Here is a 56,795-nt window from a genome sequence, read left to right on the forward strand (position 1 = left end):
ACGCCGTCGATCCCGAGGGAGGCGCGCGTGTTGGTGAGTTCCGCGAGATGGTCGGCGCTCTGCACAAGATGGGCCTGCAGGTCGTGCTCGACGAGGTGTTCAACCACACGGCGCAGGCGGGCCAGGGCGAGAAGTCGGTGCTCGACCGGATCGTCCCGGGCTACTACCAGCGGCTCAACGCGGCCGGCAATGTCGAGACCTCGACGTGCTGCCAGAACGTCGCGACCGAGCACGCGGCGGCGCAGAAGCTCATGGTCGACTCCGTCGTCACATGGGCGCGCGACTACAAGGTCGACGGGTTCCGCTTCGATCTCATGGGGCACCACTCGAAGGAGAACATGCTCGCGATCCGGGCTGCCCTCGACGAGCTGACGGTGCAGAACGACGGCGTCGACGGCTCGGAGATCTACCTCTACGGCGAGGGCTGGAACTTCGGCGAGGTCGCGGACAACGCCCTCTTCGAGCAGGCGACGCAGGGGCAGCTGGGTGGCACCGGCATCGGCACGTTCAGCGACCGCCTGCGCGACGCCGTGCACGGCGGCAGCCCCGTCGACGCGGGTTCGACCTTCCGCCAGGGCTACGGCACCGGCCTCGGCACCGACCCCAACGGCGACCCGATCAACGGTTCGACCGAGCAGGCGCTCGCCGACCTCGCGACTCAGACGGACCTCGTCAAACTCGGTCTCGCCGGCAACCTCCGCGCATTCGAGCTCACCGCCGCCGACGGTACCGTCAAACGCGGTGACGAGCTGCTCTACAACGGCCAGCCCGCGGGCTACGCCGATCAGCCGGACGAGATCATCACGTACGTCGACGCGCACGACAACGAGACCCTGTACGACCTCTCGGTGCTCAAACTCCCGACGGATACGTCGATGGCCGATCGGGTGCGCATGAACACCCTGTCGCTCGCGACCGCGACGCTCGCCCAGACCCCGTCGTTCTGGCACGCGGGCACCGAGCTCCTGCGCTCCAAGTCGCTCGATCGCAACAGCTACAACTCGGGCGACTGGTTCAACCGCGTCGACTGGACCGGACAGTCATCGACCTTCGGATCGGGCCTGCCGCGCGCGGCCGACAACCAGGAGAAGTGGCCGATCATGGCGCCGCTCCTGGAGAACCCCGCGCTCAAGCCTGGAGCAGCCGACATCGCGGCGGCCGAGGCATCCGCCCTCGATCTGCTCCGCGTGCGGAACGACGTCGATCTGCTGCGGCTCGGGTCCGCCGAGCTGATCGAGCAGAAGGTCACCTTCCCGGGAGGCGGGGCGGATGCCGCGCCCGGCGTCATCGCGATGCTCGTTGACGACCTCGTGGGCGACGACGTCGATCCCGCACTCGACGGTGCGCTCGTCGTCTTCAACGCCTCGCCCGAGCCGGTGACGCAGACGATCGGCGACCTGGCGGGCCGCGGCTTCGCCCTGACGAAGGCGCAGGCGAACGGTGCGGACGCGGTCGTGAAGACGACGACGTGGGATGCCGCATCCGGCACCGTCACCGTGCCCGCGCGCACGGTGGCCGTGCTGGTGGACCACGAGTCGATCTCGACCAGCGTGCTGGCGGCGCCGAACCGGCTGTTCGCGTCGTTCGGACAGACGGTCAAGGTGCAGGGCGCGGTGAGCTCCTCCGACGGCTCCGCGCCGACCGGCACCGTCACGGTGACCGACAACGGCAAGGTCGTCGCCACCGCGACCCTGACGGCCGCGGCGAAGGGGAGGATCGACATAGCGCTGCCGAAGCTGTCGCGCGGCATCCACCTCATCCGCACGACCTTCACGGGCTCGGGCGACTACGAGGACTCTCGGTTCCCGATCGCTCTCCCGGTGATCGTGTTCTGAGTGTCGACATCGGCGAGGGCCGTACGACGCCTTCCGTGAAGGGGTTCCCACCTGGAGCCCCTCACGGAAGGATCACACCATGAAGTACATGATGTTCGTCGTCTCGTCGCTCGAGCCGGACGCCGTCTCGGATGAGTCCGACGTCGACCTGTGGGTCGACCCTCTGGACGCCTCGGGCAAGCGGATCATCGGCGAGGTGCTCATGCCGCCGAAGGAGTCGACAGTCGTCCGCGTGCGCGGCGGCAAGGTGCTCACGACGCGCGGCCCGTTCGTCGAGACGAGTGAGGTCATCCTCGGGTTCGACATCCTCGAGGTCGCGGACCTCGACGAGGCGATCGAGATCGCGGCGAAGCACCCCATGGCCCGCAACGGTCAGATCGAGCTGCGCGCCTTCATGCAGTGGGGCGACTGACCGGACTGCTCACTCGCCGTTCACGCGGCGGACACCTCGGGTCGGTACTCAGAGAGGGTCCCCCTCCCACCCGAACTGAGGATGAGAATGAACTCTGCCTTCTCGCGCCGTCCCTGTGCCACCGTCGCAGCCGTGGCCGCGGCATCCGTCACCGCGTCGCTCGTGCTCGCCGCCCCCGCGAGCGCGCGCATCGTCGACGCCCCGATCACCTACTCCGCCGACGACGCGACGCTCGCACTCGCGCCGATCGGCACCTACGAGACCGGCGTCTTCGACGAGTCGGCTGCCGAGATCGTCGCCTTCCACGGTACGCGGCTCTATGTCGTCAACGCCCAGGCGGGCGTCGTGGACGTGCTGGATGCCTCGAACCCCGCTGCTCCGACGAAGCTCTTCTCGATCGCCGGCACCGGTGTCGCGAACTCGATCAACGTCCGCGCGGACGGCCTCGGCGTCGTCGCCTTCGAGAGCACCACGAAGACCGAGCCCGGCACGCTGCTCTTCTTCGACGCCGACGCACCCGAAGCGACGGTGCTCGGTTCGGTCGTCGTCGGCGCGCTGCCCGACAACGTCGAATTCTCGAAGGACGGCGCCTACGCCATCTCGGCGAACGAGGGCGAGCCGAACGACGAGTTCACGGTCGACCCCGAGGGCTCGGTCAGCGTCGTGACGCTTCCCGCGACGAAGGCCGCGCCGGCGCAGAGCGACGTGCGCACGGCGGACTTCCACGAGTTCGAGGTCGGCGGATCGAAGACCCTGGATCCGGCCGTCCGCGTCTTCGGCCCGACGCCCCACGGCGACGACCTGCCGGTCTCGCGCAACCTCGAGCCCGAGTACGTCGCGGTCGACGGCGGCACGGCCTACGCCGCGCTGCAGGAGGCCAACGCGGTCGCGGTCATCGACCTCGCGTCGGCGACCGTCACCGACATCTGGCCGCTCGGCTTCAAGGACCTCAGCGTCGCGGGCAACGGCATCGACCCGAGCGACCGCGACCCGCAGGGCGCGTCGACGTTCAGCGTGCGCACGTTCGAGAACCTCTTCGGCATCTACAACCCCGACGGCATCGTCGCCTACCAGGCGGGCGATCAGACCTTCCTCGTCACGGCGAACGAGGGCGACGTCCGCGAGTGGGGCGACTACGTCGAGGCCACGCGTGCGAAGGACATCGAGGACTTCGGCCCCGTGAGCCCCCAGATCGCCGCACTCCTCGGTGACGGCGACCTCGGCCGCCTCAATGTCAGCATCGAGGACGGCTTCAACGAGGAGACGGGCCAGTACGAGGCGCTCTACACGTACGGCGGCCGCTCGTTCTCGATCTGGACGACCGATGGCACACAGGTCTTCGACTCGGGCGACCAGTTCGAGAACATCACCTACGCGGCGAATCCGGCGTTCTTCAACTCGAACCACTCGGAGGCCAACTTCGAGGGTCGCAGCGACGACAAGGGTCCCGAGCCCGAGAACCTCGCGATCGGTGCCGTCGGCGGTCGCACGTACGCCTTCATCGGTCTCGAGCGCGTGGGTGGCGTGATGGTCTACGACATCACCGATCCCGCGGGTGCGGACTTCGTCACGTACGTCAACAACCGCGACTTCGCCGCGGACCCCGAGACGCCCGACGCCGGCGACCTCGGACCCGAGGGACTCGAGTTCATCTCGGGCGCCGCGTCGCCGACGGGCCTGCCGCTCCTCGCGGTCGGCAACGAGGTGTCGGGCACGACGACGCTCTTCTCGCTCACCGACCTGACGCCCGACACGACGAGCCCCGTGGTCGCGCTCGGCGACACGGGTGGGAGCGTCTTCGAGGGGAACGCCGTGACGCTCACGGTCGCCGCGAGCGACGATCGCGCGCTCACGAACGTCGTCGGCACGATCACCCGCGACGGCAAGGTCGTCAAGAAGACGCAGCTCAAGGTCGACGGCGCAGCCCGCGCGACGCACACGATCGACCTGTCGAGCGTCGTCAAGGGCGGTCTGCCGGTCGGCGACTACGTGCTGACGTTCTCCGCGAAGGATGCCGCGCGCAACCAGTCGGAGCCTCAGGAGTTCGCGTTCTCGATCGTCGACACGACCCGCCCCGAGGCCGTGCTCGTGACGCCGACGGCGACCGCCGTCAAGAAGCTCAAGATCCAGGTGGACGCCACCGACGCCCAGGGTCTGCAGCGCGTCGTCGCGAATGTCTACAAGGACGGCAAGCTCGTGACCTCGACGCAGAAGGATGCCAAGGGCAAGACGACCGCGACCCACAAGGCGACCGTCGAGCTCGCTGACGGCACCTACCAGATCAAGTACAACGCGCAGGACGTCGCCGGCAACATCTCGAAGACGGGCACGTACAGCGTGACCGTCGACGCGAAGAAGCCGACGATCACCGTCAAGGACGGCGCGACGTACACGAAGGAGGCGCGACGGGGCTACGAGCTCGTGAGCTTCAAGCTCTACGACGCCGGCAAGATCGCCCGCCTCACGCTCAACGGTGTCGAGAAGGACCTGACCGACAACACGTGGTCCGACCTCAACTTCGTGAAGCCCGGTCAGTTCGGCGCCGTCGAGGGTACCAACGTCCTCGTCGTCTACGACGTCGCCGGCAACGCGCAGCGTCTCAGCTTCCGCCTCGCGGGCTGACGCGGCATTCATCCGCAGGAACGGGGTCCCTCACGAGGGGGCCCCGTTCTCTTGCTCCTAAGATCGGAGGTCCGTACAGATAGTAGGACGTCCATGTAAACTCGACTCCAGCGCCGACGACGGCGCACTCGCCCCGAGCGCGACCCACGAAGACGCGCGCGGTCGATCATGGAGACACCGATGTCGATGACCCTTCCCGCTTCCGCCCTCACCGCCGACGAGCGCGAGGCGATCCTCGAAGCCGTGCGCGACTTCGCCCGCACCGAGCTCGCACCCCACGCGCTGGATTGGGACGAGCGCAAGCACTTCCCACGTGAGACCGTGCAGCGAGCGGGGGAGTTGGGGCTCGGCGGCATCTACGTCCGGGAGGATCTCGGGGGAGCAGGGCTCGGCCGCGCCGAGGCCGTCGCGATCTTCGAGGAGCTCGCTGCGGGCGATCCCGCCATCGCGGCGTACATCACGATCCACAACATGGTCGCCTGGATGATCGACGCCTACGGCGACGAGGCGCAGCGCGCGCAGTGGCTGCCGCGCCTCACCGCCATGGTCGACCTCGGCAGCTACTGCCTCACCGAGCCGGGTGCCGGATCGGATGCCGCGGCCATCACGACGAGCGCGATCCGATCGGGCGACGAGTACGTGCTCACGGGCGTCAAGCAGTTCATCTCGGGAGCGGGCGAGGCATCCGTCTACATCGTCATGGCCCGCACGGGCGAGCCGGGCGCGCGCGGCATCTCGGCCTTCCTGGTGCCCGCCGACGCGCCGGGCCTCTCCTTCGGCGCGAACGAGAAGAAGATGGGCTGGAACGCGCAGCCGACGCGCCAGGTCATCCTCGACGAAGTGCGGGTGCCGGCCTCGAGCATGCTCGGTATCGAGGGGCAGGGCTTCAAGATCGCGATGTCGGCGCTGAACGGCGGGCGCATCAACATCGCCGCGTGCTCTCTCGGCGGCGCGCAGTGGGCCCTCGACAAGGCGACGGCGTACGTGCACGAGCGCTTCACCTTCGGCGAGCCGCTCGCCGAGAAGCAGAGCATCGTCTTCACGCTCGCCGACATGGCGACGGAGCTGCGCGCCGCGCGCGCCCTGGTGCGGGACGCCGCGGCCGCCGTCGACGCCGGTGCCGAGGACGCCTCTCTGCAGTGCGCGATGGCGAAACGCTTCGCGACGGATGCGGGGTTCTCGGTCGCGAACCAGGCGCTCCAGCTGCACGGCGGGTACGGGTACCTGCACGACTACGGCATCGAGAAGGTCGTCCGCGATCTGCGCGTGCACCAGATCCTCGAGGGGACGAACGAGATCATGCGCGTCATCATCGGCCGCGAGTTGCTGGGGTCGAAGCGATGAGGATCGCATTCCTGGGCCTCGGCCACATGGGCCTGCCGATGGCCAAGAACCTCGCTGCGGCCGGCCACGACGTCGTCGGGTTCGACGTCTTCCCCGCGGCGGTCGACACGGCGCTCGACGCCGGCCTCGCGGTCACCCTGTCGGCGCAGGCCGCGGTGGACGGCGCAGACGTCGTGATCACGATGTTCCAGTCCGGCGCGCAGGTGATCGCGGCCTACCGCGGCGCCGGCGGCGACGGACTGGTCGACGTCGCCCCGCCGGGCACCCTCTTCATCGACTGCTCGACGATCTCGGTCGAGGAGGCGCAGGAGGCGCACCGCATCGCCGAGATCGCGGGTCATCGCTCACTGGATGCGCCCGTGTCGGGTGGGGTCGTCGGCGCCGAGAACGCGACGCTCGCCTTCATGGTGGGCGGCTCCGACGTCGATTTCGAGTCGGCGCGGCCGATTCTCGAGGCGATGGGACGCCGTGTCGTGCATTGCGGCGGTGCGGGACTCGGCCAGGCCGCGAAGGTGTGCAACAACATGATCCTCGCCGTGTCGCAGATCGCGGTCGCCGAGGCGTTCGTGCTCGGCGAGCGACTCGGCCTCACTCATCAGGCACTCTTCGACGTCGCCTCGAACGCGTCGGGTCAGTGCTGGGCGCTCACGACGAACTGCCCCGTACCGGGTCCGGTTCCGACGAGTCCCGCCAATCGCGACTACCAGCCGGGCTTCGCCGGGGCACTCATGAACAAGGACCTCGGGCTCGCCGAGCAGGCGATCGCGTCGACAGGTGTCGATGCCCGAATGGGGATGCTGGCGCGCGAGATCTACAAGGAGTTCGCGGACGGCGCCGGGGCAGGGCAGGATTTCTCGGGGATCATCAACACGATCCGCGAAGACGCCTGAGGAGACATCGTGACGTACGAGACCATCATCGTCGAGACCCGTGGCCGCGTCGGCTGGATCACGCTGAATCGCCCCGAGGCGCTCAATGCCCTGAACACGCAAGTGATGCTCGACATCGTCGCGGCATCCACCGCCTTCGACGCCGACGACACGATCGGCGCGATCGTGCTCACCGGATCGGAGCGCGCGTTCGCCGCTGGCGCTGACATCAAGGAGATGGAGTCGAAGTCGGGGCTCGAGATGATCATGGGCGAGCACTTCGGGCAGTGGCAGCGGTTCGCCGACCTGCGCACTCCTGTGATCGCCGCGGTCTCGGGCTACGCGCTGGGCGGCGGGTGCGAGCTCGCGATGATGTGCGACATCATCCTCGCCGCTGATACCGCCAAGTTCGGGCAGCCCGAGATCAACCTCGGGGTCATCCCCGGGATGGGCGGCTCGCAGCGCCTGCTCCGCGCGGTCGGCTACTACAAGGCGGCCGAGCTGATCCTGACGGGCCGGATGATGGATGCCTCCGAAGCCGAGCGCTCGGGGCTCGTGTCGCGCGTCGTGCCCGCCGCGGACCTGCTCGACGAGGCGGCAAAGGTCGCCGAGGCGATCGCATCGAAGTCGCTGCCCTCGGTGTACGCCGCGAAGGCCGCGCTCGACGTCGCGATGGAGACCCCCCTTGCCGAGGGGCTGCGGTTCGAGAAGCACGCGTTCGCGGCACTCTTCTCGACCGACGACCAGAAGGAAGGCATGGCGGCCTTCCGCGAGAAGCGGACGCCCGATTTCACCAACCGCTAGAGCGGGTCGGGCATGGGCCTCGGGTCTTCGAAGTCGCCGGCGTCCTTGCGCAGCCGCGCGATGATCGACACCAGTTCGTCGGTGTCCTCGCCCGAGAGACCCGGACGCGTGAAGACCTCGTCGTTGAGGGCGGCCGTGGCGCGCTCGGCGAGGTCGCGCCCCGCGTCGGTCAGGGTCAGCAGGGTCGCGCGCCCGTCATCGGGGTGCGGCTCGCGAGTGACGAACCCGTCGCGCACGAGACGGTCGACGGTGTTCGTGACGCTCGTGGGATGCACCTGCAGACGCGCGATCGCGCTCGCCATCGGCATCCGTCCCTCCCGCGTGAATGCGAGCAAACGGAGCATCTCGTACCGCGCGAACGAGAGACCGAACGGCTTCAGGGCACGATCGATGCGCGCGAGCAGGATCTGCTGCGCGCGGATGATCGAGGTGACGACGGACATGCCGGGCGCGGCATCCGTCCACCCGTGCATCAGCCATTGGCGCTTGGCCTCGGCGATCGGATCGACCGGCAGCGCTCCTCGACGTGCCATGGTCCTCCTTTCACCGACTTCCACGGTACTGGTTCGCACCCTGCAACGAACGCGCGCAGGCCTGCACCTGCAGAACAATAGAATCGAAGAGGCAAAGGAGCGCTGCGTATGAAGATCGTGGTCCTGGTGAAGGAAGTCCCCGATACGTATGGGGACCGCAAGCTGAGTCTCGAGACGGGTCTCGCCGATCGTGCGGCGTCCGAGACGGTGCTGGACGAGATCGGCGAGCGATCGCTCGAGGTGGCGCTGAAGTACGCCGATGCTCACGCGGATGCCGAGGTCGTGGTGCTGTCGATGGCGCCGGAGTCGGCGGCCGCGACGGTGCGCAAGGGGCTCGCGATGGGCGCCGGGTCGGCGGTGCAGGTCGTCGACGAGGCACTGCTAGGTGCTGATCTGGGGCTGACGGCCGAGGTGCTCGCCGCGGCGCTGCGAAAGACGGGTTTCGATCTCGTCATCACCGGCAATCAGTCCACCGACGGTTCGGGCGGTGTGCTCCCCGCGTGGCTGGCGGAGCTGCTCGATGTGCCGGCGGCGCTGAATCTGACGTCGGTCGAGATCGGCGAGTCGTCGGTGTCGGGGGTGCGGGCGACGGACGCGGGCACGGCCGAGGTGACGGCCGAGTTCCCGGCGATCATCTCGATCACCGAGGCGCTGCCCGATGCCCGGTTCCCGAACTTCAAGGGCATCATGGCGGCGAAGAAGAAGCCGTTCGAGACGCTGTCGCTGGCAGACCTCGACGTCGATGCGGAGGATGCCGCGGCATCCCGCTCGATCATGATCGCGCTCAGCGAGAAGCCCCCGCGCACGGCCGGGGTCAAGATCGTCGACGAGGGTGACGCGGGCGAGAAGCTCGCGGAGTTCCTCATCCAGAACCGGCTCGCGTAAGGAGTGGGTGGCATGGCTTTTCCTGCGGATTCGATCCTCGTCCTGCTCGACCAGACCCCGTCGGGCGAACTCGCGAAGTCGTCGGCCGGGCTCCTGGGCGCTGCGTCCCAAGTTGGGACTCCAGTCGCGCTCGTCGTCGGCGGTGACGGAGCGGATGCCGGTGCCTTGGGCGCCGCACACGTCCTGACCGCGTCGGGTGACCGTGTGGACGCTCTGGCTGCCGCAGCGGCGCTCGTCCAGCCCGACGCGATCCTCGTGTCGCACTCGATCGAGGGGCGCGAGACCGCGGCCCGCTTCGCGGCCCGTGCGCGCTCTGCGCTCGCCGTCGACGCGGTCGGCGTAGTTCGCGACGACGAGGGCGTCGTGGCGCAGCATTCGGTCTACGGCGGCGCGTACAACGTGCAGTCGACCGCGACGTTCGGTGCCCCCGTGATCACAGTGCGGCAGGGAGCGGTGGATGCCCGGGCCGACGCCGTCGGGTCACCGGAGGTCCAGGCACTCGACGTGGAGGCTTCGGGCCGCAAGACGGCGACGGTCGGCGCGATCGAAGAGGCCGTCGTGTCCTCGACGCGGCCCGAACTGCGTGGTGCGGCGAAGGTCGTGTCCGGTGGTCGCGGTCTCGGGTCGGAAGAGAAGTTCGCCCTGGTCGACCAGCTCGCCGACGCGCTCGGCGCGGCGGTCGGCGCGTCGCGTGCCGCAGTCGACGCCGGGTATGTGCCGCAGACGTACCAGGTCGGTCAGACCGGTGTCTCGGTGTCGCCGCAGCTGTATGTCGCTCTCGGCATCTCGGGTGCGATCCAGCACAAGGCGGGCATGCAGACGGCCAAGACGATCGTCGCGATCAACAAGGACGGGGACGCCCCGATCTTCGAGATCGCCGACTTCGGCGTCGTCGGCGACCTGTTCACCGTCGTGCCGCAGCTGATCGCCGCGCTCGAGGCGAAGAAGGCGTAATCCCCGATGGCGTCGTACGGGCAGACACTGCGTCGTGGGCTTCCGCGCCGCCCCGGCGGCGACCCCTGGCCCCCGGCCGGCGACGCGCCGGTCGAGGCCGTGGGGGCTGTGACGACAGCGCCTGCGGTCGCCGAAACCGTGGAACCGCCCGTCGCGCCGGCCGGGGTCGATGAGTCCATCGCCGCGGCGCCAGCTGATGTTTCGACGAGCGTGCCCGCCACCGCAGCCGGTGCCGCGGCCTCGCGCGCAGACGCCGGAGGCCGTGCCGTCCGTCGGGGCCTGCCCCGCGTGCCCGGCGGCGAGCCCTGGCCCCCGGCATCGGCCGCCGCGGCCGCCGTCGCGACCGTAGCCGCCCCCGCCGTTGCCAAGACTCCGGCGGACGAGCCGGTCGTTCCGGCCGTCGACGCGGCCCCGAAAAGCGAAACCCCCGCGACCACCGTCAGAACTGCTGCGGCGACGACCGCGGGGTCGGGGAGCGCGCTGCGGCGCGGCCTGCCGCGCGTGCCGGGCGGCGACCCCTGGCCTCCTGCGGGCTTCGCGCCCGCTGCCGTTGTCGCAGACGACATCGTCGTGGAGACGGTCGGCGTCGCACCCGAGCCTGCGGTGCAGGAGTCCGCCGTGGCCGCGGTGCCCGCGGCATCCATCGACGTGTCGACACCGCTCCCGTTCACCCGCACCGTCTGGCAGGGCGCGGCCGCTCGCCGGTTCGAGGCGGAGCAGCGGGCGGGAGTGAAGCTGACGACACCCGAACCGCAGCGGCACGGGCCGTTCACGAAGCTGCAGTGGGCCGGGGCGGTGATCGTCGGCGGTGGTGGACTGCTGTTCGCCGCGGGCATGGCAGTGCTCATCGTCCGATGGCTGCTGTCCACGCAGTGGGGGGTCGACTTCCTCGCCGCCTACCCGGGCGAGTATCACCTGCCCGAGGGCGCCCCCGTCGGGTTCCCGGCGTGGCTGGGCTGGCAGCACTTCTTCAATGTGTTCCTGATGGTGCTGATCATCCGCTCCGGGCTGCAGGTGCGCACCGAGAAGCGTCCGACCGCGTTCTGGACGCCGCGGAAGAACCCGAAGGGCAAGATCAGCCTCAACCTCTGGTTCCACCAGAGCCTCGACATCCTGTGGTTGGTCAACGGTGTCATCTTCGTCGTGCTGCTGTTCGTCTCGGGACAGTGGATGCGGGTCATCCCGACCTCTTGGGAGGTCTTCCCCAACGCGGTCTCGGCTGTGCTGCAGTACATCTCGCTGGACTGGCCGACCGAGAACGGCTGGGCGAATTACAACTCGATCCAGCAGATCGCGTACTTCGTCACGATCTTCATCGCCGCACCGGTGGCAGCGATCACCGGGTTCCGGATGTCGGGCATGTGGCCCAAGAACGCGAAGGGCCTCAGCAAGGCGTACCCGATCGAGTGGGCGCGCGCCGTGCACTTCCCGACGATGCTGTACTTCGTCGCGTTCATCGCCGTCCACGTCTTCCTCGTCTTCGCGACGGGGGCCCTGCGCAACCTCAACCACATGTACGCGGCACAGGGCTCAGTCGACCCGAACGCCTACGCCGACAACTGGACCGGGTTCTGGTTCTTCGTGGCATCCCTCGTCGTGATCGTCGCCGCCTGGATCGCCGCCCGCCCACTGACCCTCGCCCCCATCGCCCGGTTGTTCGGCAACGTCAGCGGGCGCTGACCATGGTGGACGCGGAGGGGTGGACGCGTCTCATCACGCGTGTGCTCGCGTCGAATCCGGGGCCGATGACGCTCGACGGCACGAACTCGCTCGTGATCCGTGCGCCGGGGAACGAGACGGCGGTGGTCGTGGACCCGGGGCCCGATGACGCGCATATCGAGACGCTCCTCGCGCTAGGCCCCGTCGATCTGATTCTCCTGACGCACCATCACATCGACCACACGGAGTCCGCGGCGCGCTTCTCGACCTTGACGGGTGCGCCTGTGCGTGCGGCCGATCCGGCGCTCTGCATCGATGGCCCCCCACTCGCAGACGGTGAGCTCATCGTCGCCGGCGGCACACGGATCGAGATCGTCGCGACCCCGGGGCACACGGCGGATTCCGTGTCGCTCTTCCTGCCCGACGACACCGCTCTCGAGACGGAGCGGACGGGTTCGATGATCACCGGCGACACGATCCTCGGCCGGGGGACGACGATCATCGCACAGCCCGACGGATCGCTCGCCGACTATCTGCGTTCGCTCGATCATCTCGCGGCGTTCGGGCCGGTCGCGGTCGCCCCCGCGCACGGGCCGATGCTCGATGATCTCGCCGAAGTCTGCCGCGTCTACGCGTCGCACCGTCGCGAGCGCCTCGCATCCATCCGCGCCGTGCTCCGAGGTCTCGATCTCGAGCCGAAGACGGACGCCACGACGGTGACGGCCGTCGTGGATGCGGTGTACTCCGACATCGCCCCAGAGGTGCGGTTCGCCGCCGAGGCATCCACACGGGCGCAGCTCGAGTACTTGGCGGATCACACCGGGGGATAACCCGAAGCGAAGTCTCCGGCCACCTCGGGAGCGCTCGCGCGCACGTGCGGCCTACCGTGGGCGTATGGCTTCCCAGACTGTCACGCCGACCGTGTCGGTGACCTCCCCGCGAAGAGTCGCCGCCGCGATCGCCCAGCTCGCCGCGCTCGGCGTCATCGGACCGGTCGTGCTCACGATCCTCGGCACGTTCCTCGGCCTCGGTGTGGGTCTGCTCCTCGTGTTCCTCATCGGAATCGTGTTCCTGCTCGCGCTCGTCTACATGCTCTACGGCGTCAGCTGGTTCGAGACGGCGCGCATCGACGGGCTCTACGGTTTCGGCCTTCCCGCCCGCCGACTCCGCACGAGCGGTCGCCCCGGGTTCGGGGGCTTCCTGCGCACCCTCTGGCTGCAGCTCACTGACCCGGGGAGCTGGCGCGGTGTCGCGAGCTTCACGATCGCGACGATCCTCGGCTGGATCGTCGTCGCGCTGGTCGGCATCGCGGCATCCGGTGTCGTGCTCGCCTTCGCTCCGCTCTATGCCGACGGGCAGGCCGTCCCCCTCGTCCGGACGGGGCTTGACGTCCCCGTCCTGTGGGCGGTGCCGGTGGGCCTGATCGCCGCTGCCCTCGCGCTCGCCGCGATCGTCGGCTGCGGCATCCTGCACGGGATCCTCGCCCGTGCCGTCCTCGTCCCCTCGCGCGAGGCGCAGCTCGCCGAAGCCGCGCGCACATCGAGTGCGCAGCGCGCCGGTGCGGTTCGCGCAGCGGACGTCGAGCGCACGCGCATCGAGCGCGACCTGCATGATGGCGTCCAGCCGCGACTCGTGTCGGTCGGAATGACGCTTGGCCTCGCGCAGCAGAAGCTCGAGAGCGACCCCGAGGCGGCGAAGGCCCTGATCGCCGAGGCGCACACCTCGACGAAGGCGGCGATCACGGAGTTGCGGCAGTTGGCCCGCGGCATCCACACCTCCGTCCTCGACGACCGCGGACTCGACGCCGCCCTCTCGGCGCTCGCGGGCCGCTCGGTCGTGCCGGTGCACCTCGACGTGCGCATAGAGGGGCGATGCAGTCGGGATGCCGAGGCCGCCGCGTACTTCGCGATCGCCGAGGCGCTCACGAACGCGGCGAAGCATGCACACGCCTCGGAAGTGCGGGTCGTCGTGCGGCGGCGTGACGGTGGGATCCTGTGGGCCCGCGTCGAGGATGACGGCGTCGGTGGTGCGCGGATCATCGCCGGAGGCGGCCTCGACGGCATCGTGAACCGCATCATCGCGGCGGGCGGAGAAGCGCGCCTCGACAGCCCCGTGGGCGGACCGACGTCGGTGGAGGTGAGCCTGCCGTGCGCATTCTGATCTGCGAGGATTCCGCGCTGTTGCGCGAAGGACTCGTCCGGGTGCTGGAGGACGCGGGTCACGACGTCGTCGCCGCGGTTCCGGATGCCGCGAACCTCGACGAGACGGTCGACGAGTCCGCTCCCGAACTGTGCATCCTCGACGTCCGCCTCCCGCCGACCTGGACCGACGAGGGCATCCGCGCCGCGCTCGCACTGCGCGCACGGCTGCCGCAGCTCGCGGTGCTCGTGCTGTCGCAGTACGTCGAGGAACGCTACGCCGCAGAGCTCGTGACGGGCAGCGGCGGAGCACTCGGCTACCTGCTCAAGGACCGCGTCGCGGACGTCGCCGAGTTCCTCGAGACGGTCGACCGCATCGGCGCCGGGGCGACCGTGCTCGATCCTGAGGTCGTCGCGCAGCTGCTGAACCGCCGCACGCGGGACGACCGGATGCTGCGGCTGACCGACCGGGAGTCCGCGGTGCTCGCGCTCGTCGCCGAGGGCCGCTCCAATCAGTCCATCGCCCAGACCCTCCACGTGACAGAGGGCAGCGTCGAGAAGCACATCACGAGCATCTTCCAGAAGCTCGGCCTCGAGCCCGACGAGTCGGGCAACCGGCGGGTGCTCGCTGCTCTCGCCCACCTCGAACACGGGGGCAGCGGCCCCCAGGCAGGAACGAACCGATGACCACCACGCTCACCCCGCCGCCCGTCTCGCCCGGCCCGCCGCCGGCGTCGTCGCCGTCCAGCAGCGGACGCATCATCGCCATCGTGCTGATCGTGATCGGCGCGGTCATCATCCTCGGTGCTGTCGCATCGGCAGTGTTCGCGACGGTCGCGGCGGCCTCGGCACGCACGACGTCGACCGCGCTCGCCGTCGACGGCGTCAGCGACCTCGACGTCGACGTGTCAGCCGGGTCGCTGCGGATCGAGTTCACCGACACCCGCGAGGCCGAGCTCGAGGTCACGAGCTCGTGGGGTCTCGCCCGGTGGACGCTCGAGCGCGAGGGAGACGAGCTCAACGTCGCCTCACCCCAGGGGTTCTTCAACGGCGGATGGCTCTGGGGCGGCACGGGCGATGCCGTGCTGCGACTGCCGAGCACGCTCAAGGGCATCGATGCCGACCTGGGCCTGTCGGCCGGAGACCTCCGCGTGGACGCCGCCTTCGACGAGGTGAACCTCGAGATCGGTGCGGGGAGCGCCGACATCCAGGGCATAGCGCGCGACCTCGATGCGCAGGTCAGCGCGGGCAGCGTCGACCTCGACCTCGAGAACGCGATCGAGGTGTCGATCGGGTTGAGTGCGGGATCGATGGATGCCGTCTTCACCGGCAGTCAGCCTCGGTCGATCGACGCCGAGGTGAGCGCCGGCAGCCTCGACCTGACCGTGCCCGAGGGCGAGTACAACGTGCAGTCCGAGGTCTCGGCCGGAGACTTCGACAACCGGATCGACTCGACCTCGGACGCGCGCAGCACGATCCGCGTGCAGCTGTCCGCGGGCTCGGCGACGCTCCGCGCCGGCTGAGCGGCGGCTCGCGGGCCCCCGCCTCCCGCACGAAAATCGGTCAACCGCGCGAACTTCGGACCCCAGTGAGCTGGGAACTCCGACCTTCGCGCGGTTGATCGATTCTGGTGACGGGGACTGGTGGCAGGCGCCGCACCGCGTAGGAGGAGCGGTTAGGCGGATGCGCGGCCTGCGGCGAAGCCCTCGGCGTACGCCTCGTCGGCGCCGAGACGGAACATGTCGCGCTCGAGAGGACGCACGATCGACCGGGCGCCCGGCAGATCGAGCGGGCCGACCAGATCGGCGCGGCCGCGCACGACGGCGACGGGGCGCTGGGATGCCTTGCCCTTGACGAGATCGGCGGCCGAGGCGATCTCGTCGGCGACACACGGCATCGTTACCACGAGGGGGCGGCCCTCGGCATCGGTCTGTCCGCGCAGATCTTCGAAGACGTGGACTCCGGCCGCCCCGATCGCGGAGTCGGTCTGGCCCTCGCGCCACGCGCGGCCGAGGGTGTCGGTGACGATCACCCCGATCTCGGCGCCGAGCAGCGTGCGCAGACCCGACGCGATGGCGCGGGCCGAGGCATCCGGATCCACCGGCAGGAGCAGCACCGTGCCTTCGGGAGTGTTGGATGCATCGACCCCCGCGGCGGCGGACACCATCCCGAGCCGGTTCTGCACGATGCGCGTGCGACCGCCGTTCGGCGTCTCGCGCGTCGCGACGACGCGCACGGTCTCGGCCGTGATGGCGTCCTCGCGATCATCGGCGGCGACGATCCGACCCTCGGCCTTCGAGACGATCTTGGACGTCACCACGACGATGTCACCGCCCTGAAGCTCGCCACGTGCAGCGGACGCGATCAGTGCGACGAGGTCGTCGCCCGGGACGATCTCAGGAATGCCCTCGAGGGCCCAGACGGAGAGCATTCAGCGGACGAACCGTACCTCGGTGAGCGTCTCGCCGAGGAAGGGCTCGGTGTGCGTCGCTCCGTCGAGGGTGAAGCCGTTGCGCACGTAGAAGCGGTGCGCGCGGGGGTTGTCGTCGGCGACCCAGAGGTACGACTCCTCGTCGTCGGGAACGACGGCGTCGAAGAGGCGCTGGCCGATGCCCGTGCCGTGGAACGCGTCGAGGAGGTAGATGAAGTACAGCTCGCGGAAACGCGGGGCATCCTTGTCGCGAGCGGGACCCGAGCCGGCGAAGCCGACGATCTCGCCGTCTGAGAGGGCGGCGAACATCTTGAAGTCGGGGCCCTGTGCTGCCCAGTGCGTCCACAGCTCGGCCAGGCGCTTGGGTGAGACGGCCTCGAGGGCCGCCTTGCTGATCAGGTGGTCGTACGTCTCGTGCCAGCACGTCGCGTGGACGCGACCGAGTGCTTCGGCATCCACGTCACGGACCGGACGGACGACGATGTCGGTCTGGAGTTCGGCAACCATGGCCAGACTCTACGCGCGCCCTGCGACGACGCGAAATCGAACCGATTCGCCGAATCGGCGGACAGAAATCATCGCCGCGGTCTGTAGGAATGCGACATCCCTTTCGCTGAAAGGACCGCGTGTGGCTACCATCGCACCTCGTGAACGTGATCTGGCGCACCCTCCTGACGATCTGGCGCGCGAAGGCGCAGCTGCGCCGCAACGGCCCCCTCGACCCGACCGCGATCGGCCGTGTCACGGTGCGGACGCTCCCCACCGACATCGACCTGCTCGGCCACATGAACAACGGCCGGTACGGCTCGCTCTTCGATCTCGGCCGGTTCGATCTGCTGATCCGCACGGGCCTGTGGGACCTCCTCGCCGAGCGCAAGTGGTACGCCGTCGTCGCGAGCGAGACGATCACGTTCCGCAAGTCGCTGGAGTTGTGGCAGTCCTTCACCGTCGAGTCTCGGCTCATGGGTCACGACGAGAAGTCGTCGTACCTCATCCATCGGGCCGTCGTCGACGGCGAGATCTACGCCGAGATGATCGTGCGGGCCCGCTTCCTCCGCCGGAGCGGAGGGATCGTGCCGCTCGAGGAGCTCTTCGAGGCGCTGCATCGCCCCGATGACCTTCCCGAGCTCGAGCCCTGGGTGCACGAATGGGCCGAGGCATCCGCCCTGCCGTCGACCAAGAAGCCCGCACCGAGCACCTGGCGCTGATCGTCGCGATACCGTGAGATCGTGATCGCGATCCTCACCGGAGCCGGGCGGCAGCTGCTCGCCCACTGGCCTCCGATCGTCGCGTGGTTCCTCGCGGGAGTCCTCGTGAACTGGGCGGTCATCCAGGTCGCCGGGTGGGTCGGCGCGTACTCCGCGCTCGGCGGTGCGCTCCTGCTTCCGCTCGCGATCCTCGCGCGCCTCGTGAGCTACGTCGCGATGTTCCTCGTCGTGCGCGACGGGATGCGGGAGCTCGGCATCATCGCACCGCGGCCCGAGAGCGCCGACGATCGCCGCGAGCAGTTCCTGCGCGCGCTCCTCGGATCGATCCTTCCGTTCGTCGCGTTCTACGCCGCGTGGGGTCTCCTGCGCGACGACATGGCCTTCTACTACCAGCGTGTGCTGGAAGTGGGCGTACTGCGCGGCGAGGTCGGCGACGGCGAGAACGGCTGGCTGTCGTTCAGCATCTGGACGGTGCTGCTCATCGTCATCGCCTTCGGTCTGCGCTGGCTCCTGAAGCGGCACGCGGCACGGCTGCCACGATGGTTCGCTTTCGGGGCCGTCTATCTCGAGCTGCTCTGGGTCTTCCTCACCGCCACGCTGATCGGCGACGGGTTCGCTGCGCTCGGTTCGTGGGTGGACTCCCGTCAAGCGGTCGTGTGGGTCGCGGACGCGCGGTCATGGCTCTCAGGTCAGCTCGTGGTCATCGCCTGGCTCTGGGAGGCGATCGAGTGGTTCCTCGGCGAAGCGGGCGGCATCATCCTCAAGCCCCTCGCGTGGCTCGCGATCGCCGGCGTCGTGTACGGCCAGGCGGTGGCGCCCCGCGGCGTCCAGGTGCGTGGGGGCTTCGTCGATCGCGCGCGCACGCGGTGGACGCGGGTCCCGGGCTGGCTTCGGTCGAGGCTCGCTGACGTGTGGGGCGACCTCATCGGTCGCTTTCGGCCCATCGGACGCGTGTTCGTGCTGATGTGGCGGGCGGGGCCCATCCTCATCGGCGGGTACATCCTGCTCTACACGGTGCTGACGGCTCTCGAGTCCCTCTTCGGGATCGGGGTCACACGCGTGTTCGGGCCGAACGACTTCGCGGGCTTCTGGGCCGTCAACGATCAGCTGATCCTGCTGCTGATCCCGCTTCTCATCGAACCGCTGCGCATCGTGCTCGTCTCGTCGTCGTACGACCAGGTGATCGGTCGGCTGCTGCAGCGGGATGCCGACGCCTCCGCCGAGGCGCTGACCACGGCATCGGACGGCGCCGGGTCGACTCACGGCACGGCAGCCAGCAGCAGGCGCTCGCCGTCTCCGGCGGCGCTGAACAGCTCCAGCACGAATGGTCCCGATGCGTCCGAGGGGACGACGTAGTCGAGCGACAACGTGTACGGACCGGGCTGCGAGGTATCGCAGTAGGTCACGCGCTCCGGATCGTACGGACGATCCAGCGAGAGGCTGGATTCGATCCAGCGGCGGCCTTGGCCTGACGCTTCGACGAGCTCCGGGGGGAGGCACGCGAACTCCGAGCGCCGGGGATCGAGTTCGAGCTCGACCGCGATCACGCGCGCACCCGGAGGCGCGCCCTCGACGCGGTCGAAGCTCGCTCGGAGCGGACCGACGTCCGCACCCGCGTATTCGGCCGTCTCGCCGACGGCGACGGCCCGCGTGTGCATCGCCGGCAGGTCCTGCCACGCGTTGAGCGAGATCACCACGGCCGTCACGGGAGCCAGCACCGCGATCGCGCCCAGCGCGAGCGCGTTGCTCCTCCACCAACCCCGCGTCACGATCGGGCCGATTCTGTCGGGTTCAGTTCGATCGAGTCGACGGTGTCGAGTGCGGCCAGGTCGACGGACAGCTCGATGACGGAGTCCAGCCGAGGCGTGGGGTTCATACCGAGCACGATCGTCGCGCCGCCCGTGCGCACGTCCGGGGGCAGCTCGAACGCGAGGTCGCCTGCCATGGTGAGTCCGGCATCGAGCGACTGCCGACGCATCGTCGACACGCGTTCGCTCGCGGAGTAGGTGCGACCGTCGGTCTCGAGTGTCGTGAGGAACAGACCGCCGGGTTCGAGGATCGCGCCGGCCGACAGTTCCACAACGATCCAGTTGCCGTCCGCACTCCAGTCGCCGGAGGTCACGGTGTCGGCGTGGCGAACGCTCGAGATCGTGGCGTGGAGGTTCCGGCCGACGGCCGGTTCCCCGATCGAGGCGCGAACGGGGAAGGGCGCCTCACGGGCGTCCTCGGGTGGGGTGAGTGCGGACACGCCCCATGCCGCCACGACGAGCGAGACGCCGATCGTCCATTGCAGCGCGCGCTTCATGACGGCTCCGTCTGCGCCGCGTCGCGGATCTGGAGCGTCAGCTCGGCCGCGGGCCGCGGGTCGGTCCAGGACGTCCCCGACATGACGAACGTGCCGGTGTACAGGGCGAGATCGTTGAGGGTGACCCGCAGTGTGTCGCCGTCGTGGTACTCGCCGTCTTCGACGCGCAGACGGAAGTCGAGTTCGACCGGCATGCCGGGCTGCAGCGTCTCGGACGCCGTCGCGTCATCGACCCGCATGGCGCGCGCATCTGCCAGTGACAGCCCGTCGATCGTGATGTTGTCCGTCAACCCCGCCGTGGGCTGGGGCTTGTCCCAGAGGTTCTCGGCGAGAACGCGCACGATGAGCATCCGCTCGCCTTCGTCGAGGTAGATCCCCGCGTCGGGGTCCGCGTCCTGCAGGTACGCACTCTCGACCGTGAGTGCGTACTGGTCGCTCACGTGCACATCGCCGGCGGCGATCGTCGAAGGGCCGGGCGGGTCGACGGTCGCGAGGCCGCCGAAGGCAGCCGTGACGACCAGGAGGAGCGCGGTCGCGATGCCGGCGAACCAGGATGTGGGCACGCGGCCGGCCGCCGTCCGCACCCAGCGGAAACGGCGCTGCGGCTCGGGCGCCGGGGGCTGCGCAGCCTGAACCTCGCGCACGCGGCGCGCGTCAGCGCGTGTCTGCGGCGCACCCCCATCCGTCACGCGATCAGCCTATTCGACGGTTGTGCCGTCGGATCTGCGCGCGGGGAAGGCGGCCTGGAGGGCGCCGAGCACGGCGCGGATGCCGGGCCGCGTCGCCGACGAGGCTCGCAGTGCGGCGAAGACGTCGCGCGCGGGCTCGCCGGGAAGCTCCACGAGACGCACCGGCGGTCGTGAGCCCGCCCATACGAGGTCGGGCAGTACCCCGACGGCGACGCCGGAGCGGATGAGTCCGATGTGCGCGGTGAGGTCGGCGAGCTCGAACCGCACGTCCGGCTCGAAGCCCGCGGCCCGACACTGCTGCACAGCCCACTCGCGGGCGGCCGTTCCCTTCGGCTCCATGACCCACGCGCGGCCGGAGACCGCCGCGAGACCATCGGCGGGATCCGATGCCGGCACCGCGAGCCGGATCGCATCGCTGCCGAGGAGCACCCGCTCGAGGCCGGCTTCGTGCGCCCGCGTGCGCCCCGGGTACTGCTCGGCGATCACGAGGTCGAACCGCCGCGCCGAGAGCTCGAAGAGTCCCTCCTCCGGAGGACGTTCGGCGACCTCGATGCGCACAGCCGGGTCCAGCGCCGAGAGAGCTGCCGGAAGGATCGCATGGACGGCGGTCTGCATCGCGGCGATGCGCACGGGGGCGATCCCCGGCTGCAGCGACTCGAGCTCGCCGCGGATCCCCTCTTCGAGCTCGAGTGCGCGCGCCGCGTGCTCCGCGAGCGCCGCGCCGTGCTCGGTCAGTCGGACGCGCCGCCCGTCGGCCACGAGCAGCGGCACACCGGCATCCTTCTCCAACTGGGCGAGCTGCTGCGAGATCGTCGACGGACTGTACGCGAGGGCCTCCGCGACGGCGGCGAGCGTGCCCCGGAGCGCGAGCTCGTGCAGCAGTCGCAGCCGTCTCAGCTCGAACACGATGACCCTTCGATGATGTCGATGAGTAATCATCGCAGATGATCGCTTTTCATGAATGATTGAAGGGTGGATGCTGGAACCACCCTGAAACGAAGGACCGCGATGTCGCCGCAGCCCGCCCCCACCACTTCGCTCGCCGACGCGGCGATCGCTCTCGCCCAGCGCTGGACGACGGAGGCCGCCGGTGCCCACGTCGATCCCGCCGCCGAGCGGCTGGCCGGGGTCTTGAAGGATCCCAACGGCCTTCCCTTCACGATCGGCTTCGTCGACGGCGTGATGCGCCCCGAGAGCCTCTCGGCCGCGGCATCCCACCTCCAGCGCGTAGCGCCGCTCGTGCCGGACTTCCTGCCCTGGTACCTTCGCTCGGCGGTCGCCGTCGGGGGTGCTGTCGCGCCCGTGCTGCCGACACCGGTCGTGCCGATCGCGCGGCGCGTCCTGCGCGAGATGGTCGGGCACCTCGTGGTCGACGCGCGTCCCGAGAAGCTCGGCCCCGCGATCGCGAAGATCCGCGAGAGCGGCGCACGGCTCAACCTCAATCTGCTCGGCGAGGCCGTGCTCGGCGAGACCGAGGCGCAGCACCGGCTCGAGGGCATCCACGAGCTGATCCGCCGGCCGGATGTCGACTACGTGTCGGTCAAGGTGTCGGCGATCGCGAGCCACATCTCGATGTGGGCGTTCGACGAGGTCGTCGACAAGGTCGTCGAGCGGCTGCTCCCGCTGTACCTCAGCGCGCAGCAGGACGGCACCTTCATCAACCTCGACATGGAGGAGTACCGCGACCTCGACCTGACGATCGCGGTGTTCACCCGCATCCTCGCCGATCCGCGGCTCCAGGGCCTCGAAGCGGGGATCGTCCTGCAGGCCTACCTGCCCGATGCGCTGCCCGCTCTCGAAGGCCTCACGGAGTGGGCGCAGGAGCGCGTCGAAGCGGGCGGGGCGCGCATCAAAGTGCGTCTCGTCAAGGGTGCGAACCTCGCCATGGAGCGAGTGGATGCCGCGATGCACGACTGGTCGCTCGCGACCTACGGCTCCAAGCTCGATTCGGACGCGAACTACGTGCGCTGCCTCGACTTCGCGCTGCGCGCAGCGCACACGGGTGCGGTGCGGATCGGCGTCGCGGGGCACAATCTGTTCGACATCGCCTACGCGTGGCTGCTCGCGGGGGAGCGCGGCGTTCGCGACGCGGTCGAGTTCGAGATGCTGCTCGGGATGGCGCAAGGGCAGGTCGAAGCCGTGACGCGCGAGGTGGGACACGTCCTGCTCTACGTGCCGGTCGTGCGTCCGGACGAGTTCGACGTCGCGATCAGCTATCTCGTGCGGCGGCTCGAGGAGAACGCCTCGAGCGACAACTTCCTTTCGGCGGCCTTCGAACTCGTCGACGACCCGTCGATGTTCGACCGCGAACGCGACCGGTTCGTCGCATCGCTCGAGCGCGCGGCAGATCCGTCGCTGCCGACCGGGCCGAACCGCTCCCAGGATCGGACAGTCGGCGTCGCCCCGACCGCATCCCTCACCCGCCCGGCCGCTTCGGACGAGGCAGGGCTCACCGAGGCCGTGCTCGGCATCGCCCGCTCAGCGGCGGCGGATCCGGGCGAGACGGTTCCCGTCGCCGGGCCGGTCGACGCACATCTGTTCGGCGGCGAGGCGTTCGTCGACACGGCCGTCTTCTCGTCGCGCGAGTCGGAAGCGACGGCGTACGGCGCGCCGGGGTTCCGCAACGCGGCCGACTCCGACCCGGCACTGCCCGCGAACCGCGCGTGGGCGCGCGACATCCTCTCGCGCATCGACGGGTCGACCGCCGGCGACGCGACGATCGAGGCGTCCCATGTCTCCGACCCCGCCGCGCTCGACGCGATCGTGGCCCGTGTGCGTGCCGCGGCCGCCGCATGGGGGGCGACCCCCGCGGCCGACCGCGCTCTCGTGCTGCAGGCGGCGGCACGCGCGCTCGAGGAGCGACGCGGCGAGCTCATCGAGGTCGCCGCCTCCGAGACGGGCAAGGTCTTCGCCGAGGCCGACGTCGAGGTCAGCGAAGCCGTCGACTTCGCCAACTACTACGCGGCGACCGCACGCGAGCTCGACAGCGTGAGCGGTGCCGTATTCGAGCCGGCGAAGCTCACGGTCGTCACGCCGCCGTGGAACTTCCCCCTTGCGATTCCCGCGGGCGGAGTGCTCGCCGCTCTCGCCGCCGGCTCGGGCGTCGTCTTCAAGCCGGCTCACCAGGCGCGTCGCTGCGCCGCCGTCATCGCCGAGGCACTGTGGGACGCGGGGGTCCCCCGCGACCTGCTCGCCCTCGTCGCGCTCGACGAGCGCGAGCTCGGAACGCAGCTGATCTCGCACCCCGACGTCGATCGGGTGATCCTCACGGGTGCGTGGGAGACCGCGGCGCTGTTCCGCTCCTGGCGACCCGACCTGCCGCTGCTCGCCGAGACGAGTGGTAAGAACGCGATGATCGTCATGCCGTCGGCGGACCTCGACCTCGCGGCATCCGATCTCATCAAGAGCGCCTTCGGCCATGCCGGGCAGAAGTGCTCGGCGGCATCGCTCGCGGTCCTCGTCGGATCCGTCGGCCGTTCGAAGAGGTTCGCACGACAGTTGGTGGATGCCACGACCTCTCTCCGCGTCGGCCCGCCGACCGACGCGCTGAGCGAAGTGCCGCCCGTCATCGAGCCCCCGCACGGCAAGCTCGAGTGGGCGCTCACGACCCTCGACGAGGGCGAACAGTGGCTCGTCGCGCCGCAGTCGATCGATCACGGTCCCGAGTACGAGGGCCGCTTCTGGCGACCGGGCATCCGTGCCGGCGTCCAGGCCGGATCGAGGTTCCACCGCGAGGAGTTCTTCGGTCCCGTGCTCGGCATCATGCACGCGAACTCCCTCTCCGAGGCGATCGAGCTGCAGAACGCCGTCGCCTACGGATTGACTGCCGGGCTGTACACGCAGGACCCCGACGACCTCGCTCAGTGGCTCGACACCGTGCAGGCCGGAAACCTCTACGTGAACCGCGGCACGACGGGCGCCATCGTGCAGCGACAGCCTTTCGGCGGCTGGAAGCGCTCCTCGGTCGGTGCCGGCACGAAGGCCGGCGGGCCCAACTACCTGATCGGTCTGGGGACATGGCGCGCGTCCGCGGGCGGACAGCCCTCGTCGACGCTCCACCTGCGCGGCCTGGACTCGCGGCTCACCACCATCATCGAGGCGGCCCAGCCCTCCCTCGGGTACGAGGAGTTCGAGTGGCTTCGCCGTGGCGCGCTCTCGGACGCGATCGCGTGGGACCGCGAGTTCGGCCAGGTCAAAGACGTCTCGCGCCTCGGGGTTGAGCGCAACCTGTTCCGCTATCGGCCGATGCCGGGCGTCGCGGTGCGGGCGACGTTGGATGCCGCGCCCCACGCGATCCTGCGGACAGCCCTCGCGGGCATCCGCTCGGGCGCGGCCTTCGCGATCAGCGCTCCGACGGGCCTTCCGGCGGCCGTGCGCCGAGCGCTCTCCGACGTCGGCATCGGTGTGTTCGTCGAGACCGACGACGAATGGCTCGCTCGCGCGACCGCGGATCGCCCGTCGCGCGTGCGGTTCATCGGCTCACCGGCATCCGTCGCCCGCGCCCACCGCGCGCTCGCCGAAGCGACCGACGGCGACCCCGATCTGGCGGTCTACGACAACGAGGTCACGACGGCGGGGCGGCTCGAGCTGCTGCCATTCCTGCATGAGCAGGCCATCGCGATCACGGCGCACCGCTTCGGCAACCCCGATCGGTGGAGCGAGCAGGTCATCTGAGGGCTGCCCAAGATAAACAACTTATCTTTCTGGTTCCGCGGTTACGAATGCGCCACCATGAACGAGGGGAGTGATCGACCCGGCCATCCTGGGGGGAGTGCCGGCTGAGGTCACCCGCAAAACACTGGGGTCAGCGGCCCGGGTCGTCCTGGCGACCCGCGGCCGCTGCGGTGTTTCCGGCATCGTCTTCGTCGCGGATCATGAAGACCTCGACGAGCCCACGGGCGGCGATGCCGAAGAGAGTCCAGGTGCCGGCGGGCAGCGGCGCGCCCTCTTCGATCTCGTACATCGGATGATCGAGTCCCTCGGCCGCGCGCACGGCGAAACCTTCGCCGAGTGCCGCCATGGCCTCGGCGAAGTCCTGCACGGTGAACGGCTCACGCATCCGCAGACCGACCTGCGGCATGATCGCGGTGTAGAAGGCGGTGAAATCCGCGATCGACTCGGCGTGCCGCTCGGCACTCGCGTCGCGCAGTTCCGGCCAACTGCCCGCTGCGGTGCGCAACGCGAGCGCCGTGATGAACGCGTGCGAATCGCGCGACTCCGGTTCCCGATGGAAGCGCGACGCATAGTCGACGTGGTCCTGCGTCGTCGCGCGGAGGACGTCATCCATCGATCCGTCGTCTTCGAGCACGGTACGCGCGGCGTTCTGAGCGCTGGATGACGGTGGCGCGAACCGCAGACTCACCATCTCGATCGACAGGTCGCGATGGAAGTCGTCCTGATCCGCCCAGATGCGGTACGCCGCCCCCGTCGTGAGCCCGACGCTGCGCAGCACCTCCTGCAGCCTGATGTGCTGAACCCCCGCCGAAGCGCCGCGCTCGAGCAGCAGCTTCAACCCCGCGTCGAGGATGAGCTTGCGCGTCTCCTCCGCTGTACGCCTCCCCATCTGCCCAGAATCCCAGGTGACCGAGCGAAACGCCAAATGTGCTGCAACGATCGTCACGAATCGTCCCGTGACGGACGGCGAAGTCGTAGTCTGGCGCCATGGACTACCTCTTCATCATCGGAATGGCTGTCCTCATCGCGATCGGATTCCTCGCATGGGCATTCGTCCACTGGTACCGGCGCTACACCGACCAGCGTGACGATCTTCAGCGCGCCGGTGATCCGGGCGAAGCGCTCACTCCGCAGCAGGCGAGTCGCCGCGCCGAAGGCAAAGCGGCCTGGACGCGCATCACCGGGATGTAGGCGTGGCGGAGCAGATCACGCAACAGCGCATCCTCGAGCACGTGCAGCGGCTCGGCGAGCTGTACCCGCCCATCACGCTCGACTCCGTCGATCGGCAGGTGCACGATCCCCGAGCGGTCGCGGACAAGTACGGGCATGTCGTCGACTATCTCGCCCGGGTCGAGCTCGAGGTCGACCGCAACGTGCTGGAGCTCCTCGTGCTCCTGCCCGACGTGCAGGAGGTCGACCGCCTCTTCTACGCCGACGTCTGGCAGCCGCAGGAGATCCAGCACGGGCTGATCCTCGACCGCCTGCAGCAGGACCTCGGGCGCCCCGCGACGACTCCCGAGCTCGAGGTGTCGATGAAGATGAAGATCATGGGCGCGCTCGCGCACCTGTCATCCATCCAGGACATCGCCCGCCTGCTCTACTACCTCACGGGCGCGAGCACCGAGCGGCAGGCGGTGCTGGCGTACAACGTGATCAACGAGGGGATGCGGGAGCTCGGCGAGACCGCGATCGCCGAGACGATCATCACCCCGATCAAGCAGCAGGAGCCGGGGCACTTCGCGTTCTACCGCATGTCGGCGACGGCGATGATCCAGGCCGGTGAGCTGCGGCCGTGGCAGCTCTACCTCGCCCGCATCCTGCGCGAGAAGACCTACAACCTCGTCGGCACGAACGGACAGGACCGCTACCGCGCGCAGATGGGCGGCGTCGTCACAGCGCTCGGCTTCGCAACCGATCTTGAGAAGTACGCGCGCGAGGTCGGCCGGATCGAGGCGCAGCTGCTGTGGGCGGACCACCAGGGCATGGAGTTCCCGCCATACGTCCTCAAGGCGCTCCGCGAATCCGTGGAACTCTATAGAGATCGCGGGTTCGACGCGGCTTAGCCGAGGGGCTCCGCCGCGAGATCCCGTACGTGGTAGAACTCGTTGTCCCACAGCAGGTACACGAGCCAGGCGGGCAGGTAGTACGCCGCCTGCAGGTAGTTCTCCTGCGATGCGTGGATCTTCCATCCCTCGAGCTTCTTGCCGGTCTCGGCGTTCATCGCGTACTCGGGGTCGGGCTGGTTCTCGACGACGAGCGCGCCCTGCTCGCCGCCGAAGATCGAGAGCGCGGTCGTGGGGCTGATCGTGTAGACGAGGTAGTCGGGTCCGGAGTACGACCCGCCCTCTGCTTCGAGCTGCGCGATCGCGAGTTCGGTCACACGCCCCATCTCCATATGGTCCTTGTGCCCGGTGGCGCCCGACGCCGGCCAGAATCCGACGACGACATCAGGCTTGATCCGCTTCATCGCCGTGACGAGCCGGTCGACCAGCTCATCTTCATCGACCTCAGGCACTCCGCCGTCGGGGTAGTCCCACACCTCGTGTTCGTCGACGCCCAGGTTGAAGCTGTTCTTCAGCGCCTCTGCCGTTCGGACGAGACCGAGGTCCTCATCGCGGGCGACGGTGGGAACCTGGTGCCCGGCTTCGCCGGCCGTCGCCGTGATCATCGCGGTGTAGGCGCCGTCCTGCGTCTTCGCGCGCCAGAACAGGCCGTTCACCGTCTGCTCGTCGTCGGGGTGCGCGAACACGCCGAGGACGCGCTGACCGCCGAGCTCGCCGACGACGGAGTCGACGCCCTTCGCGGTCGGCATGTGGAAGAGGCTGCGGCCGGCCCAGTAGGCGCCGGCGAGGATGACGACGAGGACGGACGCGACGACGATGAGCGCGATCCAGCGCTTGCGCATGGGAGGACTCCGGGGGGGTTGGGGCTGCCGTCGTCATCGACGGCTTGAGCATCCTAAACCGAGCGCCGCTCGGTTCCGAATCGGCTTGTAAAGAATTCTTGACATGGATGCCGCGGGCGTCGTACTCTCGCGATGTAAAGAATTCTAGACATTCGGGAGAAGCTCATGGTCTATGAAGAGCGCAATACGTGGGTCGGACTCATCGTCTCGGTGATCGTCATCCCGATCTACATCATCGTCGTCCTCCAGCAGGCCGCGGGCGGCCCCCTCGAGGACGTCGAGTGGTGGCCGATCATGCTGTGGACCATCGTCGGCGGCATCGTGCTCTCGATCGTCGGGAGCATCGTGTGGGGCATCCTCGCCGGGATGCGCGATCGCGAGGGGATCGGCAAGTCGGACGAGCGCGACCGCGACATCTCGCGCATGGGGAGCCGGGTGGGTCAGTCCTTCATGGTCATCGCGGGCCTCGGCGTGCTCGTGGAGTGCGCCTTCGAAGTCGACTGGTTCTGGATCGCGAACACGATGTTCTTCGGGTTCTTCCTCTCGGCTGTCGTCGGCGGCATCGCCAGTGTCATCGCCTACCGACGGGGACTCGCCTGATGGTGAAGCCCACGAAGGTCACCAACACGATCCGTGCGGTGCGCGAGAGCGCGGGAATGACGCAGGCCGACCTCGCGGGGCGGCTCGGCGTCACCCGCCAGACCCTCATCGCGATCGAGCAGGGGAAGTATTCGCCGACGCTCGAGCTCGCCTTCCAGATCAGCCGCGTCTTCGGGGTCGGCCTCGACGACGTCTTCCACTACCCCGAGGAGTCATCATGACCATCACGACCGACACCATGACAGCGTGGCGACAGAACGTGTACGGCGGCGCCGACACGGTCCTCGCCGAGACGATCCCGGTTCCACGGCCGCGCAAGGGCGAGGTGCTCGTGCGCTTCGAGGCGGCGTCGATCAACTCCGGCGACATCCATCTCATGCAGGGCGAGCCGAGGCTCGTCCGGCTCGTCTTCGGCGTCCGCCGGCCGCGGGTGCATGGCCGGGGGATGGACCTCGTGGGGAGAATCGTGGCGGTGGGCGAAGGAGTGGATGCGTTCGCCCCGGGCGACCGGGTCGTCGGATCGGGCGACGGCACGCTCGCCGAGTACGTCGCGATCAAGGCGTCGCGCGTGTCACGCGTGCCTGACGGGCTCGCGCCGGAGATCGCCGCATGCCTGCCGATCGCGGGCAACACGGCCGTGACGGTGCTCGACGCGTGCCGTGTCGGGCAGAACTCGCGGGTGCTCGTGATCGGTGCGGGCGGGGGCGTCGGCACGCTGACGGTCCAGCTCGCCGCGGACCGCGGCGCCGAGGTCTGGGCGACGTGCGGCGCGCGCGCGGAGAGCCTGCTGCGCGAGCTCGGGGCATCCCGCACCTTCGACTACCGGACGCTCGCGCTGTCGTCACTCCCCGCGGGGAGCTTCGACGCGATCGTCGACATCGCCGGCGAGCCTCCGCTTGAGAACCTGCGCGCGCTGCTCGCGCGCGGCGGTACCGTCGCACTGGTCGGCGGCGAGGGCGGCCGCGTGCTCGGTCCGATCCCGCGCATGATCCGTTCGCTGTTCGCCGCGCGGCCCGGACGCCGCTTCCGCTCGATCACGGCCGTGACGAAGACTCCTGTCACGGCACGGCTCGCGGAACTCGCGACCTCCGGTCGCCTCACACCGGCGATCGAGCGCACGTACGCGCTCGCCGAGGCGGGCGCGGCGCTCGCGCACGTCGAGTCCGGTCGCACGGTCGGCAAGGTCGTCGTCACGGCCTGATCCTCCATTCGCCCCACGCCGCTCGTGCAGATCGGCGGGAGTTCCGGGCGACACGCGGCCGGTGGGGGGCGAGCGTCAGCGTGTCGCCCGAGATCCCCGCTGATCTGCACGGGTGGTTGCGCTCAGCTCAAGCAGAGCGACGGCCGCCGTGGGCGGCGGGTCGATCGTCAGCGTGTCGTCGACGACTCGCGCTGCGGTGTCCGGGGTGCGGTGGCTGCGGGCCGCGGCGCGGCGATCGCGCGGGCGCGCTGAGCGGCGACGAGGGCCGCGCGCAGCGGCACACCGAGCACGAGGGCCACGCGCCCGGCGGCCGACCGGTCGAGCGGTCCGAGCGCGCGCTTGCGCTCCCACGTGTCGCGCAGGCTGCCCCCGCGGCGGGAGAGAGGCTCTCGGTGCGGCAGCAGGCCCTCGCGGCGGCGCTCGACGAGCTCGGCCACGGCGGCGGTCCAGTCGTCGTCGGCCGGGTCGTGCAGGTAGTTGTCGTGGATCCACGATGGATCCGGATGCCGGAAGCGGCGGGCCGCGGCATCCACCTCGTCTCCGAACAGTCCGCTGCCCTCGAAGACGACGTTGATGAGTTCGGGCGCGATGCCGAACGAGTCGAGCGCGATGACGGGGATGCCGCGGGCGACCGCCTCGATCGCCGCGGTAGAGCTGACCGTCACGAGGCCTTCGGCGGAGTCGAGCGCCGCGCGCATGGGAGCCGTCGAGATCACGAGGTTCGACGGCAGCGGCGCGAAGCGCTCCAGCAGCTCGGGGTAGGGGTCGGCCTCGGCGTGCGTCTGGTGCTCCCCGCGCTCGGCGCGCAGCTTCACGACGACCCGGCGATCGGGGTGGGCCCGCGCCGCGGCGAGAAGCATCGCCGCGATGCGCAGGCGATCCGAGCGCTCGGCGGGGACCAGCGCCTGCGCGGCGAACACGAGGTCGTCGCCGTGCGCGGCGCGATCCCGGCCGGCGAAGGGCAGGCTCGCCAGCGCGAACGACTGGGGCAGGCCGATGCGCTCAGCCAGAGCATCGAACTCGCGTACCTCGCGGTGCGAGTGCACGACGAAGACGTCGCACTGGGCGCGGTAGAGCAGCGCCTTGCGCGTCGCGGGGATCGAGATGCCCGGGAGGCCCGTCACGATCACGGCGAACGGCGCGCGCTCCGCGACGGTGCGGGCGACGACGCGGGCGAGCGGACCGCGGGCGGCGACGAGCACCGCGTCGGGCGGACGACTCGTCAGCGCGAACTCGAGCTCGTCGAAGGTGACGCGGCGCGCGGCCGCGGCATCCATCCCGCTCCCCGCCAGCGCCGAGTGCAACTGGGCATCCGAGACGACCGAAGGGGTGTCGAGGACGAGCAGCTCGACATCCCAGTCCGCCGACGCCGAACCGAGCAGGGCCGCGCCCCACTTGACGTACGAGTCGGTGTCGGCGACTCCGACGACCCGCAGACGAGTCACGCCGGAACGCGGCGGAGCTTCGCCATCGCAGCGAGCTCCCCGTCGTAGACGCGCTTGACGCCGTCGCCGAGAGCGGACTCGATGATGCGGATGTCACGCACGAGGTGCTGCAGGCCCGCGGGCTCGAGCGATGCGGCGTGGTCCGAGCCCCACATCGTGCGGTCGAGTGTGATGTGACGCTCGACCGCGACGGCGCCGAGGGCGACGGCGGCGAGCGACACCTGCAGGCCGCGCTCGTGTCCCGAGTAGCCGACGGCGACGCCGGGGAAGCGGTCGCGCAGTGCGGGGATCATGCGCAGGTTCGCCTCCTCGGGCTCCATCGGATAGGTCGAGGTCGCGTGCATGAGGACGAGGCGGTCGGTGCCGAGCACGTCCGTCGCGCGGTCGATCTGCTCGATCGTGGACATGCCGGTCGAGAGGATGATCGGCTTGCCGGTGTCTCGCAGGGTCTGGAGCAGGCCGGTGTCGGTGAGGCACGCCGAAGCGACCTTGTGCGCCGAGACGCCGAGGTCCTCGAGGAACGCGACGCTCGGCTCGTCCCACGGCGAGGCGAACCATTCGAGTCCGCGCAGCATCGCGTGATCGGACACCTCGATGTACTCGTCGCGATCGAACTCGACGCGGCGGCGGTATTCGAGGTACGTCATCGTTCCCCACGGCGTCTCGCGCGGCATGTCGCGCATGTGCTCGGGGGTCGAGATCTCGGGTGTGCGCTTCTGGAACTTGACGGCGTCGGCTCCGGCATCCGCGGCGACGTCGATGAGGCGCTTCGCGAGCTCGACGTCGCCGTTGTGGTTGAGGCCGATCTCGGCGATGACGTAGACGGGGCGTCCGCCTCCGACGACACGGGATCCGATGGTGACGGTCATGAGGGCGTCCTCTCGTGGGGGATGGATGCGGTTCTCTCGCGTGCGCGCAGCACGAGGTCGGCGAGCTCGCGGACGGCGCCGTCGCCGCCTGCGCGCTCGAGCACGACCCGCGCCGAGGCGGTGACGAGCGGGTGCGCATCGCAGACCGCGACGGGCCACCCCACGATCTCGAGGCAGCCGAGGTCGTTGACGTCGTTGCCGAGGTACGCGATGCGCGAGAGGGGGACGGATGCCGCATCCGCCCACTCCCGCAGGCTCGCCGCCTTGTCGTCGATGCCCTGCAGTACGTCGACCCGGAGCTTCGCCGCTCGAGCCGACACGACGGGGTTCTTCTCGGTCGAGAGGATCAGCACGGGGATGCCGGCGCGGCGCAGGAGGGCGATGCCCATCCCGTCGGATCGACTCACCCGCACGGCTTCTTCGCCGCGGTCGGTCACCGTCACGGTGTCGTCCGTGTGCACGCCGTCGAAGTCGGTCACGACCGCGTCGACGTCGATCGGGGCGGCGGCGTCGAGCAGCGGCGCCATCGCGCGGGCGAGCGCCAGCTCGTCGTGCATGTCGATCTCGATCGCGCTGCGCGCCGGAACCTCGGCGATGCCGATGCTGCCGAAGAAGCGGTGTCCGACGGCACGGAACGCCTTGGCCCGCATGACGTAGAACGCGCCCGTCTCGAGGAAGTGCGGCTCGCGGTCCTGCCGGCGAGGCCGGCGGGACGCGTCGTGGTTGATCGCCGTCGCGGCGGCGCCCGCGCCGCGCGACCACAGGAACCCGTACGTCTCGACCGCCGAGAAGACGGTGTCGCGGCGACGCGACCGCACGAGCTGGACGGCTTCGCAGAGCGCTTCGGAGTCGATGAAGGGCGATGTCGCCTGCAGGAACGCGAGGATGCCGACATCCACTCGCCGCTCCTCCAGCACATCGAGCGCATGCAGGAGCGCGCTCTCGGACGACGCTTCGTCGCCGGCCAGGTCGACGGGACGCAGGACGACGTCGGCGCCCCACTCGCGGGCGACGTTCGCGATCTCGGCGTCGTCCGTCGACACGACGACGCGATCGACCTCGGTGCACCGCTGGGCCGCGACGATCGCACGGGCGACGAGAGCGATCCCGCCGACCCGACGCAGGTTCTTGCGCTCGATGCCCTTCGATCCGCCTCGCGCGGGGATGATCGCGACGACCTCGCTCACGAGGACACCCGCGTCTGCGTCTCACCCGTGCGCACGACCGAGCCCGTGCCCGCGAGCACGAGGGGCAGGGTCGAGGTCGTGCTCGAGGGCAGCGTGAAGATCTCGAGCGGCGCGCGCGTGCCCGCCAGCACGAGCTCGACCGGCAGGTCGGAGTGCACGATCCTCACGCCGGCGACGGCCGCGACCGCGTCGAGCTGGCGATCGGTCTCGCGTCGGTGGGGCAGGTAGGCGACCGGACCCGCAGCTGCCGTCGCGGCGACCCACTGCAGATAGAGAGGGAGCGGCATCCGTCCGTCGACGGGTCGCGCGCTGCCCAGCGCGATGCGCGTGCCGAGCTCCACGGGAGCCGGCGCCGAGGCGCGTGTCCACTCGAAGGCGTGGGGCCGGACGCCGAACCCACGATCGGCGAGGTCGTCTCGGCGGCCGGGGCCGAGGTCGAAGGCCGTGAAGAAGTCCGCGCGACGGCGTCGGCCCAGGCGCAGCACCTTCTCGAGCGCGAACGGGCGCAGAGTGGTCGTGAGTCCACGCTCCGAGACGCCCGGACGTGCGTATGGACGCGTGCCGAGAAGCGTCTCGGCGAAGGCGATCGCGTTGGCTCCGTCATCCAGGAACGTGATCCGCCGGGGACGCAGGACGGATGCCGCGAGCCGGAACTGCCCCGAGAATCCGTCGCCCACGAGCCAGTGCCCGTGCTGCGAGAGCAGCGACCACGGGATGCCGACGTAGGGCTCGAGTGCGCCGAACCGTGCTCCGCGCGACAGGAGCTCATCGGCGGTCGCCGACATCTGCGGCGTCAGCCGACCGGCGACGGGCACGCGACGATCCTCGGCCGCCGCCCACTCGGCGGCTCCGACGAGCTGCAGGGGCGACTCCACCCAGGCCAGCACGGCTTCCTTGTCCACGGTCACACTCCTTCCCCACACCCTGCGGGGCCTTCGTGACGGTCCGGCGAGCAGAAAGCGACGTCGAGGTGAACGGTGAAGGTCGTCTGACGGGGCCCGTGAGATGATGGATGTCGGCGTGCCCGTGTCGCCGGCTCAGATCATCCGAGCACCGCCGGGCCCATGGACAGCGTCCGCCGCACTCGTGCAAGGAGCCCCATGACCACGCCCGACACGGCCACCGCCGGCACCACGACCCGCATCGCGCAGCACCGCACGTACCTGATGTGCCGGCCCGAGCACTTCACCGTCAGCTACACGATCAACCCCTGGATGGAGCCGGCCAATCCGACCGACACCGCGAAGGCCGTCGCGCAGTGGCAGAAGCTCTACGACACGTATCTCGAGCTCGGCCACGAGGTGCACCTCATCGAACCGATCGAGGGCCTGCCCGACATGGTCTACACGGCCAACGGCGGCTTCCTGATCGACGGCACCGCGTACGGCGCGAAGTTCCGCTTCGCCGAGCGCGTACCCGAGGGCCCTGCGTTCATGGAGTGGTTCGCCGCGAACGGCTACACCGTCGCCGAGCCGGTGGAGGTCAACGAGGGCGAGGGCGACTTCCTGCTCGTGGGCGACACGATCCTCGCGGGCACGGGCTTCCGCTCGACGGGCGACAGCCACCGCGAGCTCGGCGAGATCTTCGGCAAGGAGGTCGTCTCGCTCACGCTGGTCGATCCGCGGTTCTACCACCTCGACACCGCGATCGCGGTGCTCGACCCCGTGCAGGGCGAGGGCGGCGTCGAGAAGGCGAACATCGCGTACCTGCCCCACGCGTTCGACGAGGCGTCGCAGGCGATCCTCGCCGAGCGCTACCCCGAGGCGATCCGGGTATCGGACGACGACGGAGCGGTCTTCGGCCTGAACTCGTCGAGCGACGGGTACAACGTCATCATCTCGCCGCGCGCCAAGGGGTTCGAGAAGCAGCTGCGCGAGCGCGGCTACAACCCGATCCTGGTCGACCTCTCCGAGCTGCTGCTCGGCGGCGGCGGCATCAAGTGCTGCACGCTGGAGCTGCGCCGATGACCACGCAGACGTTCGTTCCGGATGCCGCGACCTCTGCCGTCATCGAGGCCGAGTCCGAGCATCTCGCGCACAACTACCACCCGCTCCCCGTCGTCATCTCGCGCGGTGAGGGCGCCTGGGTGACGGATGTCGAGGGCAAGCGCTACCTCGACCTGCTGTCGGCCTACTCGGCCCTCAACTTCGGGCACGGGCATCCCGCGATCCTCGCCGCCGCCCGCGAGCAGCTCGGGCATCTCACGCTCACGAGCCGTGCGTACCACAACGACCAGCTCGGACCCTTCGCCGCGGCGCTCGCCGACCTGTGCGGCAAAGACATGGTGCTGCCCATGAACACGGGCGCCGAGGCCGTCGAGACGGGCATCAAGGTCGCGCGGGCGTGGGGTTACCGCGTCAAGGGGATCACGCCGGATGCCGCGACGATCGTGGTCGCGGACGGCAACTTCCACGGCCGCACGACGACGATCGTCGGATTCAGCGACGACCCCGTCGCACGCGAGGGCTTCGGCCCCTTCACGCCCGGGTTCGTGCACGTGCCGTTCAGCGATGCCGACGCGATCGCCGCGGCCATCACCCCCGAGACGGCCGCCGTGCTGATCGAGCCGATCCAGGGTGAGGCCGGGGTCGTCATCCCGCCCGCCGGCTATCTGCAGGCGGTGCGCGAGATCTGCACGCGCGAGAACGTGCTCTTCATCGCGGACGAGATCCAGTCGGGCCTCGGTCGTGTGGGTGCGACGTTCGCGTGCGACCGCGAAGGCGTCGTGCCCGACGTGTATCTGCTGGGCAAGGCGCTCGGCGGCGGCATCCTCCCGCTCTCGGCGGTCGTCGCCGACCGCGAGATCCTCGGCGTCATCCATCCCGGCGAGCACGGCTCGACGTTCGGCGGCAACCCGCTCGCGTCGGCGATCGGCCTGCGTGTCGTCGAGATGCTGCAGACGGGCGAGTTCCAGCGGCGCGGTGCGGCCCTCGGCGAGCACCTCGAGACCCGTCTCGCGGCCCTCGTCGGCCACGGCGTCACGGGCGTCCGCGTCGCAGGTCTGTGGGCGGGCATCGACATCGACCCGGCGTACGGCACGGGGCGCGAGATCGCCGAGAAGCTCCTCGCCCGCGGTGTGCTCGCGAAGGACACGCACGGCCAGACGCTGCGCATCGCGCCGCCGCTCGTCGTGCGCGCGACCGAGCTGGACTGGGCGGTCGAGCAGCTCGCCCTCGTGCTCAAGGGCTGAGACCCGCGCCGCGAGACGACACGATCCTCACGAATCAACGCGCTATTCACGCGCGCAGAGTGTGCGTTCGTGAAGATCGTGTTGATTCGCACGGGGTCGAGGTCACTCGAAGACGGTGATGAACCTCTCGTGCCAGCCGGTCGCGCCGTCGGGCGCGGGATGCGCGCGGTCGGACGTCTGCACCTCTCCGTCGGCGCTGATCGCGCGACAGCGCAGCAGATGATCGCCGACCGTCGCCGTCCAGGGCATGCTCCACTGCACCCACGTGTCGTCCGAGATCGCGGTCGCCAGGCGTGCCGGCATCCATTCGCCCTCGTCGATCTGCACCTCGACGCCCGTGACGCCGACGTGCTGCTGCCACGCGACGCCCGCGATGACCGTGTCGCCCGCCTTGAGCCCCTGCTGCTTGCGGGGCACGTCGATGCGCGACTGGAGCTTGATCGGCCCGCGCTCCGACCACCCGCGGTCGGTCCAGTACCCGCGGGCGCGGTCGAACCGCGTCACCTCGAGCTCGGTCACCCACTTCGTCGCCGAGACGTAGCCGTACAGCCCCGGCACGACCATCCGCACGGGGAACCCGTGCTCGAGCGGCAACGGTTCCTCGTTCATGCCGACGGCGAGGATCGCGTCCCGATCGTCGGTCAGCACGTCGAGGGGAGTGGATGCCGTGAACCCGTCGATCGAGCGCGACAGCACCATGTCGGCGTCCGCTGTGGGCTGCGCGCGCTCCAGGAGCGAGCGGATGGGATAGCCGAGCCACTTCGCGTTGCCGATGAGGGTCCCGCCGACCTCGTTCGAGACGCACGCGAGCGTGGTCCAGCTCTCGTCGAGCGGGAGGGCGAGCAGCTCGTCCCACGTCAGCACGACCTCGCGCTCGACCATGCCGTGGATGCGCAGGCTCCAGTCGGCGGGATCGACCTCGGGCACGATGATGGCCGTGTCGATCCGGTAGAACTGATCGTTCGGCGTGACGACTCTCGCGAGGCCGGGGATGTCGAGCTCGGCACCGGTGGGAACGGGGGATGCCGCGACCGCCGGGGCCGGGAGCCTGAGCGCCGAGCGCACCGCCTCGACGGCGGCACCACCTGCGCGCCGGGCGCTCGCTGCGATCGTCGCGAGCACGCCCACCCCGACGGCGACGCCAGTCACCGCGAAGAACGCGCGACGTGAGGGCTCCGGCCCGTCGGCCGCGACCGGTTCGCGGGGTCGCAGCATCCGGATCAGACCCCACAGCGTGACCGCGCCGATCCCGCCCGCGACCGCGGCGGGAACCCACGCGAGCGACCCCGCATCCGCGCGGGTCGTCGCGACGACCGCGCCGGCCACGCCGACGGCGGCGACGAGCACGACTCCCCACGGTGGGCGGCGCGCCTGCAGCCACCCCGCGAAGAACGCGAGGCCGATCGCGACGATGCCGATGCCCACGAGCAGGGCGATCTTGTCCGCCGTGCCGAACAGTGCGATGGCGGTGTCCTTGGCCCACGACGGGGCCGCATCGATGAGTGCACCGCCGACGACGGCGAACGGCCGTGACTCGGGTGCGACGAGCGCTCCGACGAGTTCGCCGAGGCCCGCACCCACCGCGACGGCGGCGATGCCGGCCACGCCCGCGATCGGGGCGGACACCCGAGTCGTGCTCACGGTGTCAGCGTAGGACTGAGCAGGTGCGCACGGGCCGTTCTCGGCGAATCCGCAGCAGACTCGTGCGGAAACACTCTCGCAACACGGCCCGGACTAGGCTCTCCCCATGGGTGATCTGTTCGACGGCTACGGCTCGACTCTGGCGCCGCGCAAGACGGCATCCGGGGTGCCCGCCTTCGACGAGATGTTCGGGAGCCCCGCCAGTTCCGGCGAGCCGGCCGAGTCGCGTCAGGCGTATCGGGAGCTCTACCAGGCGCTCGCGAAGATGACGCAGGAGGAACTCCGCGGTCGTACCGATTCGCTCGCGAGCTCGTACCTCGCGCAGGGTGTGACGTTCGATTTCGCGGGTGAGGAGCGTCCGTTCCCGCTGGATGCCGTGCCCCGCATCATCACGTACGACGAGTGGTCGCGGGTCGAGGCCGGGGTCAAGCAGCGCGTGCGCGCGCTCGAGGCCTTCCTCGACGATGCCTACGGTCACCAGCACTGCGTGCGCGACGATGTGCTGCCCGCAGGGCTCATCGCGTCATCCCAGTACTTCTATCGCCAGGCCGCCGGCATCCACTCCGCCAACGGCGTCCGCATCCACGTCTCGGGGATCGACCTGATCCGCGACGAGCACGGCGAGATGCGCGTGCTCGAAGACAACGTGCGGGTGCCCTCGGGTGTCTCGTACGTCATCTCCAACCGCCGTGTCATGGCCCAGACGCTCCCCGAGCTCTTCGTCTCGATGCGCGTGCGGCCCGTCGGCGACTACCCCAACAAGCTGCTCGCGGCGCTGCGCGCGTCGGCACCGCCCGGCGTCGAGGACCCGAATGTCGTCGTCCTGACGCCCGGCGTCTACAACTCGGCGTACTTCGAGCACACCCTGCTTGCGCGACTCATGGGCGTCGAGCTCGTCGAAGGGCGGGACCTGCTCTGCATCGGGGGCAAGGTGTTCATGCGCACGACGCGGGGCCCCAAGCGCGTCGATGTCATCTACCGCCGCGTCGACGACGACTTCATCGACCCGCTGCAGTTCCGGGCCGACTCGATGCTCGGTGCGCCGGGGCTGATGCTCGCCGCGCGACTCGGCAACGTCACCATCGCGAACGCCGTGGGCAACGGCGTCGCCGACGACAAGCTGCTCTACACGTACGTGCCCGATCTCATCCGCTACTACCTCGCCGAGGAGCCCATCCTCAAGAACGTCGACACGTGGCGGCTCGAAGACCCCGGTGCACTCGAAGAGGTGCTCGACAGACTGCCCGAACTCGTGGTCAAGCCCGTCGACGGATCGGGTGGCAAGGGTCTCGTCGTCGGGCCGGATGCCTCCCCAGCCGAACTCGAAGCACTGCGCAAGCGGCTCGTGGCCGACCCCCGCGGCTGGATCGCGCAGCCCGTCGTCATGCTGTCGACGATCCCCACGCTCGTCGAAGACGGCATGCGGCCGCGCCACGCGGACCTGCGGCCTTTCGCGGTCAACGACGGCGACGACATCTGGGTCCTGCCGGGCGGACTCACACGCGTCGCGCTCCCCGAGGGCGAGCTCGTCGTGAACTCCAGCCAGGGCGGCGGGTCGAAGGACACCTGGATCGTCGGCGGAGCGGCTCCCGGGCACGTCGAGTACGGGCAGGGCGCGGGACTCGCGGGACTCGTCGCGGACCAGGCATCCGTCACCGCGGCCATCCCGATCATCTACGACACGAGCGCCCCACCCACCCACTCGCCGCAGGACCGCCCGCGGTCCACGGTCGAGCAGCAGGAGCAGCAGCAGCAGGCGCAGGAGGTGACCGCCGATGCTTAGTCGCATCGCCGAGTCCTTGTTCTGGATCGGCCGCTACATCGAGCGGAGCGACGGCACCGCGCGCATCCTCGACGTGCACCTGCAGCTGCTGCTGGAAGATCCGTGGATCGACGAGGACACCGCGTGCCGGTCGCTCCTGGGCGTCATGGGATCGAACCCCCCCGCCGATCTCGAGGTCGTGCGGCGGCAGGACGTCCTCGCGCGACTCGCCGTCGACCGCGGCAATCCGTCGAGCATCGCGTACGCCCTCACGGCCGCCCGCGAGAATGCGCGCCGCGCACGCGAGATCGTGAGCACCGAGCTGTGGGAGACCCTCAACACGACGAGCGCGCGGATGCCGCGACGCCTGCAGACGGAGAAGGTCCACGAGTTCTTCCAGTGGGTGCGCGAGCGTGCGGCGCTCGCCGTCGGGATCGTGGACTCCTCGACGAGTCGCGATGAGGCGTGGCAGTTCTTCACCCTCGGCCGCAGCATCGAACGCGCCGACATGACGGCGCGCATGCTGGCGACGCGGTCGCTGACCGAGGCATCCGGTCCGTCGTGGACGACGATCCTGCGGTCGTGCGGCGCGTACGAGGCATACCTGCGTACGTATCGCGGCATGCCCAGCGCCCGCAATGCCGCCGAGTTCCTGCTGCTCGACCGGCTGTTCCCGCGGTCGATCGTCTATTCGGTCTCCCGCGCCGAGGACTGCATGAGCGCGATCGACCCGCGGGCGGACCGCGTCGGGCACTCCAACACGGTCCTGCGTGCGCTGGGCCAGATCCGCAACGACCTGGAGTACCGGCCCATCAGCGAGATCCTGCACGAGCTGCCCGAGCACATGGATGCCGTCCAGAAGGTCACGCGCGAGGCCTCCGAAGCCATCCGCCAGCGGTTCTTCCCGACGCAGGCCGAGCCGAGCTGGATCGGGGAGATCTCATGAAGCGCCTGAGGGTCGAGCACGCGACCGGATTCTCGTACCAGGGGGATGTCACGGCGTCCTACAACGAGGCGCGGATGCTGCCGAGCTCGACCGACAGCCAGTTCGTGCTGAGCTCTTCGCTCGACATCGAGCCGTCGACGAGTGTCAATCAGTACGTCGACTACTTCGGCACGCGTGTCGCGGCGTTCGACGTGCTCTCGCCGCATAGCGATCTGAAGATCACGGCTCGCTCCCTCGTCGAGGTGCGGCCGCGCCCGATCGAGCAGTTCGATGTGAGCTGGGACGACCTCTCACACGACATCGCGCGCTCGATCGAGACGGTCGAGCAGCTCGGCCAGACCGCGCGCACCCGCCCGCATCCCGAGGTCGCCGACCTCGCGCGCACGATCGCAGCGCGCCATGCGCAACCCGGCCGTGCAGCGCACGAGATCGCCGAGGCGATCGGCGACGCGGTCGAGTACATGCACGGCATCACGGGCGTCCACTCGACGGCTGCGGAGGCGTGGGCGGCCCGAAAGGGCGTGTGCCAGGACATCGCGCACATCACGCTCGGTGCGCTGCGCGAAGTGGGCATCCCCGTGCGCTACGTCTCGGGATACCTGCATCCGCGCGCCGATGCCGAGGTCGGCGAGGCCGTGCCGGGTGAGTCGCACGCCTGGGTCGAGTGGTTCGCGGGCGAGTGGCAGGGCTTCGACCCCACGAACAACATCGAGATCGGCGACCGGCACGTCCTGGTCGGACGCGGCCGCGACTACGGCGACGTGCCGCCGCTGCGCGGCGTGTACGCGGGACCGTTCAAGTCCCACCTGCACGTGAAGGTGACCATCACTCGAGAGGCGTAAGCCTGTCGAGCCGCCGAACCCACGCACTTCTCGCGAAACCACTCGGATCTGCGCGCGAAATCGAGTGGACTCGCGAGAATCAGGTGGTTTCGCGGTGGCTCAGGCCGGAGGCGCGTCGGGATCCAGGGTCTTCAGGGTGTCCTCTTCGGCCGGATTGTCGGCTTCCAGCTCCTCTTCGGTGGTCTCATCGCCGCCCACCGGAGCGTCCTGCTCGATGGGCTGATCCTCTGCGCGGCGCTCATCCATGGGTCCACGGTAGAACTGAACGCACCGGAGGTCGACGGCTTGCGCGCGAGCGCGCCCGGTCGGAGAATGCTCCCCCGGTCGGAGGTTTCGGCGCGAATGGATCCGACTTCGGTGACATCCTCCGACCGCAAGGGCATGCGGAGCCGGGTGCGTCGAGGCGACTCAGCCGCGGGGCTCGTACCGGACCGGCGCGACGGACCGCGCGACCACGTCGCGCAGCGTCTCGAGCGTCGCGTCCGATCCCAGCCAGCCGTGGGCGCGCGCCTGCACGAGCACGTTGCCCAGCGCCGTCGCTTCGACCGGTCCTGCCAGCACCGGCAGTCCGGACCGGTCGGCCGTCGCCTGGCACAGCAGACGGTTGAGTGCGCCGCCGCCGACGATGTGGATGACGTCGATCTCGCGATCGGTCAGGCGTCCCGCTGTCGCGACGGCGTTCGCGAAAGCCTGCGCGATGCTCTCGACGATCGTGCGGGCGAACGCCGCCCGCGACGAGGGAACCGGAGAACCCGCGAGCTCGAGGACTGCCGCGATGCGGGCGGGCATGTCATCGGGCGCCGCGAGCCGCGGGTCGTTGGCGTCGAAGAGCGGGGCGTCGCCGTCGACCGCGGCCGCGGCATCCAGCAGCTCGGGCAAGTCGATCACGGCGCCGTCTTCGGCTTCCCACGTGCGCACCGATTCGCTCAGCAGCCAGAGCCCGGTCACGTTGTGCAGGAACCGCACCCGGCCGTCGACTCCGCCCTCGTTCGTGAAATTCGCTTCTCGCGCCGCGTCGCTCACGACCGGGGCATCCAGTTCGACGCCGACCAGCCCCCACGTGCCGCACGAGATGTACGCCGCGTTCGGCGACGACAGCGGCACGGCGACGACGGCCGACGCGGTGTCGTGCGAGCCGACGGCGATGACGTCCAGGGCCGCACCTACGCGCTCGCGCGCTTCGCCCTTGAGGGGACCGAGTGACGTCCCCGAATCGACGAGGGGAGGGAGGAGGGATGCCGGAAGCCCGAGTTCTTCGATCAGTTCGAGGTCCCACTCGCCCGAGGCGACGTCGACGAGTCCGGTCGTCGACGCGTTCGTGCGCTCCGCGACCCGCGTGCCCGTCAGCAGGAAGGCCACGAGGTCGGGGATGAGGAGCGCAGCATCCGCGTCGGTGAGGCGGCGCTCCGTCGCGTATTGGTAGAGCGTGTTGAAGGGCAGGAACTGCAGGCCGTTCCGACGGTAGAGCTCGGCGAACGGCACGCTCGCGTGGACGCGATCGACTCCGCGCGCCGTGCGATCGTCGCGATAGTGGAAGGGCTCACCGAGAAGCTCGGCGCCGCTCACGAGCCCGTAGTCGACGGCCCACGAGTCGATCCCCACGCTGGCGACCTGGGGCTCGCGCTTCACCGCCTCGGCGAGGCCGGCCAGGATGTGGCGATAGAGCGTCGTGAAGTCCCAGTGCAGGCCGCCATCGGGTCCGGGCACGGGGCCGTTCGGGAACCGCGCGACCGGCTCGAGCCGCAGCATCCCGCCGTCGACGTAGCCGAGCATGACGCGACCGCTCGTCGCGCCCAGGTCGACCGCCGCGACCACGCCGCCCTTCGAGCCGCTCATGCGCCCATCCCCTTCGTCGAAACGACTTCGTATCCACGAGCGAACTCGCCTCGCGCGCGCGGAGGACGTCGCCTCGTGAGTACGAAGTCGACTCGGGGGAACGCGTCGGCGGGAGCTGTCATCGGAGGAAGGCGGCGGCGACGCCGGAGTCGACGGGGATGTGGAGTCCGGTCGTGCGGGAGAGTTCGGGGCCGGTGAGCACGTAGACGGCATCCGCGACGTTCTCGGGCACGACTTCGCGCTTGAGGATCGTACGGTTGGCGTAGAACTGGCCGAGGTCCTCTTCCTTGACACCGTAGGTCGCGGCGCGGTTGGCACCCCAGCCCGCGGCGAAGATGCCCGAGCCGCGCACGACGCCGTCGGGGTTGATGCCGTTGACCTTGACGCCGTGCTCGCCGAGTTCGACAGCCAGCAGGCGCACCTGGTGTGCCTGATCGGCCTTCGTCGCGGAGTAGGCGATGTTGTTCGGACCGGCGAAGACGCTGTTCTTGGAGGAGATGTAGATGACGTCGCCGCCCATGCCCTGCTCGATGAGAGCCTTCGCGGCCGCCTTCGAGACGAGGAACGAGCCCTTCGCCATGACGTCGTGCTGCAGGTCCCAGTCCTTCTCGGTGGTCTCGAGCAGCGGCTTGGACAGCGAGAGCCCGGCGTTGTTGACGACGAGGTCGATGCCGCCGAACGCGAGCAGGGTCGCGTCGATCGCTGCCTGCACGCCGGCGGCGTCGGCGACGTTCGCCGCGACGCCGATCGCGACGTCCGTGCCACCGAGTTCGGCGGCCGCGGCCTGCGCCTTCTCGAGGTCCAGATCGGCGACGACGACGCACGCGCCTTCGGCCGCGAGGCGGGTCGCGATGGCCTTGCCGATGCCGGATGCGGCGCCCGTGACGAACGCGATGCGGCCCTGGTGCGTCTTGGGCTTGGGCATGCGCTGCAGCTTGGCCTCTTCGAGGGCCCAGTACTCGATGCGGAACTTCTCGGCATCCGAGATCGGCGAGTACGTCGAGACCGACTCGGCGCCGCGCATGACGTTGATCGCGTTGACGTAGAACTCGCCCGCGACGCGCGCGGTCTGCTTGTTCGCGCCGTACGAGAACATGCCCACGCCGGGGACGAGCACGATGAGGGGGTCGGCGCCGCGGATCGCGGGGCTCTCGGAGGTCGCGTGCGCGTCGTAGTACGCCTGGTAGTCGGCGCGGTACTCGGCGTGCAGCTCCTTGAGGCGCGCGATCGACTCTTCGACGGAGGCGGATGCCGGCAGGTCGAGAAGCATCGGCTTGACCTTCGTGCGGAGGAAGTGGTCGGGGCAGCTCGTGCCCAGCGCCGCGAGGTCGGGCGCCTTCGCCGACGCGAGGAAGTCCAGCACGACGTCCGAGTCGGTGAAGTGGCCGACCATCGGCTTGTCCGTGGACGCGAGACCGCGGATCGTCGCTGCCAGCGCCGCAGCCTTCGCGTGTCGCTCCTCGAGCGGAAGCGCCTCGAAGCCCGGGCGGGGCAGCCCGAACGGCACCGCGGAGCCGTGCTCGTCGAGGTACGCCTGCGCCGTCTGGATGATCCACAGCGAGTTCGCCTCGGACTCCTCGGACGTGTCGCCCCATGCGGTGATGCCGTGCCCGCCGAGGATCGTGCCGATCGCCTGCGGGTTCTGCTTCTTGATCTCGGCGATGTCGAGGCCCAGCTGGAAGCCGGGGCGCCGCCAGGGCACCCACACGACCTTGTCGCCGAAGATCTTGGCGGTCAGCGCCTCGCCGTCGGCGGCCGTCGCGATCGCGATGCCGCTGTCGGGGTGCAGGTGGTCCACGTGCGCGGCATCCACCAGCCCGTGCATCGCCGTGTCGATCGACGGTGCCGCGCCACCCTTGCCGTGCAGGCAGTAGTCGAACGCGGCGACCATCTCGTCCTCACGGTCGACACCGGGGTACACGTTCACGAGGGAGCGGAAGCGGTCCAGCCGCAGCACCGCGAGCCCCGACTCGGTCAGCGTGCCGAGATCGCCGCCCGAGCCCTTGACCCACAGCAGTTCGACGGGCTCGCCCGTCACGGGATCGGTCTCGGTGCCCTTCGCGGACGTGTTGCCGCCGGCGTAGTTCGTGTTCGCGGGGTCGGCGCCGAGACGATTCGAACGGGCGATCAGGTCGGCAGCAGCTGGATTGGTCATGAGGATTCCTTCGGTGCGGAGTCAGAGAGCCGCGAGGCGTGCGGCGATGAGTTCGAGCGACGCGGATGCCGCGGGCCCGGGAGTGTTGAGGTGTCCGTGCGTCGTGCCGGGCTCGATCTCGAGCTGCACGTCGCGTCCGGCGCGGACGAGGGTCGCGGCGAAGTGCTCGCCCGAGACGCGCAGTTCGTCGACCTCGCCGTTGATCATGAGGACGGGTGGGAACTCGGCGACGTCCGCCGATGTCGCACGGCCCGGGATCGCGAAGAGCGGAGCGTCGTCGACGGGGCCGCCGAGGTACGCCTCGTACATCGCGAGCACGGCCGCGGGGCCGAAGCGGTCGGCTTCGGGGTCGGCGTCGAGCGCGGCGCGGAGCGCGGCATCCGGAGCCGGCTGCACCGCGAGGAGTGTCGGGTAGGCGAGTACGACGAGAGCGGGGGTGACTGAGCCCTCGGCGAAGAGTCGGAGCGTCGCGCCGGTCGCGAGGTTCGCGCCGGCGCTCGCCCCGCCGATCGCGAGACGGGATGACTCGATGCCGAGCTCGTCGGCGTGCTCGAGCGTCCACGTCCAGGCGCGCACGATGTCGTCCGAACCGGCCGGGTAGTGCTCGCCGTCGCGTGCGGCGATGCCCATGCTCTCGGCCCAGACCGCGGGGAGCGGTGCGAGCCGGTAGTCGACCGACACGACCGTCGTGCCGGCCGCGGCGAGCGCGCGCGCGACGCCGTCGGCCTCGGGCATGTCGAGATCACCCGCGACGAACGCTCCACCGTGCGCCCAGAGCAGACCGGAGCCGTTCGGCTCTCGCGCGGGGTAGACCCGCACGAGCCCGCCCGCTGCGGCATACGGCTCTGTCATCGATGTTCCTTCGTGGAGTGGTGCGCCGAGGGCGGGCGGTTCGGGTCCGCCGCCCCCGGCGGGTCTGATGCTGTTACGCGCCCCAGCCGGCCTGGACGCCGCCGACCCGCTCGGCCTCGATGCGCTCCTGGTAGCCCGAGGCGGCGTAGGCGGCCATGGGGTCGGCCGGGAGGCCGCGCGACTCGCGCCACTCCGCCAACGCGGGGCGGACGTCGGTGTAGAAGGCGTCCATGAACACTGCCTGGGCGCCGAGCACATCGTTGGCGGACTGCGCCGCGGCGAGTGCGCCCTGGTCGATGAGGAGCGCACGCGCCGTCATCTCCTGGACGTTCAGCACCGAGCGGATCTGGCCGGGGATCTTCGCCTCGATGTTGTGGCACTGGTCGAGCATGAAGGCAACATCGGGGTTGTTGAGACCGCCGCCGCGGATGACCTCGACGAGGATGCGGAACAGCTGGAACGGGTCGGCCGCGCCGACGATGAGGTCGTCGTCCGCGTAGAAGCGGGAGTTGAAGTCGAACGAGCCGAGCTTGCCGAGGCGCAGGAGCTGCATGACGATGAACTCGATGTTCGTGCCCGGGGCGTGGTGGCCCGTGTCGAGGCACACCATCGCGCGGTCGCCGAGGGTCGCCACCTGTGCGTACGACGTTCCCCAGTCCGGAACGTCGGTGTGGTAGAACGACGGCTCGAAGAACTTGTACTCGAGCACGAGTCGCTGGTCGCCCGTGAGGCGCGCGTAGATCTGACGAAGCGAGTCGTTCAGGCGGTCCTGCCTGGCGCGCATGTCGGTCTGGCCGGGGTAGTTCGAGCCCTCGGCGAGCCAGATCTTCAGATCGCGGGAGCCCGTGGCATCCATCACGTCGATGCACTCGAGGTGATGATCGATCGCCTTGCGGCGGATGCGGTCGTCCTCGTGGGTCAGGGCGCCGAACTTGTAGTCCTCGTCCTGGAAGGTGTTCGAGTTGATGGTGCCGAGCGTCACGCCGAGGTCTTCGGCGTGACGGCGGAGGGCCCCGAAGTCGTCGACCTTGTCCCACGGGATGTGCAGTGCGACCGACGGCGCGAGGGCGGTCACACGGTTGACCTCGGCCGCGTCGGCCACCTTCTCGAACGGATCGCGCGGGGTGCCCTCGGTCGTCCACACGCGGAACCGCGTGCCGGAGTTGCCGAACGCCCACGAGGGGAGCTCGATGCCCTGGCCTTCGAGGGTGGCCTGGATGTCGGGAGACAGCGTCGTCATGATCGCGTGCTTTCTGTGAGCTGGTCGTGCAGGTTGAAGATCTCGGTGAGGGGAGTGGATGCCTGATCCGGCCGACCCTCGAGACCGGTGAAGAAGCGCCCCATCTCGGCCTCCCATCGGGCCGCGACGGGGGAGGCGGCGAGGTAGGCCTGAGCTGCGGCATCGTCGTCGGTCTCGTAGTAGCCGATCAGCCTGCCGCCCTCGCCGACGAAGAGTGAGTAGTTTCGGCGACCGGATGCCGCGATCTCGGCGAGCATCTCGGGCCAGACCGGAGAATGCCGCGCGATGTATTCATCGAGCAGTTCGGGGGCGACCTGCAACTGGAAGCACACGCGCTGTGTCGGGCTCGTCATCGAGATGCTCCTTGTGCTGCCGACGTGCGAGCGCCGACGATGAATCGTTTCATCGAACGATAGTCGACGCGGGGGATCCGGTCAAGACGTCGAACTCGCGCACGCGCTCGAACAGGTCGTCGTCGCCGACCTGGCCGCCCTTGAGCAGCAGCTCGAGCCCGTCGATGGCGGCGTCCTCTGCGTGCGCGCGCAGGAGCACGACGTTCCCGCCGAGTGTCGCGGCGATCGACAGCGAGTCGATTCCGAGCAGGCGCACGATGCGCCCGGACGTGTCACCGCCGCACACGATCACGCGCCGAGTCGCTCCGCTGCGGACAGAGGCGAGGACGATGGATGCCGCGGCCTCCGCGATCGCGGCGAGCGGGTCGTCCGCGCTCGCGAACCCGTCGGCGTCGTCGGAGGTCAGGGCGACGCTGCGTCCGGACGCGAGAGCGGCGACGACGTCGTCGAGCGCCCCGAAAGGCTGCACGTGCCAGCCCGCGACGGCCGCGGCATCCACCTGCCGCCGCGTCTTGGGCGACCGGCTCCCCGAGACCACGAGCACGGGGCCGTGCGTTTCGCGCTCAGCGACCGAGTCGGACGCGTCGGTCGTGGAGTGCGGAGCGAAGCGACGAGACGCGCCCGCAGAGACGGCGAGGGCGACGGCGCGGCTCAGTCCTCCCGAGCCGATCGCGAACAGCGGCCGCCGCGACTCCGCGAGTTCGACGAGTGCGTCTCCGATGGTCGCGAGGTGCGCGTCGTCCAGCGCGTCCAGCACGAGGCCGGCGACCGCGGAGTCGCGCACCGCGCCCGTGATCGATCCGCCATAGCTCGTCCACGGCAGAGACGCGATCGACAGATCGGTCTGGCGCGCGAGGTGGCGCGCGAGGTCGGACTCGTCCATCGGAGTCGAGGGGTGGGTCGACATCGTCGGCTGACGGTCGAGGCGGTGGACGAGTCCGGCCTCGGCCGCGAAGTGATGGCCGAAGACGGTGTACCGCCCGAAGTCGGGCTGCGCGAACAGGATCGGCACGGGCCCCTCGCCGAGCACGTCGCGACCGATCTCGAGCACGCGACCGAGGCTGCCGATCGTCGGTGAGGAATCGGCGGTCGAGCACGCCTTGTACTGCACGATGTCGGGGTCGATCGTCGCGAGCGCCTCGAAGGCGGAGCGGACCTCGGCATCCAACGCGTCCGTGCCGAGCGATCGTGCGATGCCCGCGATGCCGACGACGGGCACGTCGGCGGCCGCGTGAGCGAGGGCCGCGGCATCCGGTGTCCCGACGAACAGACGCCCCGCGAGCCCGCAGCGCGCGAACTGCAGCAGGACGTCGACGCTGCCCGTGACATCGTCGCCGTAGAACGCGATGCGCAGGTCAGTCACGAGGCGGTCCGAACAGTTCCGTCGCGCGGCGCAGCGCGGGCGACGCGGCGAGGGCCTGATCGACGGACTCGCCGCGCTCGGCCGAGGCCCAGGCATCCCGCATGCTCGCGACGCCCTCCGCCGCTCCGCCCGGGTGGCCGTGGATGCCGCCGCCCGCCAGGACGAGCAGGTCGGTCGTGCCGACGGCACGGTATGTGGCGTGGGCGAGTCCGCCCCACTGACCCGACGACAGCACGGGGACGGTCGCCCCGATGCCGTCGAGAGGCGTGCGCACGGCGGCGATCGCATCGAGCACCTGCGCGTCGGACTCGTAGAACTTGTTCGAGATGCCGTTCGTGTGCAGGTGATCCGCGCCCGACAGACGGGCGAGCTTCTGCCACGCCCGGAACGAGAAGCCGAGCTGATCGGAGCGGCTGATGGCCCCGAACATCGCCCGGTGGCCGTGGATCGGCACGCGTGCGAAGCGATTCACGTGCGCGAGTCCCGCAAGCCCGACCATGTTGATGCACACCATGACGCACGTGCCGCCAGCGCTCACGACGAGGTCGTGATTCTGCTCCAGGAGGTGGATGTCGTCGGTGATGTTGAAGGCGTACATCGGCATGCGGCCCGTGCGGTCGGCATGCCGCTTCAGGACGGGCATCACCGCGGCGACGCGCGCCGCGAGCGGAGCCGACGGTCCGTTGCCCTGCAGCTCGTCGTCCTTGATGAAGTCGACGCCCGCACGGGCGAGTTCGTCCACGACCTCGGCGAGTTGCTCGGGCGAGAGCCCGATCGAGGGCTTCACGATCGTGCCGATCATCGCGCCCTGTTCACGACCGACGAGCGTCCGGGTGCCCGCGACGCCGAAGCGCGGACCGCCGTACCGCTCGGCGAACGCGACGGGCAGATCGAGGTCGACGAGCTTGATCGCCGCGAGCTCCTTGATCTCGAACAGATTGCCGGCGACGGCCGCCTGGAGGTTCGGGATCGACGGGCCGAAGTTGTCGAGCGGGAAGCGCAGACGCAGGAGCGCGCGCCGCCGAAGGGCGGGGTCGCCGACGGATCCCGGGAGGGCCGAAGCATCCGTCATCGGGATCTCTTCGAGACTCTCGACCTGGGCAGCGAAGCGGGCCCGCACGGCGCCTGACTCGCGTTCGACGCGCACGAACGTCCCCGTCGACTGCTCGCCCGCGAGCACTTCGGCGGCCCGCTCGAGCGGCAGCGACGTCTCGATGACGTACGAGGCCGTGACGTGATCGGTCATGGGATCACCGCCTTTCATCACCAGACGATCGGCAGCCACACCGACATCTCGCCGGGTCCGCGGTTGCCCCACGCGAAGTAGGGGATGAAGCGGGCGGGCGTCGTGTCGAGCACGGCATCCGAGATATCCGCGTAGAGCTCGTCGCCCGGCCGCGGGAGGACGGCGAGCTCGGTCTCGAGCGCGATGAGCCGCGTGCCTGCGATCTCGGTCTCGGCGACGCGCAGTTCGGATCCGCGACGCAGGGCAGCCTGCTCGAGGACCACTCCGTCGGGCAGATCGGCGCTCTCGAGGCAGTACACGACCGGGCCGCGCTGCACGGCCACCTGGTTGGTCGCCTCCTCGGCGAGACGGTGGGCGCGCAGCACGCGCACGGGCATCGGCAGATCGAGCACGATCTCGTCGCCCACGCGCCACGCGCGCTCGATCACGGCATACTTGCCCGGGGCGGTGATCCCGACGCGCTCGCCGTTCACTTCGAGCGTCGCATCCTTCGACCATCCCGGCACGCGCAGGCGGAGCGGGATGCCGGAGCCGCTCGCTTCGGTCACGGTGAACGTGATGCGCCCGTGCCAGGGGTAGTCGCTCTCTTCGCGAAGGGCGAGCGTGCTCTCGCCGAGCGCCGCGCGCAGTTCGCTGCCGCCGTACTGGTGGACGTACAGGCCGTCGGCTGCGACCGAAGCGGCGCGTTCATGGAACCGCGCGAGCGTGCGCGCCGTGTTCGGCGGACAGCAGAAGCAGCTGAGATAGCGCTCGCGCAGCCGCTCGTCCGACGGCGGCGGTGAGGGGACGGGATGCAGGCCCGTGTCGCCGGGGCGACGCAGCTCCCACGGCAGATCGCGCACCTGCCGCAGCGCGTTCGTGTAGAAGTAATCGTTGCCGTCGAGGCTGATCCCCGCGAGGAACGCGTTGAACGCGATGCGCTCGACGAGATCGGCGTACTTCGCGTCGCCGGTGAGCGCCAGCATCCGCTCGCTCCACAGCAGCAGCCCGATGTTCGCGCACGACTCGGCGTGCGCTGTCGTGTGCGGCAGCTGGTAGGAGCGGCCGTACGCCTGGTGGATGCGGCTGATCTCCTCTTGCCAGGGGTGGCCGTCGGGCGAGGCGCCGTCGTAGAGAGCGCCCGCGCCGCCGGTGACGTACAGCTTCGTCTCGACGACGTCGGTCCAGAGGTTCTCGAGCACGGCGGTCAGCTCGGCGTCGCCCGTCTCGGCGACCAGGTCGGCGAGCCCGGCGTACAGATAGTTCGCCCGCACGGCGTGACCCGCGACGGTCGTCTGGTCGCGCACCGGGAGGCGGTCCTGGTTGTCGTCGCCGCCCTCGAAGTCGTCGCGCACGCGCACGAACGCCTCGGCGAGCTCCAGATACCTCTTCTCGCCCGTCGCCCTGTACAGCTCGATGACGGCCATGTAGTGCGACGGGCAGATGGCGCTGCGCGCGAGCTCGAGCGGCTTGTTCGTGGCGAGGTCTTCGAGGAAGGATGCTGCGCCCCGCGCGACCTCCAGGAGCGTCGTCGAGCCGGTGACCTCGTAGTGCCGCACGCCGGCGGTGATGAGGTGCCCGAGGTTGTAGGTCTCGAAGTGGAAGCGGTCGGCGAGCGCCGTGGCCGACACCTCGTTGCGATCGGCGATGAGCGTGGGCGTGTGCAGGTAGCCGTCCTCGCGCTGCACCGATGCGATGAGGTCGGCTGTGCGCTCGATCGTCTCGGCGAGCCACGGCTCGGGATCGGTCTCGAGCTGTGCGATCGCGGCCTCGAGCCACTTGTAGAAGTCGCCGTCCATGAACGGCGGACCCGTGTGCGTTCCGGGCTCGAGTCCCGCCGCGATCTCGAAGTTGCGCAGGCCGGGGCTGACGTCGGGATCGCTCAGCGAGGCCCACATGCTCGGCACGGTCGCGGTGCGCGTGCGCGTGTGCACGTCGCCCCAGAATCCGCTCGCCCAGCGGGCATCGGGAGCGCCGAGCGGGCGCAGTGGCGCGGTCATGCCGTCTCCTCCACGACCGAGCGAAGGCGATCGACGCCGGGGGCGATGCTCGTGAGCACCGGGACGTCGAGTGATACCGCGTCGGCGGCCGAGGCCATCGACGCCTGCGCGAGCACGACCACGTCGGCGTCCGCGCCGAGCCGGCGGATCGCGGCGGCGACGAGCTCGTCGTGCCGCGGACGATCGCCCGACGAGACGGCGGCGAACGCCCCCTCGACGACTTCCTCGACGATGACGGGCTCGGCCCCCGCGAGGGCGGCGCGTTCGCGCAGTAGCTCCACCGTCGGCACGAGCGTCGTCGGCAGGGTCGCGAGCACCGCGACGCGCGGACCCGCGGCGACCGCGGCATCCGCCATCGCTTCGTCGATGCGCAGCACGGGGATGCCGACCTCGGCGGCCGTGGAGGCGGCGAAGTGCGAGATCGACGAGCACGTGAACATGACGACGTCCGCACCACCCGCCTTCGCGGCGCGGGCGAGGTCGACGAGGCGTTCGGGGACGGATGCCGCGCGCGACGCATCCCCGAGGTCGGCGACGATCCGATCGTCGAGGTAGTTCACGAACGTCGCATCGGGCAGCGCCGCGCGGGCGCGCTCGGTCACCGGGCCGATCACGACGGCGCCCGTGTGGAGGAAGGCGACGCGGGTCATGCGGCATCCACCGCCTCGATCAGGGCGACGACGCGCTCGTGCGTGCCGTGGCCGAGCTCTTCGGGGTCGGCGCCCTCGAGGTCGAGGACGGCGCTCGCGCCGACGGGCACCTCGACCCGCACGCGCAGCTCACCGCCGTCGATGCTCCACTCGATCGCCGCCGTGCCGTAGGGCGTGCGGTGGCGGGCGGATGCCTCGGTGAGGCCGCCGCCGGGCCGCGGCGCGAACCGGATCCGGCGATAGCCCGGCTCGGCCGCCTCGAGGCCCGCGACGACGCGGTGCAGCCAATCGGCGACGGCACCCAGCGCGTAGTGGTTGAACGACGTCATGCTGCCGGAGTTCACGCGGCCGTCGGGGAGCATCGAATCCCAGCGCTCCCACACCGTCGTCGCACCCATCTCGACCTGGTAGAGCCACGACGGGCACTCCCGCTCGAGCAGCAGATCGTATGCCGCGTCGAGCTGCCCGTGCGCGCTCAGGGCGTCGGTGACGACCGGGGTGCCGACGAAGCCCGTCGCGATGCGGTTGCCCGCTTCGTGCACGAGCTGCGCGAGGCGCTCCGCGGCAGGTGCGCGCAGGTGCTCGGGCAGAAGCTCGAACCGCAGGGCGATCGCGTACGCGGTCTGGGCGTCGGACGTCATCCGGCCGTCGGCGTCGACGTAGCGGCCGACGAACGCTGCCGCAGCCTCGTCGGCGAGCGTGCCGTAGTGCTGAGCGGCATCCTGCTCGTCGAGCGCGTCCGCCATGCGTGCGACGAGCCGCGCCGAGAGCGCGAAGTAGGCGCTCGCCACGAGGTGGCGGTCGGTGCGGGCATCCGCGGGATCCTGCGGGGGAGCGGCGGGGTCGAGCCAGTCGCCGAGCTGGTAGCCCGTGTCCCACAGGCGAGAGGGGCCGGCGATGTCAGCCTGCAGGTCGACCCACGCGCGGGCGCTGTCGAACTGATCGCGCAGCACCTGGAGGTCTCCGAACCGCTCGTAGAGGGTCCACGGGACGACGGTCGCGGCATCCCCCCACGCGGCGCCCGGGCGCTGCGGGGTCCACATCGTGTCGGCGGGGATGACGGGCACGAACCACGGCACGGTGCCGTCGGGCAGCTGTTCGGCCGAAAGGTCGCGCAGCCAGCCGGTGAGGAATCCCGACGAGTCGAAGAGGAAGGACGCGGTCGGCGCGAAGACCTGGATGTCGCCCGTCCACCCCAGGCGTTCGTCGCGCTGCGGGCAGTCGGTGGGGATGTCGACGAAGTTGCCGCGCATGCCCCACACGATGTTCTCGTGCAGACGGTCCAGGAGTGGATCGGATGACGTGAACCAGCCCGTGCGCTCGAGGTCGGTGTGCAGCACGCGAGCGGTGAATGCTCCCGCTGCTGCGTCGGCGTCGAGGTCCCCCGGCCAGCCGTCGACCTCGACGTACTGGAAGCCGTGGAACGTGAATCGCGGCTCCCACTCCTCGCCCTCGGGGCGCCCGGCGAACGTGTAGACATCCGTCGACTTCGCGTCGCGCAGCGGACGGGTGTAGAGCTCGCCGTCCTGCAGCACTTCAGCCGTGCGCAGCGTCACGGTCGTGCCGGCGGGCGCCGCGCCGCGCAGGCGCACGACGCCGGTGAGGTTCTGGCCGAAGTCCAGGATGCGGCGGCCGCTCGGCGTCGTCAGCACCGCGACCGGTGCGACCTCCTGCGTCACGCGGACGGGTGGGCCGGTCGGGGCGACGAGGGTCGCGCGGTCGCGTCGCCGGAGCTGCACACGGCTCCACTCCGCGTCGTCGAGTCCGGCGCGGGACCAGCCGGGAACCTCGTCGCGCGCATCGTAGGTCTCGCCGTCGTAGAGGCTCGACGACACGATGGGGCTGGGAGCCGCCCGCCACGTCGTGTCGGTCGCGACCGTCTCGCGGGCGCCGTCGGCGTAGACGAGTTCGAGCTGCCCGATGAAGGACTGGTCGTCGCCGAACAGGTTGCGGAACCCGCCGCGCCAGCCGAGTCGGCCGCGGTACCAGCCGTCACCGAGCCACGCGCCGATCGCGTTCGCGCCCTCGGCGACGAGGTCGGTCACGTCGTAGGTGTAGTAGCGCAGGCGCTCGCGGTACACGGTCCACCCTGGCGAGAGCACGTCGTCCCCGACGCGCACGCCGTTGAGCTCCGCCTGGTACAGGCCGTGGGCGCTGGCGTAGAGGCGCGCCCGCACGAGGCCGGGCCGCACGTCGAACTCGCGTCGCACGAGGGCCGCGCGACGCGTGTCGGTCATGGGGTTCTCGTTCCAGATCGGGCCGACGGGGCCCGCGACCCAGTCCGATGCGTCGAGGAGCCCGGCCTCGACGCTCGCCCACGGCCCGGGCGCGCTCCATGACCCGTCGACGCCCTGCACCGAGACGCGCACCTCCGCGCGGTCGCGAGAAGCGAGGTCGGCGGCCGGCCAGGGAACGAGGACCTGCTCGCCGGACTCGACGTCGAACGACTCTGCTCGGGCATCCGTCCGCACGTCGACGCGGTACGCGGACTGTCGCCAGCCCTCGGGCGCGGCCTCGACGATCCACGAGAGCCGAGGGCGGGATTCGCCGATCCCGAGAGCCTCTCGATGATGCTCGAAACGGGGGGCCGACACCGTGGCCGTCATTGGTCACTCCTGATTACTCGAAACGTTTCAGAGACAAAGCCTATGCGAAATGCAGGGCGGGAAGGAATAGGATTGGGACGTTTCAAAAAACGACGCACCGACGCGTGGACGCGCGGAGTGCGACACTGGACCCCGGAGGCCCGCGCATGTACATCGCAGTGACCGGAAGCAGCGGAACGCTCGGACGAGCGACGGTCGAACGGCTGCGCGCCGACGGGCACGACGTCATCGGCTTCGACCTCACCGGCACGGCCGGGCCAGGATTCACACGCGTCGATCTGTCCGACTACGGGCAGACGCTCGACGCGTTCTTGGGCGTGACCGCGCGCCACACCGGGCTCGACGCGGTCGTGCACCTCGCTGCCGTCCCCGTCAACGGTCTGGTGCCCGACGTCACGACGTTCGAGAACAATCTCTCGGCCTCGTACCACGTGCTCTTCGCGGCCCATCGCGCCGGCATCCGAAAGGTCGTCCTCGCGTCGAGCATCACGGCGATGGGCTTCCCGTTCGAGATCGCGCCGCCGGCGCTGCCCGTGGACGAGACGTACACCCGCGCGTTCAACAC

General features: G+C 70.0%; 52 protein-coding genes (2 of these 52 only partly in view). 27 read left to right on the top strand and 25 right to left on the bottom strand.

The window, feature by feature from the left end:
• The 6 genes from pulA to MA876_RS06055 all read left to right on the top strand — a co-directional run.
• Positions 1-1,835, top strand: partial view of a pullulanase-type alpha-1,6-glucosidase gene (pulA, locus tag MA876_RS06030; RefSeq protein WP_248146925.1) — the end only. Its footprint begins 4,225 nt before the window's first position; the window shows 1,835 of its 6,060 coding nt (coding positions 4,226-6,060); its start codon lies off the left edge, out of view; its stop codon occupies positions 1,833-1,835.
• Between the two features lie 79 nt (positions 1,836-1,914).
• Positions 1,915-2,247 (top strand): YciI family protein, encoded by a 333-nt coding sequence (locus tag MA876_RS06035; RefSeq protein WP_248146927.1) that lies wholly within the window; start codon positions 1,915-1,917, stop codon positions 2,245-2,247.
• Between the two features lie 87 nt (positions 2,248-2,334).
• Positions 2,335-4,869 (top strand): choice-of-anchor I family protein, encoded by a 2,535-nt coding sequence (locus MA876_RS06040; protein ID WP_248146929.1) that lies wholly within the window; start codon positions 2,335-2,337, stop codon positions 4,867-4,869.
• 180 nt (positions 4,870-5,049) lie between these two features.
• Positions 5,050-6,213, top strand: coding sequence for an acyl-CoA dehydrogenase family protein (locus tag MA876_RS06045; RefSeq protein ID WP_248146931.1), 1,164 nt, complete (start codon positions 5,050-5,052; stop codon positions 6,211-6,213).
• Positions 6,210-7,103 carry a 3-hydroxyisobutyrate dehydrogenase gene (gene mmsB / locus MA876_RS06050; protein ID WP_248146933.1) on the top strand — a complete coding sequence of 298 codons (894 nt, stop codon included), beginning with the start codon at positions 6,210-6,212 and terminating at the stop codon, positions 7,101-7,103. Before MA876_RS06045 ends, mmsB begins: the two co-directional genes overlap by 4 nt.
• A 6-nt stretch (positions 7,104-7,109) precedes the next feature.
• Positions 7,110-7,886 (top strand): enoyl-CoA hydratase, encoded by a 777-nt coding sequence (locus tag MA876_RS06055; protein ID WP_308221645.1) that lies wholly within the window; start codon positions 7,110-7,112, stop codon positions 7,884-7,886.
• Here the strand turns inward: MA876_RS06055 and MA876_RS06060 are convergent.
• A complete protein-coding gene (locus MA876_RS06060) occupies positions 7,883-8,419 on the bottom strand; it encodes a MarR family winged helix-turn-helix transcriptional regulator (RefSeq protein ID WP_248146935.1) in 537 nt (178 codons plus the stop codon). The genes MA876_RS06055 and MA876_RS06060 overlap by 4 nt on opposite strands.
• A 108-nt stretch (positions 8,420-8,527) precedes the next feature.
• Here MA876_RS06060 and MA876_RS06065 point away from each other — a divergent pair, with 108 nt between their 5' ends.
• The 7 genes from MA876_RS06065 (at position 8,528) to MA876_RS06095 (ending at position 15,578) form a co-directional block, all read left to right on the top strand.
• Positions 8,528-9,304: an electron transfer flavoprotein subunit beta/FixA family protein gene (locus MA876_RS06065; protein ID WP_248146936.1), complete on the top strand. Its 777-nt coding sequence runs from the start codon at positions 8,528-8,530 to the stop codon at positions 9,302-9,304.
• 12 nt (positions 9,305-9,316) lie between these two features.
• Positions 9,317-10,258, top strand: a complete 942-nt coding sequence (locus MA876_RS06070; protein WP_248146937.1) for an electron transfer flavoprotein subunit alpha/FixB family protein — start codon at positions 9,317-9,319, stop codon at positions 10,256-10,258.
• Between the two features lie 6 nt (positions 10,259-10,264).
• Positions 10,265-11,938 carry a cytochrome b/b6 domain-containing protein gene (locus MA876_RS06075; RefSeq protein WP_248146938.1) on the top strand — a complete coding sequence of 558 codons (1,674 nt, stop codon included), beginning with the start codon at positions 10,265-10,267 and terminating at the stop codon, positions 11,936-11,938.
• Between the two features lie 2 nt (positions 11,939-11,940).
• Positions 11,941-12,747: an MBL fold metallo-hydrolase gene (locus tag MA876_RS06080; protein WP_248146939.1), complete on the top strand. Its 807-nt coding sequence runs from the start codon at positions 11,941-11,943 to the stop codon at positions 12,745-12,747.
• A gap of 64 nt (positions 12,748-12,811) precedes the next feature.
• On the top strand, positions 12,812-14,077 hold the full coding sequence (locus tag MA876_RS06085; protein ID WP_248146941.1) for a sensor histidine kinase: 1,266 nt from the start codon (positions 12,812-12,814) through the stop codon (positions 14,075-14,077).
• The gene (locus tag MA876_RS06090) at positions 14,065-14,742 is read left to right on the top strand and encodes a response regulator (protein ID WP_248146943.1); all 678 of its coding nucleotides are present in this window, start codon (positions 14,065-14,067) and stop codon (positions 14,740-14,742) included. Before MA876_RS06085 ends, MA876_RS06090 begins: the two co-directional genes overlap by 13 nt.
• Complete coding sequence (locus MA876_RS06095) at positions 14,739-15,578, top strand: DUF4097 family beta strand repeat-containing protein (RefSeq protein ID WP_248146945.1); 840 nt, start codon at positions 14,739-14,741, stop codon at positions 15,576-15,578. The genes MA876_RS06090 and MA876_RS06095 overlap by 4 nt, the downstream gene beginning before the upstream one ends.
• Before the next feature lie 152 nt (positions 15,579-15,730).
• Here MA876_RS06095 and MA876_RS06100 read toward each other — a convergent pair whose 3' ends face one another.
• Together MA876_RS06100 and MA876_RS06105 are read right to left on the bottom strand one after the other, a co-directional pair.
• Positions 15,731-16,486: a coenzyme F420-0:L-glutamate ligase gene (locus MA876_RS06100; protein WP_248146947.1), complete on the bottom strand. Its 756-nt coding sequence runs from the start codon at positions 16,484-16,486 to the stop codon at positions 15,731-15,733.
• Positions 16,487-16,993 carry a GNAT family N-acetyltransferase gene (locus tag MA876_RS06105; RefSeq protein ID WP_248146949.1) on the bottom strand — a complete coding sequence of 169 codons (507 nt, stop codon included), beginning with the start codon at positions 16,991-16,993 and terminating at the stop codon, positions 16,487-16,489.
• Positions 16,994-17,133: 140 nt separating this feature from the next.
• On the opposite strand from MA876_RS06105, the gene MA876_RS06110 reads away from it, so the two are divergent.
• Complete coding sequence (locus tag MA876_RS06110) at positions 17,134-17,694, top strand: acyl-CoA thioesterase (protein ID WP_248146951.1); 561 nt, start codon at positions 17,134-17,136, stop codon at positions 17,692-17,694.
• 21 nt (positions 17,695-17,715) lie between these two features.
• A complete protein-coding gene (locus MA876_RS06115) occupies positions 17,716-19,050 on the top strand; it encodes a hypothetical protein (RefSeq protein WP_248146953.1) in 1,335 nt (444 codons plus the stop codon).
• Here the strand turns inward: MA876_RS06115 and MA876_RS06120 are convergent.
• From MA876_RS06120 to MA876_RS06135, 4 genes are read right to left on the bottom strand one after another with little or no spacing between them, the layout of a single operon-like run.
• Entirely contained in the window at positions 18,954-19,463 is a 510-nt protein-coding gene (locus MA876_RS06120; RefSeq protein ID WP_248146955.1) for a hypothetical protein, read from the bottom strand. The two genes, MA876_RS06115 and MA876_RS06120, sit on opposite strands and share 97 nt — an antisense overlap.
• Entirely contained in the window at positions 19,460-19,999 is a 540-nt protein-coding gene (locus tag MA876_RS06125; RefSeq protein WP_248146956.1) for a hypothetical protein, read from the bottom strand. The genes MA876_RS06120 and MA876_RS06125 overlap by 4 nt, the downstream gene beginning before the upstream one ends.
• Complete coding sequence (locus MA876_RS06130; protein ID WP_248146957.1) at positions 19,996-20,688, bottom strand: hypothetical protein; 693 nt, start codon at positions 20,686-20,688, stop codon at positions 19,996-19,998. The genes MA876_RS06125 and MA876_RS06130 overlap by 4 nt, the downstream gene beginning before the upstream one ends.
• A 9-nt stretch (positions 20,689-20,697) precedes the next feature.
• The gene (locus tag MA876_RS06135; RefSeq protein WP_248146958.1) at positions 20,698-21,594 is read right to left on the bottom strand and encodes a LysR family transcriptional regulator; all 897 of its coding nucleotides are present in this window, start codon (positions 21,592-21,594) and stop codon (positions 20,698-20,700) included.
• 102 nt (positions 21,595-21,696) lie between these two features.
• Between MA876_RS06135 and MA876_RS06140 the strand changes: the two genes are divergently transcribed.
• Positions 21,697-25,362: a proline dehydrogenase family protein gene (locus MA876_RS06140; protein WP_248146959.1), complete on the top strand. Its 3,666-nt coding sequence runs from the start codon at positions 21,697-21,699 to the stop codon at positions 25,360-25,362.
• 130 nt (positions 25,363-25,492) lie between these two features.
• On the opposite strand, the gene MA876_RS06145 is transcribed toward MA876_RS06140, so the two are convergent.
• Entirely contained in the window at positions 25,493-26,251 is a 759-nt protein-coding gene (locus MA876_RS06145) for a hypothetical protein (RefSeq protein WP_248146960.1), read from the bottom strand.
• Between the two features lie 98 nt (positions 26,252-26,349).
• On the opposite strand from MA876_RS06145, the gene MA876_RS06150 reads away from it, so the two are divergent.
• Complete coding sequence (locus MA876_RS06150) at positions 26,350-26,553, top strand: hypothetical protein (RefSeq protein ID WP_248146961.1); 204 nt, start codon at positions 26,350-26,352, stop codon at positions 26,551-26,553.
• Positions 26,554-26,555: 2 nt separating this feature from the next.
• Positions 26,556-27,425 (top strand): GTP-binding protein LepA, encoded by an 870-nt coding sequence (locus MA876_RS06155; protein WP_248146962.1) that lies wholly within the window; start codon positions 26,556-26,558, stop codon positions 27,423-27,425.
• Here the strand turns inward: MA876_RS06155 and MA876_RS06160 are convergent.
• The gene (locus MA876_RS06160; protein ID WP_248146963.1) at positions 27,422-28,267 is read right to left on the bottom strand and encodes a PIG-L deacetylase family protein; all 846 of its coding nucleotides are present in this window, start codon (positions 28,265-28,267) and stop codon (positions 27,422-27,424) included. The two genes, MA876_RS06155 and MA876_RS06160, sit on opposite strands and share 4 nt — an antisense overlap.
• Before the next feature lie 165 nt (positions 28,268-28,432).
• Between MA876_RS06160 and MA876_RS06165 the strand changes: the two genes are divergently transcribed.
• Genes MA876_RS06165 through MA876_RS06175 form a run of 3 tightly spaced genes read left to right on the top strand, consistent with a single transcriptional unit; the run spans position 28,433 to position 30,068 of the window.
• The gene (locus tag MA876_RS06165) at positions 28,433-28,867 is read left to right on the top strand and encodes a hypothetical protein (protein ID WP_248146964.1); all 435 of its coding nucleotides are present in this window, start codon (positions 28,433-28,435) and stop codon (positions 28,865-28,867) included.
• Positions 28,867-29,088 carry a helix-turn-helix transcriptional regulator gene (locus MA876_RS06170; RefSeq protein WP_248146965.1) on the top strand — a complete coding sequence of 74 codons (222 nt, stop codon included), beginning with the start codon at positions 28,867-28,869 and terminating at the stop codon, positions 29,086-29,088. Before MA876_RS06165 ends, MA876_RS06170 begins: the two co-directional genes overlap by 1 nt.
• Positions 29,085-30,068 carry an NAD(P)-dependent alcohol dehydrogenase gene (locus MA876_RS06175; RefSeq protein WP_248146966.1) on the top strand — a complete coding sequence of 328 codons (984 nt, stop codon included), beginning with the start codon at positions 29,085-29,087 and terminating at the stop codon, positions 30,066-30,068. Before MA876_RS06170 ends, MA876_RS06175 begins: the two co-directional genes overlap by 4 nt.
• Positions 30,069-30,235: 167 nt before the next feature.
• On the opposite strand, the gene MA876_RS06180 is transcribed toward MA876_RS06175, so the two are convergent.
• From MA876_RS06180 to MA876_RS06195, 4 genes are read right to left on the bottom strand one after another with little or no spacing between them, the layout of a single operon-like run.
• A complete protein-coding gene (locus MA876_RS06180; protein ID WP_248146967.1) occupies positions 30,236-31,513 on the bottom strand; it encodes a DUF6716 putative glycosyltransferase in 1,278 nt (425 codons plus the stop codon).
• Entirely contained in the window at positions 31,510-32,382 is an 873-nt protein-coding gene (locus MA876_RS06185; protein WP_248146968.1) for an N-acetylneuraminate synthase family protein, read from the bottom strand. Before MA876_RS06185 ends, MA876_RS06180 begins: the two co-directional genes overlap by 4 nt.
• The gene (locus tag MA876_RS19280) at positions 32,379-33,569 is read right to left on the bottom strand and encodes an acylneuraminate cytidylyltransferase (protein ID WP_248146969.1); all 1,191 of its coding nucleotides are present in this window, start codon (positions 33,567-33,569) and stop codon (positions 32,379-32,381) included. Before MA876_RS19280 ends, MA876_RS06185 begins: the two co-directional genes overlap by 4 nt.
• Positions 33,566-34,471 (bottom strand): hypothetical protein, encoded by a 906-nt coding sequence (locus MA876_RS06195; protein ID WP_248146971.1) that lies wholly within the window; start codon positions 34,469-34,471, stop codon positions 33,566-33,568. The genes MA876_RS19280 and MA876_RS06195 overlap by 4 nt, the downstream gene beginning before the upstream one ends.
• A 198-nt stretch (positions 34,472-34,669) precedes the next feature.
• On the opposite strand from MA876_RS06195, the gene ddaH reads away from it, so the two are divergent.
• Positions 34,670-35,536 (top strand): dimethylargininase, encoded by an 867-nt coding sequence (gene ddaH / locus MA876_RS06200; RefSeq protein ID WP_248146973.1) that lies wholly within the window; start codon positions 34,670-34,672, stop codon positions 35,534-35,536.
• A complete protein-coding gene (rocD, locus tag MA876_RS06205) occupies positions 35,533-36,759 on the top strand; it encodes an ornithine--oxo-acid transaminase (RefSeq protein ID WP_248146975.1) in 1,227 nt (408 codons plus the stop codon). Before ddaH ends, rocD begins: the two co-directional genes overlap by 4 nt.
• Positions 36,760-36,861: 102 nt before the next feature.
• Here rocD and MA876_RS06210 read toward each other — a convergent pair whose 3' ends face one another.
• Entirely contained in the window at positions 36,862-38,400 is a 1,539-nt protein-coding gene (locus MA876_RS06210) for a molybdopterin-dependent oxidoreductase (protein WP_248146977.1), read from the bottom strand.
• Positions 38,401-38,506: 106 nt separating this feature from the next.
• On the opposite strand from MA876_RS06210, the gene MA876_RS06215 reads away from it, so the two are divergent.
• Genes MA876_RS06215 through MA876_RS06225 form a run of 3 tightly spaced genes read left to right on the top strand, consistent with a single transcriptional unit; the run spans position 38,507 to position 41,950 of the window.
• The gene (locus tag MA876_RS06215) at positions 38,507-40,183 is read left to right on the top strand and encodes a circularly permuted type 2 ATP-grasp protein (RefSeq protein ID WP_248146979.1); all 1,677 of its coding nucleotides are present in this window, start codon (positions 38,507-38,509) and stop codon (positions 40,181-40,183) included.
• Positions 40,176-41,108, top strand: a complete 933-nt coding sequence (locus MA876_RS06220) for an alpha-E domain-containing protein (protein ID WP_248146981.1) — start codon at positions 40,176-40,178, stop codon at positions 41,106-41,108. The genes MA876_RS06215 and MA876_RS06220 overlap by 8 nt, the downstream gene beginning before the upstream one ends.
• Positions 41,105-41,950: a transglutaminase family protein gene (locus tag MA876_RS06225; protein WP_248146983.1), complete on the top strand. Its 846-nt coding sequence runs from the start codon at positions 41,105-41,107 to the stop codon at positions 41,948-41,950. The genes MA876_RS06220 and MA876_RS06225 overlap by 4 nt, the downstream gene beginning before the upstream one ends.
• 99 nt (positions 41,951-42,049) lie before the next feature.
• On the opposite strand, the gene MA876_RS06230 is transcribed toward MA876_RS06225, so the two are convergent.
• From MA876_RS06230 to MA876_RS06280, 11 genes are all read right to left on the bottom strand, one after another.
• Complete coding sequence (locus MA876_RS06230; RefSeq protein WP_248146985.1) at positions 42,050-42,196, bottom strand: hypothetical protein; 147 nt, start codon at positions 42,194-42,196, stop codon at positions 42,050-42,052.
• Between the two features lie 162 nt (positions 42,197-42,358).
• Positions 42,359-43,786 (bottom strand): rhamnulokinase, encoded by a 1,428-nt coding sequence (locus tag MA876_RS06235; protein WP_248146987.1) that lies wholly within the window; start codon positions 43,784-43,786, stop codon positions 42,359-42,361.
• Between the two features lie 118 nt (positions 43,787-43,904).
• A complete protein-coding gene (locus MA876_RS06240) occupies positions 43,905-45,941 on the bottom strand; it encodes a bifunctional aldolase/short-chain dehydrogenase (protein ID WP_248146988.1) in 2,037 nt (678 codons plus the stop codon).
• 21 nt (positions 45,942-45,962) lie between these two features.
• Entirely contained in the window at positions 45,963-46,793 is an 831-nt protein-coding gene (locus MA876_RS06245; RefSeq protein WP_248146989.1) for an alpha/beta hydrolase fold domain-containing protein, read from the bottom strand.
• A gap of 73 nt (positions 46,794-46,866) precedes the next feature.
• Complete coding sequence (gene rhaI / locus MA876_RS06250; RefSeq protein ID WP_248146990.1) at positions 46,867-48,033, bottom strand: L-rhamnose isomerase; 1,167 nt, start codon at positions 48,031-48,033, stop codon at positions 46,867-46,869.
• A complete protein-coding gene (locus tag MA876_RS06255; RefSeq protein ID WP_248146991.1) occupies positions 48,030-48,386 on the bottom strand; it encodes an L-rhamnose mutarotase in 357 nt (118 codons plus the stop codon). Before MA876_RS06255 ends, rhaI begins: the two co-directional genes overlap by 4 nt.
• Before the next feature lie 49 nt (positions 48,387-48,435).
• The gene (locus MA876_RS06260) at positions 48,436-49,749 is read right to left on the bottom strand and encodes a four-carbon acid sugar kinase family protein (RefSeq protein WP_248146992.1); all 1,314 of its coding nucleotides are present in this window, start codon (positions 49,747-49,749) and stop codon (positions 48,436-48,438) included.
• Positions 49,742-50,995 carry a RuBisCO large subunit C-terminal-like domain-containing protein gene (locus MA876_RS06265; RefSeq protein ID WP_248146993.1) on the bottom strand — a complete coding sequence of 418 codons (1,254 nt, stop codon included), beginning with the start codon at positions 50,993-50,995 and terminating at the stop codon, positions 49,742-49,744. The genes MA876_RS06260 and MA876_RS06265 overlap by 8 nt, the downstream gene beginning before the upstream one ends.
• Positions 50,996-51,012: 17 nt before the next feature.
• Positions 51,013-52,974: a glycoside hydrolase family 127 protein gene (locus tag MA876_RS06270; RefSeq protein WP_248146995.1), complete on the bottom strand. Its 1,962-nt coding sequence runs from the start codon at positions 52,972-52,974 to the stop codon at positions 51,013-51,015.
• Complete coding sequence (locus tag MA876_RS06275) at positions 52,971-53,624, bottom strand: aspartate/glutamate racemase family protein (protein ID WP_248146997.1); 654 nt, start codon at positions 53,622-53,624, stop codon at positions 52,971-52,973. Before MA876_RS06275 ends, MA876_RS06270 begins: the two co-directional genes overlap by 4 nt.
• Complete coding sequence (locus MA876_RS06280; RefSeq protein WP_248146999.1) at positions 53,621-56,230, bottom strand: family 78 glycoside hydrolase catalytic domain; 2,610 nt, start codon at positions 56,228-56,230, stop codon at positions 53,621-53,623. The genes MA876_RS06275 and MA876_RS06280 overlap by 4 nt, the downstream gene beginning before the upstream one ends.
• Before the next feature lie 146 nt (positions 56,231-56,376).
• On the opposite strand from MA876_RS06280, the gene MA876_RS06285 reads away from it, so the two are divergent.
• Positions 56,377-56,795: the 5' portion of an NAD-dependent epimerase/dehydratase family protein gene (locus MA876_RS06285; protein WP_248147001.1), read on the top strand. It continues 412 nt past the right edge of the window; 419 of the gene's 831 nt are visible here — the first part of the coding sequence; its start codon is at positions 56,377-56,379; the stop codon falls past the right edge of the window.

This window comes from Microbacterium aoyamense (assembly GCF_023155855.1).
GTDB classification, from domain to species: Bacteria; Actinomycetota; Actinomycetes; order Actinomycetales; family Microbacteriaceae; genus Microbacterium; species Microbacterium aoyamense.

Coding starts and splice junctions, on each gene's coding strand:
- MA876_RS06145 (WP_248146960.1), bottom strand. CDS start 26,251: ATGGGGAGGCGTACAGCGGAGGAGACGCGCAAGCTCATCCTCGACGCG.
- MA876_RS06170 (WP_248146965.1), top strand. CDS start 28,867: ATGGTGAAGCCCACGAAGGTCACCAACACGATCCGTGCGGTGCGCGAG.
- MA876_RS06100 (WP_248146947.1), bottom strand. CDS start 16,486: ATGCTCTCCGTCTGGGCCCTCGAGGGCATTCCTGAGATCGTCCCGGGC.
- MA876_RS06235 (WP_248146987.1), bottom strand. CDS start 43,786: ATGAGCGGCTCGAAGGGCGGCGTGGTCGCGGCGGTCGACCTGGGCGCG.
- MA876_RS06160 (WP_248146963.1), bottom strand. CDS start 28,267: ATGCGCAAGCGCTGGATCGCGCTCATCGTCGTCGCGTCCGTCCTCGTC.
- MA876_RS06080 (WP_248146939.1), top strand. CDS start 11,941: ATGGTGGACGCGGAGGGGTGGACGCGTCTCATCACGCGTGTGCTCGCG.
- MA876_RS06060 (WP_248146935.1), bottom strand. CDS start 8,419: ATGGCACGTCGAGGAGCGCTGCCGGTCGATCCGATCGCCGAGGCCAAG.
- MA876_RS06085 (WP_248146941.1), top strand. CDS start 12,812: ATGGCTTCCCAGACTGTCACGCCGACCGTGTCGGTGACCTCCCCGCGA.
- MA876_RS06215 (WP_248146979.1), top strand. CDS start 38,507: ATGGGTGATCTGTTCGACGGCTACGGCTCGACTCTGGCGCCGCGCAAG.
- MA876_RS06075 (WP_248146938.1), top strand. CDS start 10,265: ATGGCGTCGTACGGGCAGACACTGCGTCGTGGGCTTCCGCGCCGCCCC.
- MA876_RS06255 (WP_248146991.1), bottom strand. CDS start 48,386: ATGACGAGCCCGACACAGCGCGTGTGCTTCCAGTTGCAGGTCGCCCCC.
- MA876_RS06275 (WP_248146997.1), bottom strand. CDS start 53,624: ATGACCCGCGTCGCCTTCCTCCACACGGGCGCCGTCGTGATCGGCCCG.
- MA876_RS06270 (WP_248146995.1), bottom strand. CDS start 52,974: ATGACCGCGCCACTGCGCCCGCTCGGCGCTCCCGATGCCCGCTGGGCG.
- MA876_RS06185 (WP_248146968.1), bottom strand. CDS start 32,382: ATGACCGTCACCATCGGATCCCGTGTCGTCGGAGGCGGACGCCCCGTC.
- MA876_RS06245 (WP_248146989.1), bottom strand. CDS start 46,793: ATGACAGAGCCGTATGCCGCAGCGGGCGGGCTCGTGCGGGTCTACCCC.
- rocD (WP_248146975.1), top strand. CDS start 35,533: ATGACCACGCAGACGTTCGTTCCGGATGCCGCGACCTCTGCCGTCATC.
- MA876_RS06230 (WP_248146985.1), bottom strand. CDS start 42,196: ATGGATGAGCGCCGCGCAGAGGATCAGCCCATCGAGCAGGACGCTCCG.
- MA876_RS06095 (WP_248146945.1), top strand. CDS start 14,739: ATGACCACCACGCTCACCCCGCCGCCCGTCTCGCCCGGCCCGCCGCCG.
- MA876_RS06140 (WP_248146959.1), top strand. CDS start 21,697: ATGTCGCCGCAGCCCGCCCCCACCACTTCGCTCGCCGACGCGGCGATC.
- MA876_RS06240 (WP_248146988.1), bottom strand. CDS start 45,941: ATGACCAATCCAGCTGCTGCCGACCTGATCGCCCGTTCGAATCGTCTC.
- MA876_RS06280 (WP_248146999.1), bottom strand. CDS start 56,230: ATGACGGCCACGGTGTCGGCCCCCCGTTTCGAGCATCATCGAGAGGCT.
- rhaI (WP_248146990.1), bottom strand. CDS start 48,033: ATGACGACGCTGTCTCCCGACATCCAGGCCACCCTCGAAGGCCAGGGC.
- MA876_RS06070 (WP_248146937.1), top strand. CDS start 9,317: ATGGCTTTTCCTGCGGATTCGATCCTCGTCCTGCTCGACCAGACCCCG.
- MA876_RS06105 (WP_248146949.1), bottom strand. CDS start 16,993: ATGGTTGCCGAACTCCAGACCGACATCGTCGTCCGTCCGGTCCGTGAC.
- MA876_RS06150 (WP_248146961.1), top strand. CDS start 26,350: ATGGACTACCTCTTCATCATCGGAATGGCTGTCCTCATCGCGATCGGA.
- MA876_RS06220 (WP_248146981.1), top strand. CDS start 40,176: ATGCTTAGTCGCATCGCCGAGTCCTTGTTCTGGATCGGCCGCTACATC.
- ddaH (WP_248146973.1), top strand. CDS start 34,670: ATGACCACGCCCGACACGGCCACCGCCGGCACCACGACCCGCATCGCG.
- MA876_RS06065 (WP_248146936.1), top strand. CDS start 8,528: ATGAAGATCGTGGTCCTGGTGAAGGAAGTCCCCGATACGTATGGGGAC.
- MA876_RS06225 (WP_248146983.1), top strand. CDS start 41,105: ATGAAGCGCCTGAGGGTCGAGCACGCGACCGGATTCTCGTACCAGGGG.
- MA876_RS06175 (WP_248146966.1), top strand. CDS start 29,085: ATGACCATCACGACCGACACCATGACAGCGTGGCGACAGAACGTGTAC.
- MA876_RS06125 (WP_248146956.1), bottom strand. CDS start 19,999: ATGAAGCGCGCGCTGCAATGGACGATCGGCGTCTCGCTCGTCGTGGCG.
- mmsB (WP_248146933.1), top strand. CDS start 6,210: ATGAGGATCGCATTCCTGGGCCTCGGCCACATGGGCCTGCCGATGGCC.
- MA876_RS06165 (WP_248146964.1), top strand. CDS start 28,433: ATGGTCTATGAAGAGCGCAATACGTGGGTCGGACTCATCGTCTCGGTG.
- MA876_RS06040 (WP_248146929.1), top strand. CDS start 2,335: ATGAACTCTGCCTTCTCGCGCCGTCCCTGTGCCACCGTCGCAGCCGTG.
- MA876_RS06035 (WP_248146927.1), top strand. CDS start 1,915: ATGAAGTACATGATGTTCGTCGTCTCGTCGCTCGAGCCGGACGCCGTC.
- MA876_RS06265 (WP_248146993.1), bottom strand. CDS start 50,995: ATGACCGATCACGTCACGGCCTCGTACGTCATCGAGACGTCGCTGCCG.
- MA876_RS06045 (WP_248146931.1), top strand. CDS start 5,050: ATGTCGATGACCCTTCCCGCTTCCGCCCTCACCGCCGACGAGCGCGAG.